Below are 57671 nucleotides of genomic sequence, written 5' to 3'. Positions count from 1 at the left end.
AGCCTTCTTGTTTTTATTCCTGGAGGATTCAATTTGGATTCAATGCCTTTCCATAGTTTTGCACTATCCACTTTATGTTCATCAAACTGTTGTTTGTTATCTTTTATATATTTTTCAAAACTATCCATACTATAGTGTGTTAATAATCTGAATTAACTTTTTCTTTGCTCTGTGATATTGTGATTTAGAAGTAGAGCCAGAGATGCTGAGTATTTCAGAAATTTCTACGTGATCATATCCTTCTATCAGATATAGGTTTATGATTTGCTTATATCCGTGAGGTAACATTTTAATAGCTGCCCTTATTTTATGAATATCCATATTCTCAATTGGTTCGTTTATATCTTCACAGATATAATACTCGTGATTTTCTAATGGCGCAAGCGCTATCTTTTTTAATTTCAAATGATTAATACTTTTATTAATTACGATCCTTTTTAACCAAGACCCAAAAGTGCATTCATATCTAAATGATTGCAAATTTTTAAAAGCTGTTATAAAACTATCCTGTACAATATCCTCGGCATCTTCTTTGATTCCTAACATTCTCATGCTTACATTATACATGGCATTCACATAAAGCTCATATAATTGATACTGAGAGTTTCTGTCTCCTGACTTGCTTTTTTCTACAAGTTCTTTATGCGTATGCAGGATGTTGGTTTCCAATGATTGGTGTAAGTTTCTTTAAAGTTACTTTTTCTTTCCTGTTTATTACTATTGACAATTCAAAAAGTAGAGGGTTGCATCCGGCGAATATATTTTCTTTATTTTTTGAGTTTAAAGCATAAAAAAAAGCCTGTAGATCGATGTTTACAGGCTTTTTTATTGTAAAAGTAATTTGTTTTATGATATAATCTTATTAAATGTGTCACTAGGGCGCATTGCATTCGCAACTTTAACTGTATCAGGCCAGTAATAGCCATCCATTTCTACAGGGCTACCTTGTGCATTATTTAATTCGTCAATTATTTTAGATTCATTATCACTTAATTGTTTAGCAATGGCACTAAACTCTTCTTTGAGCTCATTGTTTTTGGTTTGTTCTGCAAGTTCTTGGGCCCAATATAAAGCAAGATAAAAATGACTTCCTCTATTGTCTAACTCATTTACCTTTCTGGAAGGAGATTTTTTATTTTCTAAAAACTTTTCGGTTGCTTTATCTAGTGCTTCGGCAATTACTAAGGCCTTAGAATTATTATTAGTTTCTCCCAGATGCTCCAGTGATACGGCAAGTGCTAGAAACTCACCAAGAGAATCCCATCTTAGATGTCCTTCTTTATTAAATTGTTGCACGTGCTTGGGAGCAGATCCACCAGCTCCGGTTTCGAACAAACCACCACCATTCATTAATGGTACAATGGAGAGCATTTTTGCACTGGTTCCAAGTTCTAGAATAGGGAAGAGGTCTGTATTATAATCACGTAGTACATTTCCGGTTACAGAAATAGTATCCTTACCATCTTTTATTCTTTCTAATGAGAAACGTGTGGCATCTACAGGAGACATGATTTGAATATCTAAATCATCGGTATCGTGCTCAGGCAAGTATATTTCTACTTTTTTGATCAACTCAGCATCGTGTGCTCTGTTTTTGTCTAACCAAAATATAGTAGGTGTTTTTGTGGCTCTTGCTCTGTTTACGGCAAGTTTTACCCAATCTTTTACAGGAGCATCTTTTGTCTGGCACATGCGCCAGATATCTCCTTCTTCTACTCTATGTTCTATCAAGATTGTTCCAGATGTATTTACTACACGAACTACTCCATCTGTTTTGATTTCAAAGGTCTTATCGTGAGATCCATATTCTTCAGCCTTTTTTGCCATTAATCCAACATTAGGAACTGTTCCCATCGTTGTGGGGTCAAAAGCTCCGTGTTTTTTACAAAAATCAATGGTCTCCTGATATATTCCTGCATAACTGCTATCGGGTATGATCGCTTTGGTGTCTTGCGGGTTTCCGTCTACATCCCACATTTGACCGGCATTACGAATCATAGCTGGCATGGAGGCATCTATAATAACATCACTTGGTACGTGTAAATTGGTAATACCTTCACTAGAATTAACCATTGCCAGTTTAGGACCGTTTTTATAACAAGCTTGTATGTCGGCTTCTATTTCTGCTCTTTTGGAGGCGTCAGATATTCTATCCAATTTATTTGCAAGATCACCAAAACCATTATTGATTTCTACACCTATTTCTTCGAGAAGATCTCTATGCTTTTCAAACACATCTTTGAAGAATACTTCTACCGCATGGCCAAAAATAATGGGGTCAGATACCTTCATCATAGTTGCTTTCATGTGTAAAGAAAGGAGTACTTCTTTTTCTTTGGTATCTGCAATTTGTTCTTCGAGAAAAGCAATAAGTGCTTTCTTACTCATAACAGTAGCGTCGATTATTTCGCCTTCAAGAAGAGGAGTTTTTTCTTTTAAAACGGAAATATTACCTTGGTTATCTTCTAATTCTATTCTTACATCATCTGCATTGGTAACAGTAACTGATTTTTCGTTAGCTCTAAAATCACCACCATTCATAGTTGCTACGTGGGTTTTAGAATCATTATTCCATACACCCATAGAATGAGGGTTTTTTCTGGCATATTGTTTTACAGGTTTAGGAGCTCTACGATCAGAGTTGCCCTCTCTAAGTACTGGATTTACAGCACTACCTTTTATTTTATCAAATCGATTTTTTATTTCTTTTTCAGATTCATTTTCAGGTTCTTCCGGGTAATTAGGGATATCAAAGCCTTGTGATTGTAGTTCTGCAATAGCAGCTTTTAACTGAGGAACTGATGCACTAATATTAGGAAGTTTAATAATATTTGCTTCAGGTTTTTGAGCAAGTTCACCTAGTTCTTTTAGAGTATCTGCCTGTTTTTGTGTGTCCGTAAGGTTTTCTGGGAATACAGAAAGGATTCTTGCCGCCAGGGATATGTCTTTAGTTTCTATAATTATATCAGCAGTCTTGGTAAATCTTTCAACAATAGGTAAGAAAGAAAACGTTGCTAATGCAGGCGCTTCATCAGTTCTAGTGTAAACAATTTTTGAGGTTTTAATTCCCATATTTTTTAGTTTTTGATAAGGTGATCCGTACCCGAAAGTTTATAATACCTTATAATTATATTATTTCTTAAGGAAACATTAGTCGTTTAACTTTTCTTGGACAAACAATATTTATCCTCTTTTTTGTCTTGAGGAGCACTATGTGCTTTCTGCGATATTATTTGAAGTTAATTTTCCGAGCGCGAAGATACAAATATAGGCAAGTAAATGCAACCTGTGCATTGTTAGTTTTGTGATTAGTATCAATGAATTGAAAATCTTTAAAAAAGATAGGGTGTAAAAAGAGATAGTAGCAAAATTTTGATATCTTATTAAGAATATCTCTTAAAAAATTAAAAGCCATATCAGAATACGAATACTTTGATATGGCTTTTGTTCAGAAATAAAATTAAGTCAGCTGTTTTACCCGCCATAAAATAATAACTTTCGTTAGATTATACCATAAATAATTATTTCTGTTTCGGGTAGGTATGGATTTGTCAAATAATAATTTGTATAATCTAGTATTACCCAAAAAGACTATTGAGAGTTCTTTTCTAAAGTACTTGCGTAGATTTAGTTTTTATCTCTAGATAGCCTGATACCTCCTTAAAATTAACAAGGTGTCAAAACTTAATTTTTTCCCTTGAATTTCATTTTGAAATTATTTTAAAACTTTATCAGGTTTAAAGTGATTTCAATGATGTATTCAAAAAAATAACTTTCATTTTATATTTATCCTAATTTTAAGATGGTTTATGTATGTGTTCAAAGAACATATAAGAAAAATTATATAATCAGAATTCCTTGTGTCATTCATGAAATCTTATATATTTTTCTATTCTAAATATACTAAAAATTGCTTAGTTGATTTTAGTAACGAGTATGTTTAATTATCAACCGGTTATCAACCACAGATGTTAACTTTTGTTCATAAAAAAACGGCTATCAAAAGACGCCGTTTTCTTATATATTATAGTTAATGGAGAATTAGCTTCTTTTCTCCTTGATACGAGCTTTTTTACCTGTAAGTTCTCTGAAGTAGAATATACGTGCTCTACGAACTTTTCCTCTTTTGTTTACTTCAATTTTCTGAAGTGCAGGTAGGTTTACCGGGAAAATTCGTTCCACACCAACAGTTCCTGACATTTTTCTTATGGTAAATGTTTCACTAGATCCAGAACCTCTTCGTTGGATTACTACTCCTCTAAAGAACTGTGTACGTGTTTTAGCTCCTTCTTTAATTTCATAATAAACAGTGATCGTGTCACCGGCTGCGAATTCAGGGAATTCTTTTTTTGTAACAAATTCGTTTTGTACGAATTTTACTAAATCTTCCATTTTGAGATAGTTTACTTGTTTTTATTAAAATAACATTCACGATTCTCGCCAGAGGTTATTCTAATCAGGGTGCAAAAGTAAGTATTATTTAGTAATTTACAAGTGTTTTTTATATTTCTTTCGGTGTTGATTCTTAAGGGGTTAATCATCTAAGAGATCTGGCCTTCTTTCTTTGGTTCGTTCATATGCTTTTTCTTCTCTCCAAGCTTCGATTTTTGGAAAATTACCAGATGTTAATACCTCAGGAACTTTCCACCCTTTGTATTCTGCAGGTCTGGTGTAAATAGGAGGAGCTAAAAGATTGTCCTGGAAAGAATCGGTTAAGGCAGAAGTTTCATTGCCTAATACGCCTGGGATTAACCTAATGATCGCGTCGCATAAAATTAGAGCTCCTAATTCTCCGCCTGATAACACATAATCACCAATAGATATTTCTTTAGTAATAAAATGATCCCTGACACGCTGATCGACTCCTTTATAGTGACCACAAAGGATTATTAAATTCCCTTGTAAAGATAGTTGATTCGCAGTCCCTTGATTTAATGTCTCTCCATCTGGAGTCATATAGATAACTTCATCATATGTTCTTTCTGATTGCAACTTAGAGATACATTTATCAATAGGTGCTATCATCATTACCATGCCTGCTCCTCCGCCAAATTGATAGTCATCTACAGTTTTGTAATTATCAGTAGTGTAGTCTCTTAGGTTGTGGAAATGTACGTCGACTAATCCTTTTTCTATAGATCTTTTCATTATAGAGGCTTCAAAAGGACTTTTTAAGATATCAGGTACAACGGTAATTATGTCTATTCGCATCTTTTTGTATTGAGAGCTGCAAAGATGCAAAAGAAACTAATTATATACTATGTTTTAGTAGGATTGGTGATTTATTTTGCTCCGGCTTTACGTTGTTTGTTGATCTCATCCTGAAGTTTACGCATTACTTTTTGTTCTCTCTCTAGCGCTCTGCGTCTATGATCTTCGAATTCTGCTTCTGTCTCTGCTAAAACTTTTTTTGCTTCTATGGTAATAGAATTACTGTTTTTAAATTTGAAAACGAAAAAAGCTAAAAATGCCAAAAGACCTCCTACAATACTCCACATCATAGTTTTGTAACTACCTTTGGTCAACGATATCCCCAGAAAACTCATTGTATCCTTTTCTTCTGTAACAGCAGAGAGGCTTTCATTTGTCTTAGCGAGATTTCCTTCTAAATTAGAAATGGTAGTTTGTTGTTCTGTTATTTTTTGATTAGAAGTGTTTAGCTTTGATTCTAATGTTTTTATTGAATCAACGGTATTTTTTTTTAATTTATCTAACCAAGTTCTTTTTACGACCTTATATTCCTGGTATTTTCCAGATTTTTTGATAACAACATCAAATTGTGTTTCGATATTTTTTTGTAGCAGAACCTGTTCAGTTGTAAGAGTTTCTTCTTGTGCCTGTATTGTTTCAAAGATAGGGAAGAGTGCTATTAGTACTAATAGATACTTTGGTAATTTCATGTGCGAATTTTAAATGTTTCTAATGCTCAAAAGAAAACTTATACTATTTAATAATTTTTATTAATCAAAACCTTAAACGTATTTTAAATTTACGTTAGTCTTTAATTAACTCTAACGATAATAAATATACGATATTGTGAGTAATTTAAAAGTTTTAGGAAGTGCAGATTAAAGAAAATAACAAAAGTGTTAGGCCTAGCAAATACTTTTGTTATTTTTTTTATCATTGTAATGAATGAGCTTTTTTTGTAAATCGTATACATCAAAAGCTGTTAGCCTATTAGAACAACAGCTTTTGATAGTGAATTTGTAGCTACATTGGATGTTTGTGATTTCTAATAATATGTATAACGTCTTACTTTGGCTATATATTTAGATAAACGTATTACCTGATGACTATATCCATATTCATTGTCATACCATACATATAGTATAGCATTTTTGCCTTTGGTGTCTACAATTGTGGCATTACTATCATAAATTGATGGTGCTGAAGAACCAATAATGTCGCTGGAAACTAATTCATTATCAAGGGAGTATTTTATTTGCTCGACCAGGTTTCCTTCTAATGCATATTTTTTAATGACAGCATTTATACTGCCTTTGGATACTTTTTTATCTAGTTTGAGGTTCAAAATAGCTAAAGATCCATTGGGTACAGGTACTCTGATAGCGTTAGAAGTTAATTTGCCTTCAAAATTGGGTAAAGCTTTGGATACTGCTTTTCCTGCCCCCGTTTCTGTAATGACCATATTTAGTGCTGCAGCCCGACCCCTGCGATATTTACTGTGCATATTGTCGACCAAATTTTGATCATTAGTGTATGCGTGTATCGTTTCTAAGTGTCCGTGTATTACCCCAAAACTTTCGTCTACCGCTTGTAAAATAGGTGTAATTGCATTAGTCGTGCAAGAGGCGGTAGAAAAAATATTGATGCTGTCGGGAGAATGTTCTTTATGGTTTACTCCATGTACAATGTTAGGAATTCCTTTCCCGGGAGCAGTTAGTAAAACTTTGTCAATTCCTTTTGCGATTAAATGTCTGCTTAATGCTTCTTTGTCTCTATAAACGCCTGTGTTGTCAATTAGCAATGCATTGTTAATACCATAAGATGTGTAGTCAATATCTTCTGGATTGTTAGTGCTGATAATTTTTACAGTAGTACCATTTATAATTAGCGCACTATTTGCAATATCAACTTCGACCAGACCAGCAAAATCGCCGTGTACAGAATCATTTCTAAGTAAGGAAGCTCTTTTTTCTAAAACTTCCTCGGTAATAGAACCTCTGGTTACAATAGCTCGTAATCTTAATTGGCTTCCTTTGCCCGTAATAGTCATTAATTCTCGTGCAACCAAACGACCAATACGCCCAAAACCAAATAAAACGACATCTTTTGGTGATATGTTTTTAAATTCTTTGGCGTCCTTCAATTTTGTCATTACAAAACTGGTTGCAGAATCAAACTCATTACCTGCAATATGATACTCATAAGTAAGTTTGCCAATATCTAATTTGGCAGGAGGTAGATTCATTAATTTAATTGCCTGAGCAATTTCTACCGAGTCAAAAATAGAAATTGGTTTCTGAACGAACTCACCAGCATATTCGTGCAGATTAAGGATTTCGCTTACATTCTTGTCAATTAACTGATTGCGGAAAAGTACTAACTCAATGGAGTTGTCATACCATAAATCACTTACTATTTTAATAAAAGCCACGGTAGCGCGACGTCTGTCTGCCTGGAAGGCAAGTTCTTTTTCATAAACTTCGTTAGAACTCATAGTGTATTTTTTTTGCTCGATAATCGAGATTTAAATGCTGCGAGGCTTGCCTCGAGGTGTTTTATAATCTTGAAATTTCGCGCAAAAATATAAATTTCAAACGTTTTCGTAAAGTCTTTTTATATAAAAAAATCCCATTACCAAATTAAAGGTAATGGGATTATCTGTTTATAATGTGTTCTTTATCTAATTCTGAAAAACAAATTCACGTTTTTCACCATCGCTATTAATAAGACTGATGGTTATATCATCTTCCGGAAACTTACTTTCTATAATTTGTTTTACTTCTAGTACGTTTTTTACCTTTTTACCATCAATTTCACTAATAATTAAACCTTCCAGGTTATATCGTTGCATTTTAGGGCTTAGTGCTTTACTAATGATAACACCATGATCCAGATTGAATTTTTCTAGATATTCTTTATTTGGATTAGCTACTTCTACACCAACATCTTCAATTTTATATCGCTGAATTATATATTTAGATAATTTTACGGGTAGGTTTAGTTCATCATTTTTTCTTATAACCTTAACGTTGATTATATCATTAGGGCTTTTGCTATTAACATACCCGGTTAGATCAGAAAATTTACGTATTGGTAATCCATCTATTTCTCTGATAACATCTCCTTTTTTAAGGCCAGCTTTTTTTGCGCCACTATCTTCTTCTACATCTGCAATTAGAACTCCCTGAGAAACAGAAATACCAAATTCTTCCATAGCTTGCGGGTTTATAGTTCCACCTCGTATTCCTAAAATTCCTCTTTGTACATCTCCAAATTCCAGAATATCTTCTACAATTTTGCGAGCATTATTAGATGGAACAGCAAAGGCATATCCTACATAGCTTCCTGTTTGTGATGTAATTGCTGTGTTGATACCAATCAATTCTCCTTTTGTGTTTACCAAAGCACCACCACTATTTCCTGGATTGATTGCAGCATCTGTTTGTATAAAAGATTGAATATCTTCATCATATTCATTGAGGTCTCTTGATTTGGCACTAATAATACCGGCAGTTACTGTAGAAGTTAGATTAAAAGGGTTCCCAACAGCTAATACCCACTCTCCGATTTTAGCAGAATTAGAATCCCCAAAAGGTATATATGACAACTTTTTATCCGTGTTAATCTTAAGTAATGCTATGTCGTATTGCTTTGCAGTACCTACGATTTCAGCTTTGTATGATTTGTTGTCATTTAGAGTGACCTCCAGATCAGTAGCTCCATCAATTACGTGATTATTTGTTACAATATAACCATCCTCAGTAATAATTACTCCCGATCCAGCTCCCTGAATTCTTCTTTCGGTAGAACCGCCATTTCTAAAAAACTCCATAAGATTCCTTGGAGTTTTGGTAATTCCATACTGTTTTACGTGGACTACAGCATTTACGGTTTTTTCTGCGGCCACTGTAAAATCTACATTCGTGTTTGCAGTATTCAAATTTGTTGATGAGTATGTGGCTGGTATAAGACTTGCTTCTGGTTTTGTATTATTTTGAGTGATAACAACAGGATCAGGTTCCAAAAATAATTTGTACGCTCCTAATGTTAATCCTCCAGCTAGAATAGCAATAACCAATAAGTTCAAAAATCTTTTCATCTTCTTTTCTTTTTGTTTAATTATAATAGTTCTCTATAATAGACTCTCTATAACTTTTAAAATTACAATTATAGTATGTTTTTTTCACATATTTAACGTGCTGTTAACAGCAGTATTATTTTTACATTCTTTGTACCTTTGTTGCCTTAATAGATTAAATGTAATGAACCTTACTTTTTATAAATACCAAGGAACAGGTAATGATTTTGTTATTATTGATAACAGACAATCCATCGTATCCAAAAATAATACCAAACTATTTGCACGACTTTGTGACAGAAAATTTGGGATAGGGGCAGATGGTTTGATGCTGTTAGAACTTCCTCAGAATACAGAAGATGATTTTACAATGGTGTATTTTAATGCAGATGGTAATGAAAGTTCTATGTGTGGTAATGGCGGCAGGTGTTTGGTAGCTTTTGCTGCTTTTCTTGAGATAATAAAGGATAAAGCAACTTTTACTGCGATTGATGGAAAGCATAAAGCCGAAATTAAAGAGGGGCTTGTTCATTTGCAGATGCAAGATATCACTTCTATACAAAAATATGATTCTCATTTATTTTTAGATACAGGCTCTCCACATCATGTCACCATGGTTCAGGATATAGAAAAATATGATGTTGCTACTATAGGGCGTAAAATTAGAAATGGTGCTCCATATTTTGAAACCGGAAGTAATGTTAATTTTGTAGAACAGCAAGAGAATAATGTCTTTGCTGTGAGGACTTATGAGAGAGGTGTTGAGGATGAAACTTTATCTTGCGGAACCGGAGTAACGGCTGTTGCGTTGTCAATGCACGCCACAAAAAAAACAGCAGAAGAAGAAGTGGTTATAAAAACTCCAGGAGGGGAATTGAAAGTGACTTTTCGAGAAACCGTTGGGGGATATAAAGATGTTTTTCTTATTGGTCCGGCAGCTTTAGTTTTTAAAGGAAGTATTGAATGTTAACACTAAAAGGCGAGCATATTTATTTACGGGCACTCGAGCCAGAAGATCTAGATTTTATTTACCTAATAGAAAATGATGAACGAATCTGGGAAATGAGTACGACTCAAACTCCCTATTCCAGATTTTTGATCAAACAATATTTAGAAAATGCACATCAGGATATCTATGAGGCTAAACAATTGAGATTAATGATTTGTACTAATGATCATAGGTGTTTAGGTCTTATTGATTTATTTGATTTTAATCCCACTCATCACAGGGCAGGAGTAGGTATACTTATTGTCGAAGAGTCGCATCGAAGAAAAGGGTATGGTAGAGAAGCTCTGGGGCTTGTGCTAAAATATGGTAAGACTCACCTTCGTCTCCATCAATTATATGCCAATGTTGTAGACGATAATATAGCTAGTATAAAATTGTTTGAAGGTGCGGGTTTTCAGAAAATAGGAGTAAAAAAAGAATGGAATCTTGTGGGGAATGAGTATAAAGATGAATTTTTATATCAATTAATATATGTACATTAAAAGAATATTATTGTTAATTGCCTTATTAGGATTAGTAGGTGGAGGGTTGTTTGCATATTATGTGTATCAGACTGTTTTCTCTCCTAACACTAATTTTGATTCAGAAAGTACGGTTCTTATTATTCCTACAGGAACCACATATCCAAAATTAAAAACATTGATACATCCCCTGTTAAAAGATCCTTTTGGTTTTGATAAGATTGCGGATAAGAAAGGGTATATAAAAAATATCAAAGCAGGTCGTTATATATTAAAACAAGGATTAAATAATAATGAGATTATAGGAGTGCTGAGAAGTAAAAATACTCCAATTCAATTAAGTTTTAATAATCAGGATAGATTAGAGGATTTGGCCGGTAGAATTTCGAAACAAATAGAAGCTGATAGCATCTCATTAATCAAAGTTTTTAAAGATGAAACTTTTGTAAAGGAAAATGAATTTACAGAGGATACTGCATTGGCAATGTATATTCCGAATAAATATGAGTTTTTTTGGAATACATCAGCAGTACAATTTAGGGAGAGAATGCTTAAGGAGTATAATCGATTCTGGAACAAAGTAAGAAGAGCGAAAGCAAAAGAAATAGGGTTATCTCCTACTGAGGTAGTGGTTGTGGCTTCCATTGTACAGAAAGAGACGGCCAAGGTTGATGAACGCCCCAGAGTAGCTGGTGTATATCTGAATCGTTATAACAATGGCTGGAGATTAGATGCAGATCCTACTGTAATTTATGCTATAAAAAAGCATAGAGGTGATTGGGAGGCTGTTATTAAGCGGGTATTGTATAAAGATTTAGAGCTTGATAGTCCGTATAATACCTATAAATATGGAGGCTTACCTCCAGGACCAATTGCAATGCCTGATATTTCTTCAATTGATGCTGTTCTTAATTATGAAAAGCATGAGTATTACTTTTTTGTAGCCAATGTAGAGAATTTTGGTTATCACAAATTTGCAAAAACTATTGCGCAGCATAATCGAAATAAAAAACAATATGTAAATTGGATCAATAAACAAGGTGTGAAACGATAGTTTTTTGTAGGAAAAAAATGTTTTTTTTAACGTCTAATAGATCTTTTTTTTTAAAGTTATTAACAAAATAAAAAATGTTTTTGTGAGTTAGGAATGTTTTTAGGGGAGTAAAAAAAAATCAGAAAGTAAGCTGAACCCCTGATTTCAATCCTTTTCGTAGCGCCCTTTAATTATTTTTTTAATACATTTTTAATTTTAAATAGCTGTTTTCCAGAATTTTAATATTTTAACAATTGAGCTTTTATCGTTTTGAAAAAGGTTGTATCTTTGCACCGCTAAAATTTAAGTAGAGGGGAACGTCGTTTTTGATGTCTACTTAGAAATTTTTTATATGATAAAAAAGATAGTTGGATTGTCAGTAGTTCTTACAGTTGGGGGTGTGGCATTAGTAAGTTTTACGTCAGAAAATCATGTAGATTTAGGTTTATATAGTACTGAAGGTTTAGATCTTTACTATATAGCTCCTAATTTTAATGAGATAGAAGATAACGTGATAGAGAGCGATACTTCTGAAGAGATGTTTGTAGCTCCAAAATTAGGGAGATCCTATGTAGGTTTTAAAGAGGCTGTTGCTTTTAAAGAATCTCGTGGGAATTATGGAGTGGTTAATCAGTTTGGGTATTTAGGTAAATATCAGTTTGGTAAAGGGACTCTTGCGCTTATCGGAATTAAGGATAAGAATTCTTTTTTAAATAACCCAGAATTGCAGGAAAAAGCTTTTTATGCTAATCTCTCCAGAAATAAGTGGATCTTGCGTAGAGATATTAAGTGGTTTGTAGGTAGAAGAATGAATGGTGTAGAGGTAACAGAATCAGGTATACTGGCAGCAGCGCACCTTTCGGGGCCTGGAGCTGTAAAAAAATACCTCAGGAGTGGTGGCGTAGAAGGTTTTGCTGATGCTTTTGGAACCACAATTCGTTATTATATGAAACGATTCGCGGGATATGATACATCATATGTGTTTCCTGAAAGAAAAGCGAAAGCTTATCTTGATTAAGTAAAGATCTTTATCGTTTTAAAACAGGGTTTAGGATTTTTTTTAATAATCCCTTTGGATAATAAAAATTGTAGGTTTTTTATGTAATTCTATTTCTTCATTTTTCCAATCCTCGATAGTTTTGGTAACGATATATTCTGTGGTTAATGTGATGTCGCTGGCAATGCATAATCTGGTACTGGGATGCAGAATAGATTTTAGATCATCTAACATTTTATCATTTCTATAGGGAGTTTCTATAAAAATTTGTGACTGATTTTTTTCCAAAGAGTTTTTTTCTAGGTTTTTAATAGTGGCTTTTCTTTCGTTCTTGTCTATAGGTAAATAGCCGTTAAAAGAAAAACTTTGACCATTCATGCCGCTACTCATCATTGCTAATAAGATAGAGGAAGGTCCTACTAATGGTGTGACTTGTATTCCTTTTTCATGAGCAAGTCTTACTACCTCTGCACCAGGATCAGCAATACCTGGGCATCCTGCATCCGATAATAGTCCTATAGATTGTCCATTGAGGCAAGGATTGAGGTATGTGGGAATCTCTGTAGCATCTGTGTATTTGTTTACAGTATGTATTATAAGAGATCGTTGGGATTTGCTGGGACTTACTTTCTTGATAAACCTGCGAGCAGGTTTTTCGTTTTCTACAATATAATGATTTACTTGTTCTAATACCTTTTTGATTGATATCGGTAATACCTCGAGCGGTACATCATCACCTAATCTGGTGGGTATTAAATATAGTTTTCCTTTAGGATCTAGGGGTTTGGATTCCATAGTTTTTGATTTAATAACTAATTTTTGGTTAAGCTCATTTTTAATTTATACCAACAACTTTGATACAATATAGTTCTTTGGGTAGTGAACCTAATATTGTATTGGTCAAATTATTTTCCCTGTACTTGCGTTTTTATAGATGGTTATGTTGCAATACTACTAATTTTTTTTACTAAAGTCAATATTAATACATTTTACTCGATAATCGAGATTTAAATGCTCCGAGGCTTGCCTCGAAATCAAAATGTTTTTTTTTTTTTCAATAAATGCCTCGTGGGCTTGCCCCGAGGTAGTTTGTCAAAGAGATGAGATAAAAAATAGCACTCGCTTTTTTAAAACTCTCTGTATGTTTTTGAATGGTTGTTTATATAAATTCTTTATTCCTTCAAGTACTGTTAGCTTAGTGGCGAATTTTTCTAAATGTATATTTTGAACACTAGATTGTACTATTGATGGATTGTAGACTTAAAAAAAACAAATTCAATTTATAACTATATGATTTTAAGAGAGGTATAGTGTTAAATATACAAAAATTTTATTTTATGAGATAAGGATTTTGTCATAGTTTTATTGATATAGCACTGCAAGCTTTATCAAGCATTTGATATACATCTTCAAAACCTTGTTCTCCTCCGTAATATGGATCGGGAACGTCTAATTTTTGATTTGGATATGCTTCGTCTAAAATGAGTTTTACTTTTTCAGTATCTTTTTTGTTTCTGGCAAGTTTGAGGATCGTATTGTAATTAGAATCATCCATTGGGTAAATAAAATCATACGTGTCAAAATCGCTTATTTTGAATTGTGCTGCTTTTTGATTGGTGATATCAATACCATATTTTTTTGCAATTTCAATAGATCTTACATCTGGTTTCTTTCCGATATGATAATTGCTGGTGCCACAAGAATCGATTTGAAACTTATTGGGATCAAGTTTTGATTTCAGGATTCCTTCAGCTAATGGCGACCTGCAAATATTCCCAAGGCAAACCATCAGGATTTTGATTTTCATATCAATGATAAGTTATAAAGTAAGTTTTTTCCTTAGATCCTCAACGTATTTGCGAAACTGTTTATCTGTCGAAGATAAATTATCTACAGTTTTGCATGCATGTAATACGGTTGCGTGATCTCGTTTACCAATCTGTGTTCCTATACTTGCCAGAGAGGCTTTGGTTAGCTTTTTGGCAAAGAACATAGCTAATTGACGTGCTTGTACAATGTGGCGTTTACGGGTTTTTGATTGTAATGTTTCTACATCCATCTGAAAATAATCACTAACTACTTTCTGTATGTAATCAATAGATACTTCTCTTTTGGTATTTTTAACGTAATTGTCTACAATTGCTTTAGCGAGATCAATGGTAATGTCCTTCTTGTTAAAGGAAGAATGAGCGATCAATGATATGATAGCCCCTTCGAGCTCACGGATATTAGTTTTAATATTGTTTGCTAAAAATTCTACAATATCTTCTGGCATTTCTACGCCATCACGGTATAATTTATTTTTTATGATAGAAATTCTGGTTTCAAAATCCGGCTGGTGTAATTCTGCTGATAATCCCCATTTAAAACGAGAAAGTAATCGCTGTTCGATATCTTGCATATCAACAGGAGCTTTATCACTGGTCAGGATAACTTGCTTACCGTTTTGGTGCAAGTGATTAAAAATGTGAAAAAACACATCTTGTGTACCTGCTTTGCCAGATAATAACTGGATATCATCAACAATCAATACATCGATTATCTGGTAGAAATGTATAAAATCATTTCTATTATTCTTTTTTACGGATTCAATATATTGCTGTGTAAATTTTTCGGCAGAAATATAAAGAACCGTCTTTTCTGGGTAATTATCTTTTATGTTAACACCAATCGCGTGTGCCAAATGAGTCTTTCCTAATCCTACTCCTCCAAATATTAATAATGGATTAAATGAAGTTCCTCCGGGTTTATTAGCAACCGCCATGCCTGCAGATCTTGCGAGTCTATTAGAGTCTCCTTCTAAGAAGTTTTCAAAATTATAACTAGGATTTAGTTGTGATTCAATTTTTACATTTCTAATACCAGGAATTACGAATGGATTTTTTAATTCAGGATTTTTACTTTTTATAGGAACATCTACTTCTTGTGACCCTACTGATGTGCGATTAGCACTTGGTATTTTCTCAGTAAACGGTTTCTTATTGCCGTAAGTGTTTTCCATTTTTATTATGTAAACCAATTTGGCAGTTTCACCTAATTCACGAGTGAGAGATACTTTGAGAAGATTTACATAATGTTCTTCTAGCCATTCATAAAAAAATTTACTAGGTACCTGAATGCTTAGAGCGCTATCTGTAAGCTTAACAGCTTTGATTGGTTCAAACCAAGTTTTGAAAGCCTGTGGGGTGATATTGTCTTCTATAAAAGACAGACAATTATCCCAAACTGATTGCGCAGTTATATTCATTAGAATGGTTAGATTATTTTTGGGTTATTAACAGGAAATTGTTGAAAAACCTCCTTCTTTTTTTGCTTGACAAATATGTGAACAAAAAATGTAAAAAAAAAACGATTTGGGTCTTGAATTTTAATTATTTTTTTTGCATACTTTATTGGGTCTTGATTTATGAAATTCATTTTAATTTAATTAAAAATATGTCAATTATCACAAAAACTACATTAAAAGTTAGATATTCTGAAACAGATCAAATGGGTGTTGTCCATCATGGTAACTATGCTCAGTACTTAGAGTTAGCTAGAATTGATTGGTTGTCCAAATTAGATGTTTCTTATAAAACTATGGAAAAAAATGGGATTATGCTACCTGTTTTCAAATTAGATTTCAAATTTAAGAAATCAGCTTTCTTTGATGATGAACTTACCATTAAAACTATACTAAGGAAAATACCTACAGCAAGAATCTATTTTGAGCATGAAATTTATAATCAGAAGGAAGAATTATTAACAATTGCTTCCATTACTTTGGTCTTTGTTAATTCTAAGACCAAAAAACCAATTTCGTGCCCTTCTGACTTGATCAAAAAAATAGAAAAAAGGTTAATCACATAATCTTTTTATGTCTATTTCATACAACGAAGAGAAAAGAGTATTTATTTCATCTGATTTCTTTTTTCTTACAGAAATAAAAATTTTACAATCGAGTGTTAGTTTTTGATCCGTGATTGTGAGTTGATGTTCTTTAATAATTCGCATCACTTTATTCATGTTTTTATACTGAAAAGTAATGACAAATTTGATATCAATCGTTTTTTCGATTATTACCGAGGCTTCCAGTGCTAATTGAGCAGCAGTGCGATAGGCGTGTATTAATCCTCCTACTCCTAATTTTACACCTCCAAAATACCGCACAACAATGATTAGTATGTTGGTCACACCAAAAGATTGTATTTGCCCGTAAATAGGCTGTCCCGCAGAATTAGATGGTTCTCCGTCATCATTACTGCGATGCCTGATTTTCTCTGTTCCTATTTGCCAGGCGTAACACCAATGTCTGGCTGAATGATGTTCTTTTTTGAGTGTGCCAACTATCTGTTTTGCCTCTTCTTCTGTGCTTATGGGAAAGGTGTAACCAAAAAACTTGCTGTTCTTGTCTTTAAAAAGTGTTTCTTTACTAGGAAGGTCTATGGTTTTATAAGTGTCTTTTGCGTCCAATTTTTAGTGTTAATTATATAGAGAACGCAACTAGTAAAATACTTAGTATAGCAAGTACAATACCAATCCAATTCTTTAGAATTAATTTTTCTTTAAAAAGTAGGATACCGGCCATGGTAGAAACTAATAAGATAGCTACATTATTAATGGTAAAAACAGTAGAACTATCCATATGCTCGTGTCGTAATGCATGGATTAAGAAATAGATAGAAAAATAGTTTGGGATACCTAAAGCAATTCCTGCGATTATATTTTTTAGAGATATCTTTAAATTCCCTATAATCCCTTTGTAGATTAGGATTAGGATACCAATAATTGCGGCAAAACCAAAAATAGTCGCAGAAAATATAGAAACATCTGTCTGGGCAACATAATTAGTTTCTATGAATTTAAGGCTGGTGTCAATAATCCCGCTACCTACAAAAACTAAAATCGGATAGACAAGGTTTTCTTTTTTGATAGAAACTCCTTCTGTAGTTTTCATAGAGGTCATATATACAGCAATAAGAGCTATAAGAATGCCTGTGGTTTTTAGAAATCCCGTACGTTCGTGGTATACTATAATGCCAAATATAACAGGAATTGCTATACTCATTTTACTGGAAACAGCAGCAACAGAAAGCCCATTTTTCTGAGTTGTGATTGCCATAAAATTAAATACTAAAATGAAAATTAATCCCAAAACCATTGCTCCGTAAAACCAATCGTATTTGATAATAACCGAAGTGTTAAGAGAACCGTTGTATGCAATAATTCCAGAAGTACAGGCAACAATGTAATTTACGATTATTGCCTGTAATGTATCAACATTGTATTTAGAGAATAGTTTGAAAATTATAAAAATCAAGCTTGATGCCAGGACACTTAGTGTTAAGTAGATCAAAATAGAGATGCTTTTAAAGTGAATAAATCTATTACATCTTCAGTTTTTGGGTCATTGTTCCAAATTTGTATACCTAATGCAGAAGCAGCTTCAGTATTTTCGAATGTATCATCTATAAAAAGAACTTCGGATGGGATGAGTTGGTGTTTTTTTAGCACAAATTGAAAGATATTCGTAGTAGGTTTTCTCAGGTGAATTTTGTGAGACAAATAAAATGCATCAAATGAATTCTTAAATGCGGGATAGAAATCTATGTTCTCTATAATCCAGTTGATATGCAAATCATTGGTATTGCTTAATAGTATAAGCTGGTATTTATTTTCTGAAGCTAATTTCTCGATAAAATCAAATCGATATTTAGGAAAGTCCAGTAAAATAGAATTCCAGGCAGTGATAATTTGTTTTTGAGTACTGTTTTTTATTTTGTCCTGAAAATTGCCAATGAAATCAACAGTGCTGATGTGTCCGGTTTCATATTGATCAATAAGCGTCTTAGATTCATTAATCAGCGTGCTGTTTCCTAATCTGGAAAACGATTTTTCAATAGCTGTTTTATCTAAATTGATAAATACATCACCAAAGTCAAAAATAATTGTTTTAATCATTTCGGTAGGTTTTTAGAGTATCTGTTGCGATTTTTTTTTCAGAAATTAATGTAGCGTTAAGTGTTGGTGCTTTTACACCATTCCCAAAAGTATTATTTCCGATAAAAATCCGGGCTTCATCCCAGATGTTCTCATCAATAAAAGATTGAATAGTATAACGACCTCCTTCGATAATAATAGATTGAATTTGGTGTTTGTGCAGAATATTGCAGAGCTCCGTTATTACATTTTTTTTTGAAGATATGACTTCATATATAATGTTTTCTTTCTTCTTTTCTATAAGAGGCTGAGTACTTATAATAATAGTTTTTACTGTTTGATCCAAAACCTTAGAATTTTTTGGAGTTTTATGAGAGAGATCCAATACGACTCTTATCGGATTTGTTCCAGACCAGTCCCTGATAGTAAGTTTTGGGTCATCTTCTATAACAGTTTTATTACCAACTAGAATAGCCTGTTCTTCTGCGCGCCATTTATGCACTAGCTGCCTGGAGTATGAATTGGTAATCCAAACGGGTTTTCTTTGGTTTTTACTTTCCGGAGCAATAAAACCATCTGTAGTCTCTGCCCATTTCAGAACGATAAAGGGGCGTTTTTTGTTATGAAAAGTAAAAAAACGTTTGTTTAATTTCTGGCATTCTAATTCTAAGACTCCAATGGTTACATCACATCCGGCATTTATTAATTTTTTGATTCCGGAACCGGATACTTTGGCAAAAGTGTCAATCGTACCAATAATAACACGTTTTATACCTTTTTCTATGATAAGGTCACTGCATGGAGGTGTTTTGCCATAATGACTACAAGGCTCCAGACTTACATAAATAGTGGCGTCGCTTAATAGAGAAGTGTCATCCACAGAATTGATTGCATTTACTTCTGCGTGAGGGTGTCCTGATTGATAATGCCAGCCTTCTCCAATAATTTTATCATTATGAACAATTACGCTACCTACAAGAGGATTAGGATAGGTGGTTCCCATTCCATTTTGGGCAAGCTGGATGCATCTTTTTATATATTTTTCGTGTGTAGTCAAATCGTTATTTTATACTTACTTTTTGTTCTTTATCGATATTGTATTGGTGTGAAAATATTCCTAAGTGATATTTGATATTCCCTTTGTATTGTATTAACAAAGAATCTGTTTGTGCTACCTTTAGGATACTACCCAAAATATTTTTTTTATGATTATTATATATTTTAGAAAGAGAAAATGTGCCTTCCAGCTGTATGGTGAATTCTTCTTTTGACGGGACATCAAACTCATAAGAAGAAATTATACCAACATCAATGTTATCAACAAAAATATGTATACCATCGATAGAAAGTTTTCCTGTAAGATTATTTGGATTGTCAAAGATAGCATCTGCTGTTAAAGTTATATTACGCATACTTACATTCTTAACCTCAATATTTCTGATTTGCTTAAATTTGGGTTTTTTAGAAATCGAACAGCTAGTCAAACTGATTAATATTGTTGATAATAATAGAAGTCGTATCATTGATTACTGTGTAGATTTGATGTATATTTCATCTGATTATTTTTTAGTATAAATGATCAGTTTACGTAAAAACTTTAAGGAAACAAAAGTAGTATTTATAAATCACAATGAGTACAATAAAAATTCGTTCTGTTGCTCCAGAGGATAATAAGGAATTAGCAAGTATTTTACGAGATGTTTTGATAGAAATGGGGGTTCCTAAAGTAGGTACTGCTTATGAAGATGAGGCTTTGGATCTCATGTATCAAACATATAATCATCCTCGAAAAAAATACTATGTGGTAGAGGATCATGGCAGAATAATTGGAGGAGCAGGAATTGCTCAATTAGAAAATGAGTCGTATGATATTTGTGAGCTTCAGAAAATGTATTTTCTTCCAGAGGCAAGAGGTAGGGGAATTGGTACTCAGATGATGAATACTTGTCTTGATTATGCAAAATCTCAAGGTTTTGTGAAGTGCTATTTAGAAACAATGCCATATATGATGGCAGCCAGAAAACTATACAAAAAAACTGGTTTTGTTCCACTTGATGGTCCTATGGGAGATACAGGTCATTATAGTTGTCAGGCGTGGATGATAAAAGAATTGTAGATTGAAGATAAAAGAGCTTAGAAAAGATTTTTTAGAAACACTTTCAGGATTATATGATTCAGAAGAAATAGTTGCTTTCTTTTATATATTATCTGAAAATTTTTTAGGATTAAGAAGGGTAGATGTCGTTTTGGCATTAGATCAGATAGTGTCGGATCAGCAACTGTTGGATTTTATGAATGCCAAAAAATGCTTAGAAAACCAACATCCAATTCAATATATTACTGGAGATACTGAGTTTTATGGATTGTCTTTTGCTGTGAATCAAAGCGTACTAATACCAAGACCAGAAACAGAAGAATTGGTAGATTGGATTATTCAGGATTTTAAGGCTTTAGAAAAAGAAAAAACTCTTAAGATTTTGGATATTGGTACGGGCAGTGGTTGTATAGCTATTTCTTTAGCAAAGAATTTAAAGAACGCAAAGGTCTATGCTATGGATATTTCTGAAAAGGCTATTGATACTGCAAGAGGAAATGCTATTGCTAATAATGTAGAAGTACATTTTATAGTATCAAATGTACTGAGATTGGATAAATTACCGCATAGTTTTGATATTGTAGTTTCTAATCCTCCTTATGTTCGTGAGTTAGAAAAGAAAGACATAAAACCCAATGTCCTGAATAATGAACCTCATAATGCGCTTTTTGTTCCTGATGATGATGCTTTGATATTTTATAAAAAGATTACCGAATTAGCAAAACTAGACTTACAGGATGATGGTGCTTTATATTTTGAAATCAATCAGTATTTGGGATTTGAAACCAGGCAGATGATAGAAAATCAAGGGTTTCCATCTGTGACGTTACGAAAGGATTTGTGTGCTAATGATAGAATGATCAGAGCGAAGCTATCTTAAAAATAAAGAAGCAGATAGTGCAATTAATATAATATCAATACGATAAAAAAATAATAAAATAAATGAGTGATATAGTTTCGATCTGTGTCTTTTGCGGAAGTAGTGAAGGGAATGATGCTAAATTTGTTGATGAAGCATTAGTCTTGGGAGAAAAACTAGCACAGCAAAATATAACTTTAGTATATGGTGCTGCTAAGATTGGTGTTATGGGGAAAGTGGCAGAAGGAGCTCTTATGCATAAAGGAAAGGTAATTGGAGTGATACCAGAATTTCTTAAGGTAAAAGAGGTTGTTCATTTAGGATTAACAGAATTGATCACGACAACCAATATGCATGAACGTAAAATGAAAATGCAGAATATAAGTGATGGGTTTATTATACTCCCCGGAGGGTTTGGAACCTTGGAAGAGTTGTTTGAAATCATTACCTGGGCACAATTGGGTTTGCATCAAAAACCCATAGGATTATTAAATGTTAATGGGTTTTATAATCATTTACTACAACTGCTTGAGAATATGGTGAGAAATGGTTTTCTTAAAACAGAAAATTATGAGTTATTGCTTGTAGCTGATACTACTGATGATTTGTTGAAAAAAATGAGAAAATTTGAACCAATGTCAGTGCCAAAATGGTTAGAATCTGATAATGTATAAAAGCGAAGTAATGATAAGTGTCTGAGAAATAATGAACTCATCTTGAGTACTGCTTTTGGTTAGAAAACCACTACTTAAGATGAGTTCAATTGATAAAAAGTAATTTTTAAAGTAATTTGTAATAGTGAATAATGAAGTGGCTTTGATTTTTTTGATTCTTATAAAAAATAGTTTTGTTATGAGATTAAAAAAAAGGACTACGGTAATTTTGTTTTAAAAATACTCAGGTAAAATGAGAGAATTTAAATAAGTAATTTTAAAACGGAAAAATAATAGTGAACCACTTAGTAAACCTGATACCATAAAATGGATACCAGCGCAATGAATATAGAGGATAAAATTAGTCAATTAAGAGAAGAATTAAGACAGCATAATTATAATTATTATGTATTAGATGCTGCAACAATTAGTGATTATGAGTTTGATATGAAGTTAAAAGAGCTTCAATCTTTAGAGGAAAAACATCCTGAGTTTTATGATGCTAATTCACCTACATTAAGAGTTGGAGGAGAGATTACTAAGAACTTCGAAACAATAGTTCATGAGCAACGAATGTATTCACTAGATAATTCATACTCTAAAGAAGATTTATTGGACTGGGAGACTCGTATCAAAAAATTAGTAGATGGAGAGGTAAAATATACCTGCGAACTAAAATATGATGGAGCTTCTATTAGTTTAACATACGAAAATGGGGAATTGGTACGAGCGGTAACAAGAGGAGATGGTATTCAGGGAGACAATGTAACTACAAACGTCAAAACGATTAAATCTATTCCACTTAAATTACAAGGAGATTTTCCTCCAAAATTTGATATCAGAGGAGAAATTGTTTTACCATATGAAGGCTTTGCCAAAATGAATAGAGAGCGTCTTGCAGCAGGAGAAGAACCTTATGCAAACCCTAGAAATACAGCCTCTGGAAGTTTGAAGTTGCAGGATAGCGGTGAAACTGCAAAAAGACCCTTGGATTGTTTACTGTATAATTTAGTAGGAGATCGGTTAGGGATTTCCTCGCAGTTTGAGAGTTTAGAAAAAGCCAGAAAATGGGGCTTTAAAGTTCCTGAGGAATCAAGATTAGCAAATTCTATTGATGAAGTGTTAGATTTTATTAACCTTTGGAATGACAAGAGAAGAGACTTGCCTTATGAAACAGATGGAGTGGTTATCAAGGTTAATGATTTGCAGCAACAAGAAGAATTAGGTTTTACAGCCAAAGCCCCCAGATGGGCAATGGCATATAAATTTAAAGCAGAACAGGTAGTTACTACGTTAAATGAAATTACATATCAGGTTGGACGTACAGGTGCAATTACTCCAGTGGCAAATTTAGAACCGGTACAATTGGCTGGAACTACTGTGAAAAGAGCTTCATTACATAATGCTGATCAGATCCAAAAATTAGATATTCGTGTGAATGATACTGTTTTTGTAGAAAAAGGAGGAGAGATTATTCCTAAGATTGTTGGAGTTGATTTTCAGAAAAGAGACAAGAATTCTACAGTAACACAATATATAACAACCTGTCCGGAATGTGATACTGATTTGGTGAGAAAAGAAGGGGAAGCACAGCACTATTGCCTTAATACGCAAGGATGCCCTCCGCAGATTGTGGGTAGGATACAGCATTATATTTCTCGTAAAGCATTAGATATAGAAGGTCTGGGAGGAGAAACTGTTGCCCTTTTGGTCAAAGAAGGACTGATAACAAATTATGCAGATTTATACGATTTAAAAAAAGAACAGTTAATTCCTCTAGAACGGATGGCAGAAAAAAGTGCGGATAATCTGATAGAAGGAGTTGCTAAGTCTAAAGAGATTCCTTTTGAGCGAGTATTATTTGGGCTTGGTATTCGGTATGTGGGTGAAACAGTGGCAAAAAAATTGGCTAAGCATTATAAAACCATGGATGCTATTGTCAAAGCAACCGAAGAAGAATTGGTAAATGTAGATGAAATCGGGATTAAAATAGCCCAGAGTGTACGTGAGTTTTTTGATGTAGAAGATCATAAAATTTTAGTAGAAAGACTTAAAGCATACGGAGTTCAATTACAAATTTCTGCAGAGAAACTGGCAAATCAGACAGATACATTGTTAGGAAAGACATTTGTGGTTTCTGGAGTATTTGAAAAAGTATCCCGTAATGAGCTTAAAAAACTTATTGAAGATAATGGAGGGAAGGTGTCTAGTTCTATTTCTTCAAAAACATCCTATGTGGTGGCTGGAGCTAATATGGGACCAAGTAAACTGGACAAAGCAAATAAACTGGCAGTAACTATTATAAGTGAGGATGATTTTCTTAACTTGCTTACTTAATGAAAATCAGGGTGTTAATTAAGGTGTTGTTATTGATTACGGGCGGCGTATGTGTTCTTAGTACAATTTTGCAAAACCAGACTATGGAGTTGTATGTAAAACCAATGACAGTTCCATTGTTTTTCTTGTTATACTGGTTTAATGCTAAGAAAGCTGATGTTCTTTTTTTAACTGTATTAGCACTCTGTTTTTTGGGCGATATATTCCTCCTAACCAGGATTAATAATAGCTTCATATTTGTTTTACTTAGTTATGCACTTTGTTATTTTATACTTTTTTACTTTTTGTATAAAAATCATAAGCCAATTGATTACACTAATGCAGATATTGCCTACTTGGCAATCTTTTTTGTAATATGGACAGTTATAGTTTATGAGATTTATGCAGCTATACAAGAAGGAATGGGGGAGATATGGTCGTTTGGGGTTATTTATATACTACTTCTTTATTTTTTATTGATAGGAGCAGTTTTTCAATACATAAATATAAGATCTCCCAAATCTCTCTGGTTTCTGATTGCGATATTAAATTTTGTAATTAGTGATACTTGCTTTGCGTTGGATAAATTCTATGTTTCTTCACTGGAACTCAAAATTATTAATGCAATTTATCAATTGTTGGCCGTTTATTTTTTAGTAAAATTTAAGATCTCCAGTGCTCATCCGTTAAAACTTAAGAATATCTAGTTCAATTTTAGTGTTTTAATGGTTTAATTAAAAAATTAGTATATTGTGAGTAGGGAAACATAAGTTTAATAGAGCTTGCAAATCAAAGATGCGTGATCTGTCAGCGATCTAAATCTAATGAATGAAGGGAAACTACTAAAAATTTTAATTTCTTTTTTGATTGTACTACAGGTATTAGGGTTCATTTTTATGTTCTCTTGTATTTATATATATTGTATGCCAGCCCTTTTGGGTATGATACTTTTGTGCTATATGTATGAGAGTAAAAAAATCAAATCATATCATATCTTTATACTTTTGGTGTTTTTTGCAGGGGAGTTATTAAATCTTATAAATAATTCTGAAATAATAAAATATCAAATGATTATATGTGTTATTGGATATGCTATGATGTTTTACTTTTTGTATTACAATCATAAATCATTTGAGTATAATAGCCGGGATGTTTTTACATTGGTATTAGGTAGTGTGCTATACACAATTATTTTTTTTCTTACCTATAATATTGTTCGTGAACCGATGAAAGAATTAAGTTTTATAGGTTTTCTTCATTTATTGCTGTTATATGTGTTATTGATAATAGGTGGTATGCATTATATAAATATCAGATCAGAAAAGTCACTATGGTTTTTTTTAGCAATGTTAGATTTTGCGTTTAGTGATTTTATGCTTCTAATTGATGTGTTTTACTTGCAGTCTAATGAATTAAAGGTGCTTAGATTAATTTGTAAGCCCCTTGCTCTTATTTTTTTAGTCAATTATATGATTACCAAATATGATCTAAAACTTAAGTCTGAAGAGTTTGAAGGGTTTTAATGCTTAATAGATACTACTATTGGAGAAAGAAAAACTAGCATATCGTTTATTATACATAACGGGAGGGATGGTTGTACTTACTTCTATATTTATGCAGCAATGGGTGTTGTATACGAAGCCGTTAGTCATTGTTTCATTATCTATTTTGTATCTTGTTAAAACGAAAAAAGTACAGTATCTGGTGTTGTTTACGATGTTGTTGATTATGATAGCAGAGATACTCACTATGAAAGATTTTATAGGGTATTTTAGGGAGATAAATAGTATACTTATAGTGTATTATTGTTTGAATATGATTTTGTTATGGAAAAGTCTTCAGACTATTAAAATACAATTAGAGAAGGTTTTTACTGTTCAAATGATAATAGCAATGGGGCTTATTATATATATAATTTATGAGGTCGCTGATATAATTTTGCCAAGTATTAATGAAAATCAATTATATCTCAATCTGCTTATTGTATGCTTTATATCGTTTATAGGATGCTGTTATTATATTTATCTTAACAGTAAAACTATTATAAGTTCATCATTGGTGGTGGCGGCTTCCTGCTTTTTTATTGTTAATATAATTATAGCACTTAATAAACTATATATTTATTTAGAGATATTTGTTTTGATTTCTAATGTTTTGCAAATATTTGGCCAGTTTTTTTTGATTAAATTTTTTATAGAACAAGACGATTTGATTCTTGAGAATGATGAGTATTTTTAGTTGTTAGCCAAAAATTAATATTTTACGTAATATCCTTTACTATATTGAAAAGTAATAAAAGTACATATTTGATATTTTGTTTTTCTTTTCTAATAGTTGTTTTGACTGCTTTGTTTTTTGAAAAGCGGTATTTAATCTATGCAAAACCGTTGATCCCAATATCATTAATGCTTATTTACTTAGTTTCTAATACTAAATCATTAAGACTATATTTTGTATTGAGTATGATAACCATTATGATTAATGATAGTTTTGTGTATTATGATTTTGTCAGATATTTTGATTTGGTGGCGGTTATAATTATACTATTTTATAGTATTTGTATTATAATGCTTAGTCATTATGTTAATTTTCAAGATGTTAAATCCAGGAATTTTTTTTCAATTCCGATTGTTGTGAGTATTATTTTGATTAGTTATTTAATTTTTTCAATATCTAATTTAGTGTTACCTAATTTAATAGATTCGGTGATTTCGTTTTTTTTAGTTCTTATTGCGATTATTTGTTTTGTGGGAACCTGCTTTTTTATTTATATAATTGATAAGTTTTATGGTAATTTTAGGTTGTTTATCACAGCCAGTTGTTGTCTTTTTGTGAATGGTTTATTGTTAATTAATGATTTTTATTATTACTCAAGAGTTTTTACCGTACTTATTAATATTGCAGAAACTCTAGGGCTTTATTTTTTCATGAAGTTTTTTATAGAAGCAAAACCAATCGAAGCAATGTCAGAAAAGAATGGTTACTTATAAATGTTTTTGCTTTGCAGCTAATGGTATTAAACAGATATTATAGATATTGTTATTTAATTAACTAAAAATAGAATGGCTTTTCTATTTTTCTATTTTCTTAGGATGTACGCTATGTTTTTAAATTGTAAAATAACTACATTTGTCTCTTAATCTTTTTTATTAATGATTTTTAAGGGTCTTAAACGGAATGCATATAAAAAGAGCATTGAATCTTACATAAAAAAAAGAACCCCTCAGGCTAGACAGGTACGGAGTATTAAAAGTTTAGCAGTTCTCATTGATGCTTCTCAATCTGTGAATATTTTGTCAGTAGTTAAGCTTGCAAATGAATTGGGGGTAAAGTCTGATAGCCTTAAGGTAATGGGGTATAAAGAAGATCAGAAGGAAATTTCAGACGATAAAGATGCTGCATATTACAACAATAAAAGTTTTGGAGTGAATGCTGCTATCAGGAGTAATTCTTTACAAGAATTTATAAATAAAGAATATGATGTTTTGATTAATTTTTATTCAGAAAGCAAGTTAGAACTCGATATTGTGGCAGCAGCATCAAAGGCGAAGTTTAAAGTTGGTTTTTCAGAAATAGATAATCGTATTAATGATTTGGTAATTGGTTCTGCGAATGATAATACCAATCTTTTTATTTCCGAATTAAAAAAGTATTTTAAAATTTTACAGATAATATAAGTATGAGTGGTTTTCTTAGAGGAACAGGGGTTGCCTTGGCAACACCCTTTAATAAAGATGGTGCTATTGATTTTGAAGGAGTAACATCATTGATGGAGTTTTGTGTCAATGGGAAAGTAGAATATTTAGTGGTTTTAGGTACTACTGCAGAATCCGTAACGCTTACCAGGGAAGAAAAAAAACAATTAATAGCTCATATAGTAAAAACAAATAACAAAAGATTACCACTTGTAATTGGTGTAGGAGGTAATAATACAGCAGCCGTAATAGAAGAGATTAAGGAGGTAGATGTATCAGAGTTTGATGCGATTCTTTCAGTGACACCTATGTATAACAGGCCAAGTCAAGAAGGTGTTTATCAGCATTATAAAGCGATCAATAATGAAGCGCCATTACCTGTACTTTTGTATAATGTCCCCTCAAGAACTGCGACCAATATGACAGCAGAAACAACACTCAGACTCGCTCAGCTAGATAATATTATAGGAATTAAAGAAGCTACGGGAGATTTTACTCAGGTTCTCAAAATTCTTAAAGACCGACCCAAAGATTTTCTAGTCATATCTGGAGATGATGCTCTGGCACTTCCTGCCGTTGTAGCTGGCGGTGATGGGGTGATTAGTGTTGTAGGTCAGGGTTTTCCAACAGAATTTTCAGAAATGATACGTTTAGGACTTGCAGGAGAGCAAAAGAAAGCATACGAGATATTATTTAAGTTATTACCAATTTTAGAATATGCTTTTGAAGAAGGAAATCCCGCTGGAATCAAAAGTGTTTTAAAAGCAAAAGGCATTTGTAATGATATGCTGAGGTTACCTTTGATACGTGTTTCCTCGGGACTTGAAGAAAAAATAAAAAGATTTATACAGAACAACGAATAATTCTTGCATGGCAAAAAAAATAAAAGATCCAGGGATAGGGCTGTCATCTGATAAACAGGCTAAACGTTTTATTAATTCTAATGGATCTTTTAATGTAAAACATATTAATAGACGTACTTCTATTTCGAGAAGCTATAACTACCTTATTAATATTACCTGGATTCAGTTTTTTGGTTGGGTGCTTTTGGGATATGTAGTTATAAATTCATTTTTTGCAAGTATTTATACCGTTTTAGGGATATCCGCAATCGCAGAATCAACCGGAAATATATTTAGAGATTTTCTAAAAGCATTCTTTTTTTCTGCACAAACCGTAACTACTGTTGGATATGGTGCTATGGCTCCAAAAGGAGTGGTTTTTGGGATGATTTCTTCATTTGAAGCGTTAATAGGTTTGTTAAGTTTCTCTTTTATTACAGGGCTGTTGTATGGTCGATTTTCTAAACCAAAATCCAGTATCAGATTTAGTGATGTTATGATTCTCAAAAAACATAAAGGAATAGATTCTATAATGTTTAGGTTGATGAGTAGCAGTACCAACGTCATGATTAAACCCAAAATTGAGGTGACTTTATCATTGTCACAAAAATCAAAGGATAAAGGATACGTTAATAATTTTTTTAGCCTAAAATTAGAAAGAAATGAGATTACCTACTTGCCTACGACCTGGACTGTAGTGCATCCTATCACAGAATCTAGTCCATTGGCAGAATTCGATAGAAAAGAATTGCCAAAATTGCATGGAGAAATCCTTATATTAGTAACATATTATGATGAATCATTTGCTCAAGAAGTACATCAGGTACATTCATATGTTCTTAAAAATTTAAAAGTTGATGAGACATTTATTAAGGCATTTCATTATGATGATCACGGTTATACAATATTAGATCACGATAAATTGGGGGAAACACAAGTTTCAGAATCTGGTAAGTAACAGTTTTTATTGTTTCTTTTTTATTTTGCAACGCGCATTTGTTTTTGAAGTTATTTAATAGATGAATTAAAGTTTTTGTAATACAGCAGAAATATCTATTTTTGCAAGATGTTTTTTTTAACTATGAAGAGATTGTTTTTTTTACTGATTTGCGTGTTGATCTTAGGTTCTTGTAGTGAGTACCAAAAGGTTCTTAAAAACGAAGAAGTGAATCCTAAATATAAGATGGCAGAAACGCTGTATAAAGAAGGGAAATATAAAAAAGCACTACGTCTCTTTGAACAAATTGTGCCTCAATACAGAGGTAAACCTCAGGCAGAAAGAGTAATGTTTTTTTATGCTGATACCTATTATCAGTTAGAAGATTATTATCTGGCAGGGTATCAGTTTGATAGATTTACCAAGTCATATCCCAAAAGTGATAAAAAAGAAGAAGCCGCTTATAAAAGTGCAACAAGTTATTATCACTTATCTCCCAGATATAGTCTGGATCAAAAAGAAACGGATGAAGCTCTAGAGAAGCTTCAGGTATATATTAATGAATATCCTGATAGCGAAAAACTGGTGGAGGCTAATAAGTTGGTTTCAGAATTAAGGAATAAAAAAGAAAAGAAAGCATTCGAAATCGCTAAACAGTACCATCATACAGAAAATTATAAAGTAGCCATCTCGGCATTTGATAATTATTTAATTGATTACCCGGGATCTGTGTATAGAGAAAATGTATTGTATTATAAATTAGAGTCACAGTATTTATTAGCTGTAGGGAGTTATGAAAGTTTGGTAAAAGAACGCTTACAAGAAGCTGATCTGTATTACAATAATTATAAGAAATATTATACAGAGGGGGATTTTACTGACGATGCAGAAGAAATAGCAGAAGATATAAAGGCACGATTAGAAAAACAAGATTAGAAAAACATAATTAGAAAATAGGAGAAGATGGATTTGAAAAAAAGTACTGCACCCGTAAATACGACAACTATTGATAAAAATTTAGTTGATCAGCCTACAGGTAATATTTATGAAGCGATTTCGGTAATATCAAAAAGAGCAAATCAGATCAATATTGATATTAAGAAAGAACTATTAGAGAAATTAGACGAATTTGCAACCTATAATGACAGTCTTGAAGAGATTTTTGAAAATAAAGAGCAGATAGAAGTATCTAAGTTCTATGAAAGATTGCCAAAGCCACATTCTCTAGCCGCTCAAGAATGGTTGGACGGTAAAATATACTACAGAAATACAAAGACAGACTCAGAATCTCTATAAATAACGTATGTCATCTATTTTAAGCGGTAAAAAAGTTTTACTTGGTGTTACCGCTGGCATTGCAGCCTATAAGGCAGCATCGTTGGTACGCATGTTTATCAAGTCTGGTGCTGAGGTGAAAGTTGTTATGACACCCACAGCAAAAGATTTTGTAACACCACTCACCTTGTCTACATTATCCAAAAATCCAGTGCATTCATCTTTTTATAATGAAGAAGATGACAACGCAGAATGGAATAATCACGTAGAGCTTGGTTTATGGGCAGACATAATGATAATTGCACCCGCCACGGCTAATACGTTGTCAAAGATGTCGACAGGTAATAGTGATAATTTATTATTGGCGACCTATTTGTCTGCTAAGTGTCCTGTCTATTTTGCTCCAGCTATGGATCTGGATATGTATAATCATCCATCAACTCACGAGACGTTTAGAAAGCTTCAGGATTTTGGTAATATAATGATCCCGGCAGAATCCGGGGAGTTGGCAAGTGGATTGGTAGGGCAAGGAAGAATGGCAGAGCCCTCGACTATTGTAAGTTTTATTGAGAAAGATATTTTAGGAAAACTTCCATTAAGAGGACAAAAGGTTTTAATAACTGCAGGTCCTACTTATGAGGCAATAGATCCGGTTAGATTTATAGGAAATCATTCTAGCGGAAGGATGGGGATAGCGCTTGCCAGCACTGCGGCAAACTTAGGAGCTCAGGTAACTCTGATATTAGGACCTTCTTCATTAAAGGTATCACATACTTTAATAAAAGTGGTGCCAGTAGTAAATGCAGCGTCTATGTATAAGGCCGTAGTGGAGGCATTCGATACTTGTGATGTAGCAATTGCCTCAGCGGCAGTAGCAGATTACCGACCTAAAAATATAGCAGATCAGAAAATTAAAAAAGCGAGTAGTACCTTTGCCATTGAACTGGAACGCACTACCGATATTCTAAAATGGATGGGGAGTCAGAAGAGTACTCAGTTTTTGGTTGGGTTTGCGCTGGAAACAGAAAATGAAGAAAAAAATGCCAAAGAGAAGCTGAAAAAGAAAAATTTGGACTTGATTGTATTAAACTCTCTTAATGATAAAGGAGCAGGGTTTAAAAGTCAAACGAATAAAGTAACACTAATTAATCATAAATTAGAAATTAAAGCGTTTGAATTAAAGACCAAAACAGAAGTTGCAAAAGATATATTTAATGAAATTAATAGGTTGCGTAATGTATAGATACTTTCTTTTTGTACTATTGATCTGTAGTATTGGTGGTAATGCTCAGGAATTTAATGCAGTAGTGTCTGTAAATGCGGAACAAACGGGTAACCCTAATCTACAAGTTTTTAAAACCCTGGAGCGTTCTGTTACAGAGTTTATTAATAATACAAAATGGACTGAGGTAGATTATAGAACAGAAGAACGAATTGATTGTAGTTTTTTTATAACAATTAATAGTAATGCTAATGATAATTTTTCTGCTACGCTTCAGGTACAAGCATCAAGACCTATTTACGGATCTAATTATAAGACTTCGATTTTAAATATTAATGACAGGCAATTCAATTTTAATTATTTAGAGTTTCAACCTTTAAATTATAATCCTAATAATTTTGAATCTAATCTTATTTCTGTAGTTGCTTTTTATCTATATACAATTCTTGGAGTTGATGCAGATACTTTTGAGCTTAATTCGGGAACCGACTACTTTGAGGAAGCAAAAAATATCGTAGGGACTGCGCAGGGCAGTAACTCTTTGGGGTGGAGCGCACAGGATGGAACCCAAACACGATTTAGATTGAATGATGATTTGCTTTCTGGAACTTATGACGGATATAGATCAGCTATGTATTCATATCATAGAGAAGGGCTTGATATTATGAATACGGATCTTAAAAAAGGAAAAGAAGCGATCCTTGAATCTATGAAGCTATTAGAAGATGTTCATAAAACAAGACCTAATTCATATATCATGAGAGTGTTCTTTGATGCAAAAGCAGATGAGATATCTAGCATACTTTCTGGAGGTCCTCCAGTTAATATCGAAAATGTTATGGCGATATTGGGTAAAATCGCTCCTACATATTCTAAAAAATGGTCAGAAATAAAGTTTTAAGCCTTTATTTTTTTGAAATCTTTTTTAAAACTATAGTATCTTTACTTCCTAAAATAATAACCAAAATATTTCTATCCTTTGTTAAGAAGTCTTTCTATAAAAAACTTCGCTTTAATAGAACAGCTACAGGTTTCTTTTGATACCGGTTTGATTACTATTACAGGAGAAACAGGAGCTGGTAAATCATTACTTCTGGGAGCACTGGGGCTTTTATTAGGAAAAAGAGCAGATCTTAGTAGTATTAAAAATAATTCGGAAAAGTGCGCAATAGAAGGAGTTTTTGATATAGAAAAGTATCATTTGCAGTCTTTATTTGAAGATGAAGGTTTGGATTATGAAAATGAGACGATCATTCGACGTGAAATATTGCCTTCTGGTAAATCCAGAGCTTTTATCAATGATACGCCGGTTACATTACAATCGCTTAATGCACTTGGGGTACAATTAATAGATATTCATAGTCAACATCAAACTCTTGAGGTAACTACAAATAACTTTCAGTTCGAAGTTTTGGATGCATTATCGGAGGTAAACAGAGAAATAGAATCTTATCAACGAGGATTGCTTATTCTGAAAGAAAAGCAAAAAGAAGTAAAATCTCTGATAGAAAACCAGCAAGATTTTAATAAAGAATATGATTATAATTCTTTTCTTTTAAAAGAATTAGAAGAAGCAAAACTCAAACCAGGAGAATTACCTGAGTTAGAAGAGCAGTATGAGACCCTTATAAACATAGAAGAGATTCAGGAACGATTGTCTGCTGCTGTATCCTCAATTGCTTCAGAAGAAATAGGTGTTTCGGATCTGTTGAATGCGATAAAAGTAAATGTGTCCAAAGTGGCTCCTTACTCTGGTGGCTTAAAAGAACTATCTGATCGTATCCAAAGTGTGTATATAGAACTAGAAGATATCAATGCATCTTTACAGGAAGAGTTAGAAAGACTAGAGGCAGATCCGGAACAATTAGAAACGGTAAGTCAGAGGCTTCAGATGATACACAATCTTCAATCAAAACATACTGTTTCTACTATTGAAGATTTAATAGTGATTGAAAAAAATCTAAAAGAAAAAGTATCTAAAACAGCATCGCTTTCTGAGGATATAAAAAAGCTTGAGGAAGAAATCGAAACGATAAAAAGCCAGTTGGATAAAGTGGCTTTTAAAATACATAAGAAAAGAAGTAAGGCGCTTCCTGGTTTAATATCAGAATTAGAAGAGATTCTTAAGTCATTAGGGATGCCCAATGCTACATTTAAAACATCTTTGGAATTACAAGAAGAACATTTATCTAATGGGAAAGATGTATTGACATTTTTGTTTTCGGCAAATAAAGGCGGCACCTTTGGTGAATTAAAAAAAGTAGCATCCGGAGGAGAGCTGTCAAGAATAATGATTGCGATAAAAGCTATTTTATCCAGATACACACAATTACCCACAATTATTTTTGATGAGATTGATACCGGAGTCTCTGGAGAAGTAGCGCATAAAATGGCAGATTTAATGATGGATATGAGTAAAAATCTACAAGTACTTAGTATTACTCATTTACCTCAAATTGCAGCCAATGGACAAAGCCAATACAAAGTTTTTAAAGAAGATGTAAATAATACAACTATAACACGACTCAAATTGCTGAATGAAGATGATAGAGTTAGAGAAATAGCAGAAATGATTGGAGGAAAAGACATTTCTGATTCTGCTTTAACACATGCAAAATCATTATTGAACTCCCCCTGAGTTGTAATTACAAACAGGATGAAGTAGTTTTTGTGATGTGACGAAGTTTTTTTTAGTTTAGGTATATTTTATTTTGAAAAAAAGTTAAAATTCAGGTTGTGAATCTGAATTTAGAAAACAAAAAGATTACTTAAAATGAGTTCAGTATGTAAATCCAACTAAAGTTGGTTTTCTGTAATTAGGGTTAGAGTCGTTTTACTATCTTTGCCACTCATAAATCATCTTATAATTTACTAGTAAATGTCATACAATTTATTAAAAGGCAAAAGAGGAATTATTTTTGGAGCGCTCGATGAAAATTCAATAGCGTGGAAAACAGCAGAACGTGTTTTTGAAGAAGGCGGAAACTTTGTGCTAACAAATGCTCCCGTTGCTATGCGCATGGGGCAGATAAAAACATTGGCAGAAAAAACAAATTCTCAGATTATACCCGCAGATGCTACCTCATTAGAAGATTTAGAAAACCTCGTCGAAAAGTCTATCGAGATATTAGGAGGTAAACTTGATTTTGTTTTACACTCCATAGGAATGTCGGTAAATGTTCGTAAAGGACGCCATTATACAGATCTTAATTATGCCTGGAGCGAAAAAGGATGGGATGTTTCGGCACTTTCTTTTCATAAAACGATGCAGACCTTGTATAAAAAAGAAGCCATGAATGCCTGGGGAAGTATTGTTGCATTGACATATATGGCTGCTCAGAGAGTTTTTCCTGATTATAATGATATGGCAGATAACAAAGCATATTTAGAATCTATAGCGCGCAGTTTTGGATATTTTTTTGGTCGTGATCACAATGTGAGAGTGAATACAATATCACAATCTCCCACACCGACTACGGCAGGGAAAGGAGTAAAGGGGTTTGATGGATTTATAGAATATGCAGATAAAATGTCACCACTAGGGAATGCATCTGCGGCAGATTGTGCAAATTATACAGTATCATTATTCTCGGATTTAACAAAAAAAGTGACGTTGCAAAATCTATATCACGATGGAGGCTTCTCTAATATGGGAGTGAGTCAATTAGTGATGGAAAAGTTTATTGAAGAATAATAAATAATTTCTACATAAATAAAAAAAATGTAGCAAAAAAAGCTCATCCATCCAAGATGAGCTTTTTTTACTCGATACTCGAGATGTAACAACTCCGAGGTTTAGCTCGAAATCAAAATGTTTTATCTAACAAATGCCGCGTTTGCATGCCCAGAAGTAGTTTGCTAACTTAGTAAAGAATTTATTCTCATAAAGAGGTAATTGTAATTAGGGAATGGTACAAATCACTTTATTAAAATAGTATGAATCTGGAGTAAGTTTTTTTGTTTACTTACCTTTGTCCAATGGAGCTTTACTTTTCTTTTATTATCCCTGTTTACAATAGACCGAATGAGATTGAAGAGCTATTGTCTAGTATGAGGGATCTGGAATATGCTGCAGGTTATGAGATTGTGATTGTAGAAGATGGCTCCTCTGTTACATCAGAAGAGATTGTTCGTAAATATAGTACTCAATTAACGATTAGTTATTATCAAAAGTCAAATACAGGTCCCGGAGATTCTCGTAATTATGGTATGCGTAAGGCAAAAGGGAATTATTTTTTAATTCTTGATAGTGATGTAATTCTTCCTAAAGATTATTTATCAACAGTAGCTACTTTCCTGTCTCATAGATATGTTCATTGTTTTGGAGGGCCGGATGATGCACATAAAGATTTTTCTGATCTTCAGAAAGCAATAAGCTTTAGTATGACTTCATACCTTACTACAGGAGGGATTAGAGGTAGAAAAAACACATTGGGTAAATTTCAGCCACGTAGTTTTAATATGGGGATTTCAAAAAAAGCTTTTGAAGACTCAAAAGGTTTTGGGAACATACATCCGGGAGAAGATCCGGATCTTACAATAAGACTCTGGGGATTAGGGTATGATACAACCTTGATACCAGATGCAAAAGTATTTCACAAGAGAAGAATTTCCTGGAATAAGTTTTATATACAAGTACATAAATTTGGGATGGTTAGGCCAATTCTTAATCTATGGCACCCGCAGACTGCAAAAATAACATATTGGTTTCCTACCTTATTTATTGGGTACACCATATTTTCTGTAATTACAGCACTTTTTGGGTATTGGTATTTTCTGAGTCTTTGGGTGTTATATTTAGCAGCTATTTTTATGAGTTCAGCTATGAGTTATAAAAGTTTTTATATTGGTATTCAGTCTGTTATTGCTGTGTTAGTGCAATTTTACGGTTACGGAAAAGGATTCCTTAAATCTTATTATTATATTCATCTTTTAAAAAAAGTACCAGAACAGAAATTTAAAAAACTATTTTTTAAGTAAAAAGTATGTCTAAGGTTAGGTTGAGTAGATTTTCTTTTAGGAGAAATAATGTCAAAATGTTTTTGTTTTTTTTGATATTCACTTCCTTATTATGGTTGTTTATTCAATTTTCAAAGAATTATACGCAGGAAGTAGAGATTGAAATTCGTTATATTAACCTCCCGGAAAATAGAATACTGAATGATTCCAGTGATCAAACGCTAAAACTGATTCTTAATGGAAATGGTTTTAGGATGATGACTCATAGTTGGAGTAAACCCCGATTACAGTTTGATATTGCCAATGCAGATTCTTTTGAAGATAATAATTATTATTTTTCGATTGATATAAAAGATCAGTCTTTAAGAGATAAGCTGGATTTTGAAGGAAGAGTACTTTCTGCCCAAAAAAATACCTTGAGAGCAAAATTAGATGTTACTCTAAAAAAGAAAATACCAGTACGATTGATAAAAGAGATTGGTTATGTCCCTGGATACGGGAGTGATAGAGGAGTGCTACTTCTACCGGATTCGATTACGATACATGGACCAGAAAAGATTGTAGATACAATACACTATATTTATACCGAAAATTTAAAATTAGAAGATCTAAACACAGATTATTCGACTAGTTTGTCTATAAAAACGAATGGATTGCCTGAAGACGTTTATATAACACCAAAAGAGATAGAAGCTAGTATTGTGGTGAGTAAATTTACAGAAGGTAGTCAGGAGGTTCCAATAAGCTTAATAAACGTTCCGGAGGGTAAAGAAATTAAGATTTTTCCTAAAGATGTTATCGTTGTATATAGAGTAGGGTTGGATAAGTATAATGAAATCAATGTGAGAGATTTTAAAGTAGTAGCTGATTATGATAATATTGCAGAAGATAGCTCTTTTTTAATACTGAAATTGGTAGATATACCAGCATCTATTCATGATGTACGTTTGCAGGATAAGCAAGTTCAATTTGTAATTTTAAAATAAACTTAGATTCGTGAAAGTAGTTGGTCTTACAGGCGGTATAGGGAGCGGGAAGTCTACCGTAGCCAAAATGTTTGCAAAAAAGGGTGTTCCCGTATATATTGCAGATGATGAAGCTAAAAAGTTAATGACTAGCGATAAAAACCTTAAAGAGCAAATTGTACATTTATTAGGGGATCAATCTTATATAGAAAATACCTTGCATCGTTCTTTTATTGCAGAAAAGGTGTTTAATGATACTTCATTATTAAAAAAATTGAATGGAATTGTACATCCAGCAGTGGCAAATCATTTTAATCATTGGAAAGATAAGCAAACTGGAAAATATGTTATAAAAGAAGCTGCCATACTTTTTGAGAATGGTAGCTATAAGCAATGTGATTGTACGATTTTGGTAACTGCTCCAGAAGAAATAAGGGTTCAGCGGGTAATCAAACGTGATAAAACTACGAGAGAACAGGTTTTTGCCAGATTAAAGAACCAATGGGAAGATTCTAAGAAGATTCCATTAGCAGATTTTGTTATTATTAATATTAAATTGGAAGAAACTCTGGCTCAAGTAAATAAAATCCATAATAAAATTACTTTATAATTACATTATTTTCAGAATCTTTCATTTTGTTAACATTTGGTTAAACCCTAAAGTAGCTAAATGTTAAAGTCTTACTTTTGACCTATGAATAAAAGGTTATTCGTATTGTTGATAATCCTAATGAGTTTATCGTTAATCGGGATTATTTTTGTTCAGGGATATTGGATTCAAAACACGGTAGAGAATAACAAGGAGCAGTTTTCAGTGAATGCTAAGCAGATTTTAATTTCTGTTTCTAGTAAGATTGAATATAGGGAATTTGAAGAAATGTATTTTCCTTTGATAGAAATATTGGACAGTATAAAAGAACCTGATAACAAGACAATACAACAGTTACTAAATTTAAGTATCGATCGCGGATCATATGCATTTGCAGATGGAGTATTAGAAGAAGATAATAAGCTATTTTCTTCTTTTGTTAACTTTAATATCGATACAGTAAAATTAAAAGAAATATTAAATAGAAATGTTGAAATTATAAATGAAGAAAAAGAAAATAATTTAATTAGGCAAAGATCAAAAACAAAATCTAAACTGGATAGATTAAGCTCTTTAACTGATTTACAAAGAAGAGATTATGAAATAGTGATTGAAGAATTAGCAAATTTTACACCGATTCATAAAAGAGTAAAGAAAGAAGAAGTAGAGAAGCTAATTAAGAAGGAGCTTAAAGAACGTGCCATGAATATAGATTTTGAGTATGCAATATATAGTAATGCATTGGCAACTCGAATTCGTTCAGAAGATTTTAGTCTGGATTCTCCTGCTGCTACTTTTGCAGTACCTCTTTTTCTTAATGAAGAAGGATTTAGCAGATATCAGTTGTATATCAATTTTACAGGTAAGCATAGATATATTGTATCGACAATTAAAGGGATGGCTATTCTATCAATAATATTTACATTGGTTATTGTAGTAGCATATTCCAGTGCTTTGTCTCAATTGTTACAGCAAAGGCAAATATCTCAGATAAAGACAGATTTTATTAATAATATGACTCATGAACTCAAAACACCTATAGCAACTATTAACCTAGCATTGGATGCCATTAAAAACCCTAAAATAAGTGGTAATCAAGAAAAAGTTAATCGATATATGGTTATGATTCGTGAAGAAAATAAAAGAATGCTCGCTCAAGTAGAAAATGTACTGAGAATATCTCAACTAGAAAAAAATGAGTTGAATATTAAGAAAGAAAGATTAGAGATGCATGATATAATTGAAGATGCCGTTACTCATGTTTCATTGATTGTAGAAAATAGAGATGGATACATAAAAATGCATTTGGGAGCTCTTAAATCTACTATTTTAGCAAATGATAATCATATGACTAATGTAGTGGTGAATATTTTAGATAATGCAATTAAATACTCAGAAGGAGCTCCAAAGATTGATATTTATACCGAAAATGTAAAAAATAGTATTGTATTAAAGATTCGTGATCAGGGTGTAGGGATGAGTAAAGTCGCTCAGAAAAAAATATTTGAAAAATTTTTCAGAGAGCATACAGGGGACCTGCATAATGTAAAAGGTCACGGATTAGGCCTTACGTATGTAAAAAGAATAATAGACGACCATCATGGTCAGATTTGGGTGGAGAGCGAACGGGGGAAAGGCTCCACATTTATAACTAAATTACCGTTAATATCTTAAAATATGGAAACAGAAAACAAAAAAATACTGTTGGTAGAAGATGATCCGAATTTCGGAACAGTATTAAAGGATTATCTAATAATGAATGACTATGATGTTGTGCATGCTAAGAATGGTATGGAAGGCTTCGAGAAGTTTAAAAAAGATGATTATGATATGTGTATTCTTGATGTAATGATGCCTTATAAGGATGGGTTTACATTGGCAAAAGAAATCAGGGATAAAAATGAAGAAGTTCCTATTATCTTCCTGACTGCAAAAGCAATGAAAGAAGATGTCCTGAAAGGATATAAAGTAGGAGCAGATGATTACCTTAATAAGCCATTTGATAGTGAAGTATTATTAATGAAAATACAGGCTATCATGCAACGTAAGAGTACAGAGTCTGTAGCAGATAGCAAACAATTTGAGTTTAAAATAGGAGGATTTCATCTTAATTCTAAACTTAGGTTTTTGACTTTTAAAGAGGATGACCCTATAAAACTTTCTCCCAAAGAAAATGAATTACTTCGATTATTAGCATTGCACCTCAATGATTTAATGCCTCGAGAATTAGCGCTTACAAAAATCTGGAGAGATGATAATTACTTTACATCAAGAAGTATGGATGTATATATCGCTAAACTAAGAAAGTATTTAAAGAAAGATGAAAATGTGGAGATTCTAAATATCCACGGAGAAGGATTCAGACTTGTTGTGAGAAGTGATGAATCCTAGATAATAAAAACAACGGTAAATAAAATAAAAAGAGGTTGATATAGATAAATTATCTATATCGATCTTTTTTTGATATGCGATAGTATCAATTCAGTTGGATCTTGATAATCAAACCAACTAATTTCAGGATCTTTTCTAAACCAGGTAAGTTGTCTTTTAGAGAAACGCCGGGTATTTTTTTTAATTTCCGAAATGGCAAAGTCAATATCATAGTTATTGTCAAGGTGACCAAAAATCTCTTTATACCCAACCGTGTTCAAGGCATTAAGATGCTTGTATGGATACAACCCGGTTACTTCATCTATCAACCCGTTATTGATCATAATATCGACTCTTTTATTTATTCTGTCATAGATAATATTTCTATCTGCAGTAATACCGATTTTGATGATATTAAATGGGCGCTTTTTTTGGGTTCTGGTAAGGAAAGAAGAATACGGCTTACTACTACTAATGCAGATCTCTAAGGCTCTCATTACACGGTGTGTGTTATATAGATCTACTTGTTTATAGTATATAGGATCCAGTTCTTCTAGCTGTTGTTGTAAGCTTTCTATCCCTTTTGTATCACATGTTTCTTGTAATTGTGCACGAATTTCTTTATTTACCTTTGGAAAAGTATCCAGTCCCTGAGTAATGGCATTGATATATAATCCAGAACCTCCAACAAGAATAGCATGCGTATGATTCTCAAAAAGGGTAGTCAATGTTTTGAGCGCATCTTTTTCAAAATCTCCAACAGAATACTCTTCTGTAATACTTTTATGCTGTATAAAATGATGATTGACTTGTTCTAATTCTTCAGGATCAGGTACCGCAGTTCCTATATTCATCTCTTTATAGAATTGTCTGCTATCTGCAGAAACAATTTCACAATTAAAACTATTAGCCAACTGAATACTCAAGCTGGTCTTACCAATGGCTGTCGGCCCTGTTATGACAATAAGATTATGTTTCATTGTATAGATTCTCTCCACATTTATGACAGAATTTTGCATGATCGGCATGCATAGTCTCGTTACAATTTCTACAAGATTGTGTATTTGTATAGATTTTCTTTATTTGTTGTGCATATTCAGCACTAACAATTCCTGTAGGAACTGCAATAATGCCATACCCCATAATCATGATAATGGCAGCTAATAATTGTCCTACGGGAGTTATAGGGGCGATATCTCCATACCCAACAGTGGTGAGTGTTACAATGCACCAATATACGCTTATAGGAATATTTTTGAAACCACTTTCTTCTCCTTCTATAATATACATTAACGTTCCTGTTATAATGCAAAGTACTACAACAGCGAATAAAAATACAAGAATCTTAGCTCTACTGTCTTTTATGGCTTTGGCTAATTTATTGGACTCTCCTATATATCTTGAAATTTTAAGAATTCTAAAAACTCTTAATAATCTAAGTGCTCTTACGGTAAGCAATGCGCTAGATCCAACAATAAAAAATGATAAATAAAGCGGTATTGTGGATAGAAAATCTATAATTCCATAAAAACTAAAAATATATTTAGAAGGTTTTTTTATAGAAATAACTCTGGCAATGTATTCAAAAGTAAAAAAAATGGTAATTACCCATTCAGAATAGTATAAAAACGTATACGTTTTTTCAGAAAGCCCTTTAACGCTCTCCAGCATTACAAATACAATACTTAGTAAAATTAGTATGAGTAAGATTACATCAAAAATTTTACCTAATGGAGTGTCTGCTTCATATATAATTTCGTGTAAATTGTCTTTCCAGGTTTTATGTCGTGTTTTCTTTTCCAAGATGTTTGATTTTGACTAAAATACTAAAAAATCAATTAGTTTTTTTTATGGTAATCACAGTATTATTTTCCATATCTACGATAAGATTAAAAAACTCTTTTAAAGCATCATAAAATTCCGGAGGATAGTAGGAAGATGTAAATATAATTCTATGATTAATTAATAGTTTATTGCCCTGTTTTTGAAAGCCTAAGCTCAATTTCCCTGTGCTTTCAGGAAGTTGATAATTTAAGTTTTCAGGAATATCCAGAAATTCAAAGTTTTCAGGAATTTCTATAGAAACTATATATGTATAGGAATCTTTATAGCCAAAATCTACAGGATATGTCCTTTTACTCAGTTTAAAAGGATTTTCTTTAAAGAATGGATTGAGGAATGGATTAATAAATAATAAATTATCTGTTTCTTCATATTCTTTTTTGATCAAGAAATTTTCTATAAAGGGTTTTTCAATTTTAGTAATGTTTTTTAATGTAGCGTCTACAACTTCAATTTCATCGTTAAGGTTTTTGATCTTTTTTAGATATGCATTTTGAGATGTTCTCTGGATGCGTTTTCTCTTTGTATAGCCATGATGTCCAGAATATACATATTCTAATTTTCCGGTAACACTATTATTTTCTTTAGAAAGTTTTAAATCTTCATTATAATAATGAAAAGATTTCATGCTAGATTTAATATCTACCCAGTAACTTCCTTTTTTAAAATCCATCAGTCTCCCATACTGATTTAAACATCTATAAGGAACCTCACCAAAAGGCAATAGTTTTTCGGTAGCATCTAATAGGTACTTTTTTCCGTCTAGAGATAGTTGTATGATGATATAGTTAAAATCAGAAATTATAGGGTAAATTTTTGTAGCGTATCCATTCTCTCTTGTGGATACCAAAATCGGACTTACATCAAATCCCTGTTGTTTTAACGTGTTATGTAACAGGATATTGATACCAGAAACATTACCTACTTTGTTATCTATGACTTCTTTTATTGTAACATCGCTGAATATTTTATATTTTCCATTCCAGGTATAAGTATTGCTAATGAAACTATGGATGTTTTTAGCTTTTTCCAGCGTATTAGGAGTGGTAAGTATCGAATCAGGAAGGATATTTTTAGTGCTATTTATTTTTTTAAGCTGTAATCCTATTCCTTTTTCTGATTTAAATTTTTTATCTACATCTTTCCAGGTTTCTGTATATTTTTTGTTTTTTCCGTCAAACCCGTTATATTCTTTTAATTCATAATTTATTCGTGAAAAATAATTCTTTTTTGCAGTCATGTATTTTTCTTCTTCAAAAGCAGGAATATCTTTCATAATATATACATTATGGGAACAATCGGCAGAAGCTCCGTTTGCTATTTCCAGGCATCTTTTGATTAATGTCGATTCATTGGTATCCAGTGTAAGGAAACCAACGAGTTTTATGTTGTAGATATAATTTCCAGGAAGATCAGAAATATATTCACTATACAGCTTAGGGATATCATCCTGAAAATCCCAGCCATTAAATTTGAATATATATGGCGATTCTTTTTGATATGAATAGGTAATTACAGAGCCTGGTTTGATATCGGGAAATGTAAACTTTACCAAGGTATAGTGTTCATCATATTGTTCTCTATAGATATCACTTTCTTTTACCTTTGTTCTTATAATCTTGTTGTTTTTTAGATTATACGTATATGCCAATATTTTTCGAATTTTCTCTTTCCTGTTTTTATCTTTGTATAAAAGGATTTCTATAGTAGCTTCGTTGTATCCATTTGGGTTCAGTATTTTGATTTTTCGCTCATAATCTGTGAGTAAATTGTATTTATTACCATTTTCTACTCTGCTAAATCCTTTTTCATAAATATAAAAAGCATTAGCCGTTGTATCTTTTTGGTATTTGGAATTTTTAAGATCGTCTCTGCTTACAACCATACTTTTATCATTGTAGATTTCCTGAGCCTGGGTTGTCATAAAAAAAAGAGCAGAAAAAATGATAAGTAACTTTTTATTCATTAGTAGTTATATAATGTTGTTCTATATAAGTAAGTGTGTTATCTTATCAAAAAGTTACCCTGATTAGTTAATTTTATTCTCACTGCTGGATAATACGATGGTTTTTAATTTTTTATTCTGCCTTAGATAACTTTGTATAATATGTTGAGCATCCCGATTATGATGCATAGGAGTAATAATAGATCTCAGTATATCCAGATTATTGATTTGATGATTTAATGTGAAATATCCAATACCCATAAATTTTCCGTTTTCTATAAGAATAACGGCTTGCTCATCAATATCTCTACCACGGTCAATAATAATCATATCTTGTTTGCCTAAAGAATAATTATGAATCAATTGCTGTACTCTAGCATTGTATTCTTCTGGGGATTCTTCTAGAATGCAAGCCCCCAGACACTTTTTGATCGTATAATTAAAGCAGTTATTTTTTCCTTTGTCCAGATTCATTAATTTTTGGCATAAACTATATTCGTCTACCCAACGATGCATGAAAGATTTAGCTTGTTGTCTATTGGTAAAAGTTGTGACACTGGATTTACGACCATCTACCTTAGCTACCTTTAGGTTTATATATCCTTGATCATCTGTAAATTGATATAAGGCCTGGTCAAATTTCACTCTTTTTAACGCCCGGTTGTATTTTGGTTTAATACGTTTGATTTCCTCATTTTCTTTTAATAGTGCAAGAAGTTCACTTCCTGTAATCTCATAGTTTACATCTGTAACCTCTTCCTGGATTTTTTTTGATTTTTTATTTTCATTGGTAAAATGCTGCCGGATGCGTTTTTTGATATTTTTACTTTTTCCGATATAGATAATAACACCATTTTCATTGTGTATGTAGTATACGCCAGTTACAGACGGAACCTTTTCTAATAGTTTTAATAATTTATTATCAATCTGTTTTTTAGTATCAGATCGTACAGTTTCTGTAATGATCTTTTTTTCTATATCTTTTGATAGCAATAACTTAAAAAGTTTTACGGTAGCCTGAGCATCACCATTAGCTCTATGCCTGTCAGAAAGAGGAATTCCTAATCCCCTTACTAGTTTTCCCAGGCTGTAGGATTGCTGATCGGGGATGAGGATTTTTGATAATTCTACGGTACATAGTGATTTCCTTTCGTATTGAAAACCAAGTCTTTCGAATTCTGTTCTTAAGATTCTGTAGTCAAAACTTGCATTATGGGCTACAATAATACAATCTGTGGTTATCTCTACAATTCTCTTAGCTACCTCATAAAACTTAGGCGCATTATGTAACATTTTATTATTAATCCCCGTTAAATTAACTACAAAAGGTTGTATTGGACGCTCAGGATTAATCAAACTAATATATTGATCTACTATTTTATGACCATCAAATTTATATATTGCAATTTCTGTTATTCCTTCTTCATTATATTTACCTCCTGTTGTTTCTATATCTAAAATTGCATACATCATACGTTTTTGGCAGGATATTTTTTTATAAGTTAATTTATATTAAAGTTACATTTTTTACTCGTTAATCGAGATTTAAATGCTCCGAGGCTAGCCTCGAAATCGAAATGTTTTGTCCAGTAAATGTCTCGTGAGTTTGCTCTCCGAGATAGTTTATTATGGATAATTTCTTGTTCCAAAAATGGAACTCCCTATTCTTACCATGGTACTTCCACAATCAATAGCAAGTCTATAATCACCACTCATACCAATGGATAGTGTGTTTATTTCAGGAAAATCAGTTTTTGTTTCTTTAAAAAGACTGTGTATACTTTTGAATTCATTTTTAATCTGCTCCTGATCTTCTGTAAAAGTAGCCATACCCATAAATCCTTTGATCCTAATATTAGTAAACATTTTTACTTCCTGAGTGTTTAGTAGCTTAACAATATCATTTTTATTAAGTCCAAATTTACTGTCTTCTTCAGCAATTTTCATTTGTAAGAGGCAGTTGATAATTCTTTTATTTTTAGAAGCTTGTTTATTGATTTCTCTCAAGAGCTTTAAGCTGTCTACTGCATGAATTGTGTCTACATAGGGTGCCATATATTTTACTTTGTTTGTCTGCACGTGACCAATCATATGCCATAAGACATCTTTTGGCATTTCTTCCCATTTCTGGGTCATTTCCTGAATTTTATTTTCTCCAAAAATACGTTGCCCTGCATCATACGCTTTTGCGAGATCAGCAATAGGTTTGGTTTTAGAGACAGCTACAAGCATAACTTCTCCAGGAATTGTTTTACGGATGTAATGTAGGTTTTTCTCAATAGAATTCATAAAGCGTAAATATACCTAAATTTATATATATCAGACAGGTACGTTTTTTTTTAGAGATGTTTTGTTTGTACATTGTTTTCAAATTCATAGATGGTAATGCCACTTCTTAGTTTAGGTTCGATATAGGTGCTTTTAGGAGGCATTTTTAAACCTTGATCAGCAATTCTCATCATTTGATCTACTGTGGCGGGATATAAACCAAAACCAACTTCAAACTCGCCCTGATCTATCATATTCTTAACATAAACAATATCATTTTTTCCATGAGAATATTCAATCCGGGTATCAGATCTGAGATCTCTAATGCCAAGAATAGGCGCTAGAACAGTTTGATACAAAATTTGAGCATCTAATTCTTCTAATGCATTTGTAAAACTATAATTTGTTTTTCTCAAATATAATGAATAAAACTCTCCGCCCAGATACATACTAAAATGATGAGGTTTGGAGGGTTTGTAGACTTCGATTCCTCTATTTTCAATACGAAACCATTCATCGAGGTGAATCAGGAATTCTTCTTTAGACAATCCATTAAGATCTTTGATCAATCGATTAAATTCATATATTCTCAGATCTGATTCAGGAATCAGGTAGCCCATAAAGTAATTGTATGCCTCTGTTCCCTGATGATTAGGGTTTTTGGATGCCAGATCTTCTGTTAGTAAATAAGAAGAAGCAGATCTATGATGACCATCCGCAATATAGATAGTATCCAGCGTATCAAATGTATTTTGTATTTTCTCTATATACTCTTTTCCTGATACTCTCCATAAGTAATGGGTATCCCTGTAAGTAGAAGTAAATTCATATTCAGCTCTTTCCTGAATGACTTCCTTGATTATCTGGGAGATAATTGTATTATCCGGATAGGTGAGGAGTACAGGTTCTGCATTAAAACCTACGGTTTTTAGGTATTCCTTAAAAGTATTTTCTCTGTCTTTTAATGTGTTTTCATGTTTTTTAATAATATTATTTTTATAATCTTCTGTGCTTGCCGCCGCTATAATACCGCAAAAAATTTCTGATTCTCTATTAACGATTTTGTAAACATAATAGCAGGGGGTTTCATCTTGTATAAAAATTTCTTCCTCTTTAAACTCCAGATATCGATTACGTACCAGTTTATAGCGCTCTTCTCCAGAAATTTCTTTATGATATTTATAACCCGGGTTTACGATATGCAAAAAGGAGTAAGGATTATAATCCATTCTGGCATCACGCTCCTCTGGAGTATAACTCTGATATGATCGCGAGGCAATCAGGCTAACTTTGTCTCTAGTAGGTCTGACTGCCTTAAAAGGAAGGATTTTTGCCATATAGTTATTTGTGAATCTTATTTAAATAATTCCTTAAGTTTGTTCTCTAATTGAGGACCTCTAAGGTTTTCTGCTATGATAGTACCTTTATTATCTATAAGAAAATTATAAGGTATCGATTGTATTTTATAAATGAGTGCCGTTCGCGATTTTTCACCTTCCGGATCTCTAAGATTTACCCAAGGCAGCTGATCTTTATCGATAGCCTGTATCCAGTTGGATTTCTTTTTGTCTAGCGATACGCCTACAATCTCGAAGCCTTTATTTTTATATGCCATATATGTTTTGACTAAAAAAGGATTTTCTTTCCTGCAGGGAGCACACCAGGAAGCCCAGAAATCAACTAATGTGTAGTTTGCTTTTGTATCAGATATGCTAACTTGATTACCATCAGTATTCGGTAACTCAAAATCAACATAAGTATCTCCTATTTCAGGTTTTTGCGGAAGTGTCAGATAATCATTAATTAGTTTACCTTTTGTAGAAGCCTTAATAGGATCAGAAAAATTAGCGTATAATTCTGCAATGTCTTTTTTATCCCAAGACGCTTTATAAACATCCAGCAGACTTATGCTAACATATGAATCCGAAAAGTCTTTTATAAATGTTTTCATTATTTTTTCTGAAGTTTCCTTAATTAACTCTTGCTGTTGCCTGATAGAATCCTGGTTTTTTTCATTGACCTTTTGCATTTTATACATGAGTTGGATACCACGATATACCTTATCCAGGCTATCCGTTCTTTTTGTCAATTCCTGCTGTTCTCCTTGCGCCTTTCCTGCAGAAACTTTTGCTGTTTGCAACTTTCCTTTTTCTGCATAAATAGTGATGTCCTGATTTTCTACCCAGCTAAAAATATAACCATCTTGAAAATTACGGGTATGAAAAACCATATTTGTTGGTTCCTCTACTGACCCACGGAATTCAAATTTTTCTTTGATAAGAAAGGTGGAATCTACAGGTTGGTTATTTACATTACGGTATATCCTGGTGCTGTCTGGCATATTTTTAATAGTACCATATATGATATATTCATCAACTCCTCGTTTAGAAACGGCTTTCTCTACAGAAGAAGCCTTTTGATCATTTTTGCAAGATGCCAATAGAATGCAAAATATAAGGATTATATATAGTGGAGTACTAAGTTTTAAATTCATAATAAGTAGTTTTTACTAGTAAGTTTTTATTTTTTTGTTTTCGTTACAAGAAACTAAAAAATTGATTGTTATTAAAATAACGATGACAACGTTGGTTTTCATATTGTTTTGTTAGTTTCTTTGTATGAATTTAGTTGGGTCAATATATCCTTTTGTATCCTCAGCATAGCCACCGCCAATATCCATAAAGATATTATCTCTGATTTCCAGGTGAAGATGTGCCAAATATATTCCATTAGCAGTACCGATAGTTCCGATCAGAGTTCCTTTTTTAATCAAGTCTCCTTCTTTTACTTTTATGGTTTGGCAATGTGCATATACAGATTCATAATAGTTGCCTTCATATCGATGAACAATGCGAATTACGTTACCCCAACCGCCTTTGATATGCTGAGCAAAAGAAACATAACCATTTGCTATAGAATAAACAGCATCCCCAAGATCCGAATTACCACCACCAATTCCGTTCCAGTCGTCGCCCAGATGATTGTTTTCTGTAAACTTCTGAGCATTATAGTATCCTGTTGCATTGGGTTTACCTACAGGGAAATCAAAATTTGGGGCTATAAAATCAGGATGCTTGGCAAATAAGGAATCATACACAGCATATCTGTTCTGGATAAGGAGTGTTGCGTCTGGTATAGACATCTGTATTTTATCTATTGTCGTGATACTTTTTTCTTTATATGAAAAAAGTATTACGAGAAGTATAAGAATGGATATAGAACGCTTCATCAATTTATAAAACTGCTATTGTATATCTCATCAGAGATTTATTTTGTTTGTTATTTAAATTGTTTAGCTAGCTTTTCTGCTTTTTTGTTCTCAGAATAATCATAAAAACCTTCACCGCTTTTTACACCTAATTTTCCGGCCATTACCATATTGACAAGAAGTGGGCAGGGAGCATACTTGGGGTTTTTAAAGCCATCATACATTACATTAAGGATCGAAAGACATACATCTAATCCTATAAAATCAGCTAATTGTAGTGGTCCCATAGGATGTGCCATGCCTAATTTCATAACCGTATCAATTTCTGATACTCCAGCAACGCCATTATATAAGGTTTCGATAGATTCATTAATCATAGGCATCAGGATTCGATTGGCTACAAAACCAGGGTAGTCATTTACTTCTACGGGGACTTTGCCTAGCGTTTTAGAGACTTCCATGATCGTGTTCGTGACTTTATCAGAAGTGTTATATCCTCTGATAATTTCTACTAATTTCATCATAGGAACAGGGTTCATAAAATGCATCCCGATAACCATTTCTGGTCTATTAGTGACAGCTGCAATCTGTGTGATAGAGATCGAAGAAGTATTTGTTGCCAAAATGGTATCTTCAGGACAGGCGTCACTAAGTTCTTTAAAAATGTTTAATTTGAGATCTACATTTTCTGTGGCAGCTTCAATAACCAATTCTGCATATTCTACACCTTCTTTGATATGGGTATGAGTAGAAATATTACCAAGGGTAGCTTCTTTGTCTGCCTCGGTGATTTTTTCTTTGGCAATCATCCTGTCCAGATTTTTAGTAATAGTCGCGATACCTTTATCTATGGATTTCTGAGAAATATCGATAAGCTGAACTTTAAAACCTTTTTGGGCAAATGTATGCGCAATACCATTTCCCATGGTTCCTGCACCAATTACTGCAATGTTTTTCATTATTTTATGTGTATTGTGATTGTGTATGCTTTTTAGTTATAGGAGATTTGGCGTTTGTTGTTTAGTTTATTTTTTACATATTTTAGCCACTTATCGTGTTTAGAAATAATAATCTCTGCCGAAGCCATGGCTCCAATGGCATCAGGAAATAGCAGATATGTCTTTCCTTCTTCAAATGTGTGTAACGGTTGACAAACACAACAAGGATACGGTGATCTACCTGTGTTTTCTGCCCAAAATGAACTACTGGTATGAGACGAAAAATGATTTTTAATAGGTGTATCCAGATACGATGGTATGATGATCGCCGAATCTTCTTTTCCTTTAAGAACTTCCAAAATTTCGAAAGTATAATAATCTCTATTCTCTTTTCTCTCGTAGAATATGGCTTTTGCCAGAATTATATTTTTGGATTGCCAGACTAATTCTTCTTTATTCCAATATGATCCTGTCTCAGGGGTTGCACAAAAATCAATTTTGTGCTTATGGTAGGTCGTTGCTAAGATTAACGGGATTGAAAATAAGAGAAATAATTTCATTATTTATGTTTATTTAATTACTAAAAACATTCAATCACTTTTAGGGCAACTTCCAGGGCTTTTTTTCCGTGTTCTAATGACACGATAGGGGTTGTGTTATTTTGTATCGCTTTTGCAAATGTATCTAATTCATCTAAGATAGCATTATTAGAAGGGACATTTGGATTATCAAAATAGATTTGTTTCTTTATACCTTCTGCATTTTGTAAAATCATATCAAAATCACCAGGTTTTTCTGGAGCGTCTTTCATTTTTACGACTTCACATTTTTTTTCAAAGAAATTTATAGAGATATAAGCATCCCGTTGAAAGAATCTTAATTTTCTCATGTTTTTGAGGGAGATACGACTTGCTGTAAGATTGGCAACACATCCATTTTTAAATTCGATTCTGGCATTTGCTATATCAGGTGTTTCGCTAATTACAGAAACTCCACTGGCACTAATATTTTTCACTTCTGAGTTTACCACACTAAGAATGGCATCAATGTCATGAATCATCAAGTCTAATACCACTGGGACATCAGTACCTCTGGGATTAAATTCTGCGAGTCGATGCGCTTCGATAAACATAGGATTATCAATTTTTGATGCGACAGCTGTATAAGCAGGGTTAAATCGTTCTACGTGTCCAACCTGTCCTTTTACGTTTTGAGCTTTAGCAAGGGCTATTAATGTTTCTGCTTCCTCAACAGTATTGGTGATCGGTTTTTCTATAAATACATGTTTACCAGCCAGTATAGCTTGCTTTGCTACTTCAAAATGAGCAAAAGTTGGAGTCACAATATCAACCATATCTACAGCATTAATTAAGTCTTCTACAGAATTGAACAGTTGATATCCAAACTCTTGTGATATAGCTTTTGCTTGTTGCTCATTAGAATCATAGAAACCAATAAGATTATAATTTTCGGATTGTTCCAGAAGGCGTAAGTGAATTTTTCCAAGGTGTCCTGCACCAAGTACTCCGGCTTTAAGCATAGTTGAAGATTTTACACAAAAATAGTATTATTTATAAATTCTAAATCTTAATTCCTGCTAAAATGTAAAATAATCAGGCTAAAGCAAAAATTGTTTGTCAATCTTTAAAATCTTTATGTAATTTTAGCCTGTTAATATACCTTAATGAAATCTAAAGATACGCTAAAGCACGCAGGAAAAAGGAAGCAATTGGTTGATGTGCTTGTCAAAAAAGGAATCAAAAATAAGGAAGTGCTTTCTGCAATCAGCAAGATACCCAGACATTTGTTTATGGATTCTGGCTTTGATGATCATGCATATCAGGATAAGGCATTTCCTATTGGTGCAGATCAAACTATTTCTCAACCATATACAGTTGCTTTTCAGACAGAGTTATTAGAAGTAAAGCGTGGAGATCAAGTGCTGGAAATAGGCACAGGATCTGGATATCAAACTGCCGTTTTGTGTGAGTTGGGAATAAAAGTGTATAGTATTGAGCGACAACGAGAATTGTTTAAGAAAACTAAACTGTTTTTACCTAAATTAGGGTATAGCCCTAAGCATTTATCTTTTGGTGACGGTTATAAAGGATTGGAGCAGTATGCTCCTTATAAGGGCATTATTGTAACTGCAGGAGCTCCATATGTTCCTAAGCCTCTGATGGCACAATTAGCGATTGGAGGACGATTAGTCATTCCGGTAGGAGATGATCCACAGATAATGACATTGTTTATTCGTAAAAATGACACACAATTCGAGAAACACGAGTTTGGAGAATTTCGTTTTGTCCCTTTATTAGAGAATAAGAATTGATTGGTACAGCAATAGTAGGGTTTAGAATTGAAGACTTTTTTGGGATATTTGTTTGTTCACTAATCCATAAAACTATTTGTAATTCTTTTTGATCCTATCCAGAGTTCTTTTATTGTCTCGATCTTTTATTGTTTCACGCTTATCATATAACTTTTTACCCCGTGCCAAAACGATATCTAGTTTTGCCAAACCTCTATCATTAACAAAAAGACGGGTTGGTACTATGGTAAGCCCCGAGTTTCTGACTTCTTTTTCCAGTTTTTTGAGTTCTTTTTTATTTAATAGTAACTTTCTTTCACTTTTTGGAGTATGGTTAAAATATGTGGCGTGAGAGTATTCTTCTATATTCATATTGATGACAAAAAGTTCTCTTCCGTTATGAAACTCACAAAAACTCTCGGCAATTCCAGCTTTTCCTTCTCTTATTGCTTTAATTTCTGTTCCTACAAGTTTAATCCCTGCGGTATATTTATCCAAAAACTCGTATTCGAATTTTGCTTTTCTATTAAGTATGTTGATCCTGTTTTGACTCATAAAATATGTTACAAAAATGATTTGTAAAGATTACAAAAATACAAAAGCTTTGCTTAAAGAAAGCGTATACTAGCCGTTGTTTGAATTTACTATAATAAAAAATATATTTAATTTTATTTTTATTCTGAAATTAGGATAAAAAAAGACAGGCTATTCTATTAAATTCATAGAATAAATGGTGTTCGTACCTTATTTTGTATTGAAGCTGTTTACAGCTATAATAATGATATCAGTTCTTAGGTGAGATCACCGCAAACTGAATCAAATTATTTTTTAATTCAGACTAGAAATAAAAGAAATGATTTTAGCAGGTAATTATTTTAGAAAGGGTATTATGGCTCCTGAAACTGAATCGTATCAATTTTTCCATCAGTCGATAGCTTTAGCTCCATAACAAGGCTGATATTATCAAATTCTGCGGTATAACTATTAATTCCTTCTGCAGATTCTATGAAAGTTAGTTTTTTTAAGTTTCCGAATTGAGAGTGACACCCTTTTATAAATCGAGTCACTCCTTCTTTTGTCATTTCTTCTTGTAAATCAGAAGTGTACAAGTCAAATACAGCATCAATATTCTGACTGTTAAAATGCTCCTGAAAAGTCTTGGTAGTATTTTCATATACAGTAGCATCTTGAGCCATAAGATATTGTATACTAATGCTAAGTAAAAGTAGTAGGTATTTCATCTGTTTATATGTATTATTTTAGAGGTCAGATCAAAACTTAGATGATTAAAATAACCGTTCCCTTTTGTGTTTAAAGATTTTTTAAATCATCTTTAGTTTTATTGAACTCATAAAATTCAGAATATGCAAAATAATTATCTTTTTTGTAATTAAAAAGTAATCCTCTTAAAATTAGATAGTTTGATGTGGATTCTGTGAAGCAAAATGGCTAGTTGATCGTGAGAACTGTATCTGTAATAGTGTCTCCTACAATTTTTATAATAAAGAGCTTACCGTGCTCTTTTTCATCAATGCTGGTATATTTTTTTTGCTCTAAGATCTTATTTACAAATGCGGGGGTCGAATTACTATGACCTACGATAATCGAGGTTTTTCCTTTTGTTTTGGATCGAAATTCTTGATCATATAGATTTCTTGGATCATAAGAAGTAATCACAAGCTTCTTGCTTTTTGCAATAGGTGCAGCAGTCTGTTGTGTTCTTAGATAATCGGTGCTATAAACAAAATCAATCGTGGTGTCTGCAAATACCTTAGACCAGTTTTCTGCGCGATTTCTACCTGTTTCAGTAAGATTGGGGTTTCTGTTTGTGGGATCACCCAGTTCTTTTTCTGCATGCCGAATAAAAAAGTAAGTTGTCTCCTGATTGTCTGAAGTTTCTTGTGCAAATCCGGAAAAGGATAATGCACATATTACAAAAATAGCTCTAATGTATTTTATCATCACTGTTTTGTTTTAATTAATTCCAGTAATATAAGTTGATTTATCTGAACTGTGGCAGGATTAAAGTTATTATCTGCGACTAAGATCAGTGATTGATTTCCGTTAGCTAATATAGGGCCAAAAGTAATTCCTTCAATATTGTCAACAATCTGATCGGTTAATTGATTTCTAATAGATTCAAAATCAAAAAGTAATTGTTTGGTCGCTGATTGATACTTTTTGTCTTTTATAGATTCAAAATCTAGCGTATTTGTTACATCTTGCGCATTGGTTAGATAAATTCTCACGGTATTTCCTTGCGTTCCATAGCCTGCAGCATATCCGCGTTCCACAATTAGGAATTGATTTTTAGTAAGTTGAAGCATTGCCGTTACACCATTTACTCCGAATTTTTCTTTTGGATCTTTAGCAAGTTTATCAAGAGGATATGTAAATTGAAAATCTGCTTGATTCGTATTTATATCAAAATGAGTAATCCTTACCGGGGCTCCCGAATTATAAACCGTTGGCTCTTCTCCATCCAGTTCTAAAGGAAGTTCCATAGCCGCCCAATACCCTTTGTTACTTATATCATTTACTAATCCTTCGAATATTCCATTGTGTCTTGGTTTGTTGTTTGAATCAGAATTTATTAGGAAATAGGGGGGGAGTTTAAAATTATTAATAAAATTACCTCTTTTATCTGTAGTGAAGATAGCGGGCTCATAATTATGTTTGATAGAACCTTCACTAGCAAAAATTAACTGGTCGGTATTTAAGATTCGTATAGCTTCGAGATCTGCGATATTAGTATCAAAGAATTTATTTTTTTTATCTTTAATGCTGGTCAACTGGTCTATGGTTACCGATGTGAATTTATGTTTTTCTATGCTTATAGAGGCAGTATAAAATCTAGGCATTTTTGCATCATCAGAGATAATGTAATAAGTATCATTTTGCGTATTATATTCTATGCCAGATAATCCTCCGATCTTAGTGTCTTTAAAAATAGAATCATTGTATATTACGAATTCATCTAAGTATTGGATCTTAAAAGAGTCTTTGTGTATATTCTGAGAACTACTTTTACACGATATGCATAAAAATATAATGGATATGAGGATATTATTTTTCAAAAGTTTTTGTTTACTCGATGATCAATATGTAATACGATTTGTGATTAAAAAATTCGTATAAATTCATTGAATTATTTTTTCTTTATGCAAGGCAAAAAAATCAAGCATAGCTATAGCTACGGTTTATTTTTTAAACGAAGTAGAAAGGAAAAAGAAACGATGAATATGCGAAATTTTTAGTTATAAATCGTATAACTGGAGGCTTGCCTCGAAATCGAACTATTTTTTCTCCAATAAATGCCTCGCGAGCTTGCTCTGAGGTAGTTTACTAAAAGAGCACCTAAAATACTACTTTTTTAGGTGCTGTTGTATAAGTAAGATATTATTTCTTTATAATCTTAATAGCAGCTTTTGATTTATTGATATCTTGTACTTGTAAGATGTAGTTGCCTGTGCTTAAAGATGATAAGTTGATTTGTGGATTGTTTCTATCTATTTTTTTTGTGATAACAGAGCTTCCATTCATATTGTAGATTGTAATTTCTTCCAGATTTTTTGCTCCGCCAATGGTTACAATATCGACTACTGGATTTTGACTAATTGATAATTTATTTCCATCGATAGTAAAATCATCTACAGACAATGTTTCTGCTTGTGTAAGAATAATATCTCTTATAA

The 57671-nt window shown here is 32.6% G+C and carries 59 protein-coding genes (2 of these 59 cut by a window edge); 27 read left to right on the top strand and 32 right to left on the bottom strand.

Translation table 11 applies throughout. The features are described from left to right. The 8 genes from F0000_RS05265 to F0000_RS05230 all read right to left on the bottom strand — a co-directional run. A protein-coding gene (locus F0000_RS05265; RefSeq protein ID WP_149623660.1) for a hypothetical protein crosses the window boundary here: on the bottom strand, nucleotides 1–128 show its start. The gene continues 418 nt to the left of window position 1, outside the view; 128 of the gene's 546 nt are visible here — the first part of the coding sequence; the start codon lies at nucleotides 126–128; its stop codon lies off the left edge, out of view. Between the two features lies 1 nt (nucleotide 129). Beyond that, the gene (locus tag F0000_RS05260; protein WP_255452625.1) at nucleotides 130–669 is read right to left on the bottom strand and encodes an RNA polymerase sigma factor; all 540 of its coding nucleotides are present in this window, start codon (nucleotides 667–669) and stop codon (nucleotides 130–132) included. Between the two features lie 177 nt (nucleotides 670–846). Further along, nucleotides 847–3072, bottom strand: a complete 2226-nt coding sequence (locus F0000_RS05255) for an NADP-dependent isocitrate dehydrogenase (RefSeq protein ID WP_149623659.1) — start codon at nucleotides 3070–3072, stop codon at nucleotides 847–849. 969 nt (nucleotides 3073–4041) lie between these two features. Next, nucleotides 4042–4392 carry a 50S ribosomal protein L19 gene (gene rplS / locus F0000_RS05250; RefSeq protein ID WP_149623658.1) on the bottom strand — a complete coding sequence of 117 codons (351 nt, stop codon included), beginning with the start codon at nucleotides 4390–4392 and terminating at the stop codon, nucleotides 4042–4044. A gap of 141 nt (nucleotides 4393–4533) precedes the next feature. Continuing rightward, the gene (gene trmD, locus F0000_RS05245; protein WP_149623657.1) at nucleotides 4534–5211 is read right to left on the bottom strand and encodes a tRNA (guanosine(37)-N1)-methyltransferase TrmD; all 678 of its coding nucleotides are present in this window, start codon (nucleotides 5209–5211) and stop codon (nucleotides 4534–4536) included. A 71-nt stretch (nucleotides 5212–5282) separates the two neighbouring features. Continuing rightward, a complete protein-coding gene (locus F0000_RS05240; protein ID WP_149623656.1) occupies nucleotides 5283–5900 on the bottom strand; it encodes a tRNA (guanine-N1)-methyltransferase in 618 nt (205 codons plus the stop codon). Between the two features lie 335 nt (nucleotides 5901–6235). Then, on the bottom strand, nucleotides 6236–7684 hold the full coding sequence (locus tag F0000_RS05235) for a glyceraldehyde-3-phosphate dehydrogenase (protein ID WP_149623655.1): 1449 nt from the start codon (nucleotides 7682–7684) through the stop codon (nucleotides 6236–6238). Nucleotides 7685–7870: 186 nt separating this feature from the next. After that, nucleotides 7871–9289 carry a trypsin-like peptidase domain-containing protein gene (locus F0000_RS05230; protein ID WP_149623654.1) on the bottom strand — a complete coding sequence of 473 codons (1419 nt, stop codon included), beginning with the start codon at nucleotides 9287–9289 and terminating at the stop codon, nucleotides 7871–7873. A gap of 163 nt (nucleotides 9290–9452) precedes the next feature. Here F0000_RS05230 and dapF point away from each other — a divergent pair, with 163 nt between their 5' ends. The 4 genes from dapF to F0000_RS05210 all read left to right on the top strand — a co-directional run bounded on the left by dapF (nucleotide 9453) and on the right by F0000_RS05210 (nucleotide 12789). Continuing rightward, nucleotides 9453–10238 carry a diaminopimelate epimerase gene (gene dapF / locus F0000_RS05225; protein ID WP_149623653.1) on the top strand — a complete coding sequence of 262 codons (786 nt, stop codon included), beginning with the start codon at nucleotides 9453–9455 and terminating at the stop codon, nucleotides 10236–10238. After that, on the top strand, nucleotides 10232–10759 hold the full coding sequence (locus F0000_RS05220) for a GNAT family N-acetyltransferase (RefSeq protein ID WP_149623652.1): 528 nt from the start codon (nucleotides 10232–10234) through the stop codon (nucleotides 10757–10759). Before dapF ends, F0000_RS05220 begins: the two co-directional genes overlap by 7 nt. Further along, on the top strand, nucleotides 10749–11792 hold the full coding sequence (gene mltG, locus F0000_RS05215; protein WP_149623651.1) for an endolytic transglycosylase MltG: 1044 nt from the start codon (nucleotides 10749–10751) through the stop codon (nucleotides 11790–11792). Before F0000_RS05220 ends, mltG begins: the two co-directional genes overlap by 11 nt. Before the next feature lie 331 nt (nucleotides 11793–12123). Continuing rightward, nucleotides 12124–12789, top strand: a complete 666-nt coding sequence (locus F0000_RS05210) for a peptidoglycan-binding protein LysM (protein ID WP_149623650.1) — start codon at nucleotides 12124–12126, stop codon at nucleotides 12787–12789. 42 nt (nucleotides 12790–12831) lie between these two features. On the opposite strand, the gene F0000_RS05205 is transcribed toward F0000_RS05210, so the two are convergent. From F0000_RS05205 to dnaA, 3 genes are all read right to left on the bottom strand, one after another. Further along, the gene (locus tag F0000_RS05205) at nucleotides 12832–13563 is read right to left on the bottom strand and encodes an SAM-dependent methyltransferase (RefSeq protein ID WP_149623649.1); all 732 of its coding nucleotides are present in this window, start codon (nucleotides 13561–13563) and stop codon (nucleotides 12832–12834) included. A 559-nt stretch (nucleotides 13564–14122) separates the two neighbouring features. Further along, complete coding sequence (locus tag F0000_RS05200) at nucleotides 14123–14575, bottom strand: low molecular weight protein-tyrosine-phosphatase (RefSeq protein ID WP_149623648.1); 453 nt, start codon at nucleotides 14573–14575, stop codon at nucleotides 14123–14125. A gap of 12 nt (nucleotides 14576–14587) precedes the next feature. Continuing rightward, nucleotides 14588–16015: a chromosomal replication initiator protein DnaA gene (gene dnaA, locus F0000_RS05195; protein WP_149623647.1), complete on the bottom strand. Its 1428-nt coding sequence runs from the start codon at nucleotides 16013–16015 to the stop codon at nucleotides 14588–14590. 188 nt (nucleotides 16016–16203) lie between these two features. Here dnaA and F0000_RS05190 point away from each other — a divergent pair, with 188 nt between their 5' ends. Further along, a complete protein-coding gene (locus F0000_RS05190; protein WP_149623646.1) occupies nucleotides 16204–16617 on the top strand; it encodes a thioesterase family protein in 414 nt (137 codons plus the stop codon). Here F0000_RS05190 and F0000_RS05185 read toward each other — a convergent pair. Genes F0000_RS05185 through F0000_RS05165 form a run of 5 tightly spaced genes read right to left on the bottom strand, consistent with a single transcriptional unit; the run spans nucleotide 16606 to nucleotide 20099 of the window. Continuing rightward, a complete protein-coding gene (locus F0000_RS05185; RefSeq protein WP_149623645.1) occupies nucleotides 16606–17220 on the bottom strand; it encodes a YigZ family protein in 615 nt (204 codons plus the stop codon). The genes F0000_RS05190 and F0000_RS05185 overlap by 12 nt on opposite strands. 13 nt (nucleotides 17221–17233) lie before the next feature. Next, nucleotides 17234–18103, bottom strand: a complete 870-nt coding sequence (locus F0000_RS05180; RefSeq protein ID WP_149623644.1) for an EamA family transporter — start codon at nucleotides 18101–18103, stop codon at nucleotides 17234–17236. Then, nucleotides 18100–18708: an HAD family phosphatase gene (locus tag F0000_RS05175; protein WP_149623643.1), complete on the bottom strand. Its 609-nt coding sequence runs from the start codon at nucleotides 18706–18708 to the stop codon at nucleotides 18100–18102. The genes F0000_RS05180 and F0000_RS05175 overlap by 4 nt, the downstream gene beginning before the upstream one ends. After that, nucleotides 18701–19744 carry a bifunctional diaminohydroxyphosphoribosylaminopyrimidine deaminase/5-amino-6-(5-phosphoribosylamino)uracil reductase RibD gene (ribD, locus tag F0000_RS05170; RefSeq protein WP_149623642.1) on the bottom strand — a complete coding sequence of 348 codons (1044 nt, stop codon included), beginning with the start codon at nucleotides 19742–19744 and terminating at the stop codon, nucleotides 18701–18703. The genes F0000_RS05175 and ribD overlap by 8 nt, the downstream gene beginning before the upstream one ends. A 4-nt stretch (nucleotides 19745–19748) precedes the next feature. Beyond that, complete coding sequence (locus tag F0000_RS05165) at nucleotides 19749–20099, bottom strand: hypothetical protein (protein ID WP_149623641.1); 351 nt, start codon at nucleotides 20097–20099, stop codon at nucleotides 19749–19751. 218 nt (nucleotides 20100–20317) lie between these two features. On the opposite strand from F0000_RS05165, the gene F0000_RS05160 reads away from it, so the two are divergent. The 21 genes from F0000_RS05160 to F0000_RS05060 all read left to right on the top strand — a co-directional run bounded on the left by F0000_RS05160 (nucleotide 20318) and on the right by F0000_RS05060 (nucleotide 41485). Then, nucleotides 20318–20803, top strand: a complete 486-nt coding sequence (locus F0000_RS05160; protein ID WP_149623640.1) for a GNAT family N-acetyltransferase — start codon at nucleotides 20318–20320, stop codon at nucleotides 20801–20803. A gap of 1 nt (nucleotide 20804) precedes the next feature. Beyond that, nucleotides 20805–21662 (top strand): peptide chain release factor N(5)-glutamine methyltransferase, encoded by an 858-nt coding sequence (prmC, locus tag F0000_RS05155; RefSeq protein WP_149623639.1) that lies wholly within the window; start codon nucleotides 20805–20807, stop codon nucleotides 21660–21662. Between the two features lie 62 nt (nucleotides 21663–21724). Continuing rightward, nucleotides 21725–22315 carry a TIGR00730 family Rossman fold protein gene (locus tag F0000_RS05150; RefSeq protein ID WP_149623638.1) on the top strand — a complete coding sequence of 197 codons (591 nt, stop codon included), beginning with the start codon at nucleotides 21725–21727 and terminating at the stop codon, nucleotides 22313–22315. Between the two features lie 321 nt (nucleotides 22316–22636). Further along, on the top strand, nucleotides 22637–24631 hold the full coding sequence (gene ligA / locus F0000_RS05145) for an NAD-dependent DNA ligase LigA (protein ID WP_149623673.1): 1995 nt from the start codon (nucleotides 22637–22639) through the stop codon (nucleotides 24629–24631). Continuing rightward, complete coding sequence (locus F0000_RS05140; protein WP_149623637.1) at nucleotides 24631–25317, top strand: lysoplasmalogenase family protein; 687 nt, start codon at nucleotides 24631–24633, stop codon at nucleotides 25315–25317. The genes ligA and F0000_RS05140 overlap by 1 nt, the downstream gene beginning before the upstream one ends. A gap of 360 nt (nucleotides 25318–25677) precedes the next feature. Then, nucleotides 25678–26133 (top strand): hypothetical protein, encoded by a 456-nt coding sequence (locus F0000_RS05135; protein WP_149623636.1) that lies wholly within the window; start codon nucleotides 25678–25680, stop codon nucleotides 26131–26133. Nucleotides 26134–26152: 19 nt separating this feature from the next. Beyond that, nucleotides 26153–26848, top strand: a complete 696-nt coding sequence (locus F0000_RS05130) for a hypothetical protein (RefSeq protein WP_149623635.1) — start codon at nucleotides 26153–26155, stop codon at nucleotides 26846–26848. A gap of 914 nt (nucleotides 26849–27762) precedes the next feature. After that, nucleotides 27763–28287, top strand: coding sequence for a hypothetical protein (locus F0000_RS05125; RefSeq protein ID WP_255452624.1), 525 nt, complete (start codon nucleotides 27763–27765; stop codon nucleotides 28285–28287). Between the two features lie 2 nt (nucleotides 28288–28289). Further along, the gene (gene dapA / locus F0000_RS05120; protein ID WP_149623634.1) at nucleotides 28290–29168 is read left to right on the top strand and encodes a 4-hydroxy-tetrahydrodipicolinate synthase; all 879 of its coding nucleotides are present in this window, start codon (nucleotides 28290–28292) and stop codon (nucleotides 29166–29168) included. Between the two features lie 7 nt (nucleotides 29169–29175). After that, the gene (locus tag F0000_RS05115; protein ID WP_149623633.1) at nucleotides 29176–30105 is read left to right on the top strand and encodes an ion channel; all 930 of its coding nucleotides are present in this window, start codon (nucleotides 29176–29178) and stop codon (nucleotides 30103–30105) included. Between the two features lie 123 nt (nucleotides 30106–30228). Next, on the top strand, nucleotides 30229–31020 hold the full coding sequence (locus tag F0000_RS05110; RefSeq protein ID WP_255452623.1) for an outer membrane protein assembly factor BamD: 792 nt from the start codon (nucleotides 30229–30231) through the stop codon (nucleotides 31018–31020). 27 nt (nucleotides 31021–31047) lie between these two features. Next, nucleotides 31048–31380, top strand: a complete 333-nt coding sequence (locus F0000_RS05105) for a DNA-directed RNA polymerase subunit omega (RefSeq protein ID WP_149623631.1) — start codon at nucleotides 31048–31050, stop codon at nucleotides 31378–31380. A 7-nt stretch (nucleotides 31381–31387) separates the two neighbouring features. After that, nucleotides 31388–32602 carry a bifunctional phosphopantothenoylcysteine decarboxylase/phosphopantothenate--cysteine ligase CoaBC gene (gene coaBC / locus F0000_RS05100; RefSeq protein WP_149623630.1) on the top strand — a complete coding sequence of 405 codons (1215 nt, stop codon included), beginning with the start codon at nucleotides 31388–31390 and terminating at the stop codon, nucleotides 32600–32602. Further along, the gene (locus F0000_RS05095) at nucleotides 32574–33482 is read left to right on the top strand and encodes a DUF4835 family protein (RefSeq protein WP_255452622.1); all 909 of its coding nucleotides are present in this window, start codon (nucleotides 32574–32576) and stop codon (nucleotides 33480–33482) included. Before coaBC ends, F0000_RS05095 begins: the two co-directional genes overlap by 29 nt. A 78-nt stretch (nucleotides 33483–33560) precedes the next feature. Beyond that, nucleotides 33561–35219: a DNA repair protein RecN gene (gene recN, locus F0000_RS05090; protein ID WP_149623629.1), complete on the top strand. Its 1659-nt coding sequence runs from the start codon at nucleotides 33561–33563 to the stop codon at nucleotides 35217–35219. A 240-nt stretch (nucleotides 35220–35459) separates the two neighbouring features. Beyond that, a complete protein-coding gene (locus F0000_RS05085) occupies nucleotides 35460–36275 on the top strand; it encodes an enoyl-ACP reductase (RefSeq protein WP_149623628.1) in 816 nt (271 codons plus the stop codon). Between the two features lie 284 nt (nucleotides 36276–36559). Beyond that, complete coding sequence (locus tag F0000_RS05080) at nucleotides 36560–37561, top strand: glycosyltransferase family 2 protein (RefSeq protein WP_149623627.1); 1002 nt, start codon at nucleotides 36560–36562, stop codon at nucleotides 37559–37561. 56 nt (nucleotides 37562–37617) lie between these two features. Then, nucleotides 37618–38526, top strand: a complete 909-nt coding sequence (locus F0000_RS05075) for a hypothetical protein (RefSeq protein WP_149623626.1) — start codon at nucleotides 37618–37620, stop codon at nucleotides 38524–38526. Nucleotides 38527–38536: 10 nt separating this feature from the next. Continuing rightward, nucleotides 38537–39115, top strand: a complete 579-nt coding sequence (gene coaE, locus F0000_RS05070) for a dephospho-CoA kinase (protein WP_149623625.1) — start codon at nucleotides 38537–38539, stop codon at nucleotides 39113–39115. Between the two features lie 120 nt (nucleotides 39116–39235). Further along, nucleotides 39236–40768 (top strand): sensor histidine kinase, encoded by a 1533-nt coding sequence (locus F0000_RS05065; RefSeq protein WP_368668070.1) that lies wholly within the window; start codon nucleotides 39236–39238, stop codon nucleotides 40766–40768. Between the two features lie 3 nt (nucleotides 40769–40771). Next, nucleotides 40772–41485, top strand: coding sequence for a response regulator transcription factor (locus tag F0000_RS05060; RefSeq protein WP_149623623.1), 714 nt, complete (start codon nucleotides 40772–40774; stop codon nucleotides 41483–41485). Nucleotides 41486–41538: 53 nt separating this feature from the next. On the opposite strand, the gene miaA is transcribed toward F0000_RS05060, so the two are convergent. The 11 genes from miaA to F0000_RS05005 form a co-directional block, all read right to left on the bottom strand. Further along, nucleotides 41539–42444, bottom strand: a complete 906-nt coding sequence (gene miaA / locus F0000_RS05055) for a tRNA (adenosine(37)-N6)-dimethylallyltransferase MiaA (RefSeq protein WP_149623622.1) — start codon at nucleotides 42442–42444, stop codon at nucleotides 41539–41541. Next, entirely contained in the window at nucleotides 42434–43267 is an 834-nt protein-coding gene (locus F0000_RS05050; RefSeq protein ID WP_149623621.1) for an ion transporter, read from the bottom strand. Before F0000_RS05050 ends, miaA begins: the two co-directional genes overlap by 11 nt. Nucleotides 43268–43298: 31 nt before the next feature. Then, the gene (locus tag F0000_RS05045; RefSeq protein ID WP_149623620.1) at nucleotides 43299–45272 is read right to left on the bottom strand and encodes a DUF3857 domain-containing protein; all 1974 of its coding nucleotides are present in this window, start codon (nucleotides 45270–45272) and stop codon (nucleotides 43299–43301) included. 63 nt (nucleotides 45273–45335) lie between these two features. Beyond that, on the bottom strand, nucleotides 45336–46721 hold the full coding sequence (locus tag F0000_RS05040) for an exonuclease domain-containing protein (RefSeq protein WP_149623619.1): 1386 nt from the start codon (nucleotides 46719–46721) through the stop codon (nucleotides 45336–45338). 156 nt (nucleotides 46722–46877) lie between these two features. Beyond that, the gene (locus F0000_RS05035) at nucleotides 46878–47540 is read right to left on the bottom strand and encodes a YggS family pyridoxal phosphate-dependent enzyme (RefSeq protein WP_149623618.1); all 663 of its coding nucleotides are present in this window, start codon (nucleotides 47538–47540) and stop codon (nucleotides 46878–46880) included. Between the two features lie 50 nt (nucleotides 47541–47590). Further along, nucleotides 47591–48856: a DUF1015 domain-containing protein gene (locus F0000_RS05030; protein WP_149623617.1), complete on the bottom strand. Its 1266-nt coding sequence runs from the start codon at nucleotides 48854–48856 to the stop codon at nucleotides 47591–47593. A gap of 17 nt (nucleotides 48857–48873) precedes the next feature. After that, complete coding sequence (locus F0000_RS05025; protein ID WP_149623616.1) at nucleotides 48874–50013, bottom strand: TlpA disulfide reductase family protein; 1140 nt, start codon at nucleotides 50011–50013, stop codon at nucleotides 48874–48876. Between the two features lie 111 nt (nucleotides 50014–50124). Beyond that, complete coding sequence (locus F0000_RS05020; RefSeq protein ID WP_149623615.1) at nucleotides 50125–50661, bottom strand: murein hydrolase activator EnvC; 537 nt, start codon at nucleotides 50659–50661, stop codon at nucleotides 50125–50127. 137 nt (nucleotides 50662–50798) lie between these two features. After that, the gene (locus F0000_RS05015; RefSeq protein WP_149623614.1) at nucleotides 50799–51686 is read right to left on the bottom strand and encodes a 3-hydroxybutyryl-CoA dehydrogenase; all 888 of its coding nucleotides are present in this window, start codon (nucleotides 51684–51686) and stop codon (nucleotides 50799–50801) included. A 32-nt stretch (nucleotides 51687–51718) separates the two neighbouring features. Then, nucleotides 51719–52225, bottom strand: coding sequence for a hypothetical protein (locus F0000_RS05010; protein ID WP_149623613.1), 507 nt, complete (start codon nucleotides 52223–52225; stop codon nucleotides 51719–51721). 20 nt (nucleotides 52226–52245) lie between these two features. After that, nucleotides 52246–53205: a Gfo/Idh/MocA family protein gene (locus tag F0000_RS05005; protein WP_149623612.1), complete on the bottom strand. Its 960-nt coding sequence runs from the start codon at nucleotides 53203–53205 to the stop codon at nucleotides 52246–52248. A gap of 144 nt (nucleotides 53206–53349) precedes the next feature. Between F0000_RS05005 and F0000_RS05000 the strand changes: the two genes are divergently transcribed. Beyond that, complete coding sequence (locus F0000_RS05000; protein WP_149623611.1) at nucleotides 53350–53997, top strand: protein-L-isoaspartate(D-aspartate) O-methyltransferase; 648 nt, start codon at nucleotides 53350–53352, stop codon at nucleotides 53995–53997. Between the two features lie 72 nt (nucleotides 53998–54069). Here the strand turns inward: F0000_RS05000 and smpB are convergent, their stop codons facing one another. From smpB to F0000_RS04975, 5 genes are all read right to left on the bottom strand, one after another. Further along, on the bottom strand, nucleotides 54070–54531 hold the full coding sequence (gene smpB / locus F0000_RS04995) for an SsrA-binding protein SmpB (RefSeq protein WP_149623610.1): 462 nt from the start codon (nucleotides 54529–54531) through the stop codon (nucleotides 54070–54072). A 332-nt stretch (nucleotides 54532–54863) separates the two neighbouring features. Continuing rightward, nucleotides 54864–55217 (bottom strand): DUF3887 domain-containing protein, encoded by a 354-nt coding sequence (locus tag F0000_RS04990; RefSeq protein WP_149623609.1) that lies wholly within the window; start codon nucleotides 55215–55217, stop codon nucleotides 54864–54866. Between the two features lie 208 nt (nucleotides 55218–55425). Then, the gene (locus tag F0000_RS04985; protein WP_255452621.1) at nucleotides 55426–55938 is read right to left on the bottom strand and encodes a histidine phosphatase family protein; all 513 of its coding nucleotides are present in this window, start codon (nucleotides 55936–55938) and stop codon (nucleotides 55426–55428) included. Beyond that, nucleotides 55938–57053, bottom strand: coding sequence for an esterase-like activity of phytase family protein (locus F0000_RS04980; RefSeq protein WP_149623608.1), 1116 nt, complete (start codon nucleotides 57051–57053; stop codon nucleotides 55938–55940). Before F0000_RS04980 ends, F0000_RS04985 begins: the two co-directional genes overlap by 1 nt. Before the next feature lie 322 nt (nucleotides 57054–57375). Then, nucleotides 57376–57671, bottom strand: partial view of a cellulase family glycosylhydrolase gene (locus F0000_RS04975; protein ID WP_149623607.1) — the end only. The gene runs 976 nt beyond the window's last position; only the last 296 of its 1272 coding nucleotides appear in the window; its start codon lies off the right edge, out of view; the stop codon is at nucleotides 57376–57378.

Origin of the sequence: Aquimarina sp. RZ0 (assembly GCF_008370685.1) — a bacterium.
GTDB lineage: Bacteria > Bacteroidota > Bacteroidia > Flavobacteriales > Flavobacteriaceae > Aquimarina.
The sequence above is the reverse complement of the archived record's forward strand: the minus strand, read 5'-3'. Positions and strand labels throughout refer to the sequence as shown.

Bases quoted from the DNA above. Each gene is read 5' to 3' on its own strand.
- F0000_RS05255 (WP_149623659.1), bottom strand. From the start codon at position 3,072: ATGGGAATTAAAACCTCAAAAATTGTTTACACTAGAACTGATGAAGCG.
- rplS (WP_149623658.1), bottom strand. From the start codon at position 4,392: ATGGAAGATTTAGTAAAATTCGTACAAAACGAATTTGTTACAAAAAAA.
- trmD (WP_149623657.1), bottom strand. From the start codon at position 5,211: ATGCGAATAGACATAATTACCGTTGTACCTGATATCTTAAAAAGTCCT.
- F0000_RS05240 (WP_149623656.1), bottom strand. From the start codon at position 5,900: ATGAAATTACCAAAGTATCTATTAGTACTAATAGCACTCTTCCCTATC.
- F0000_RS05235 (WP_149623655.1), bottom strand. From the start codon at position 7,684: ATGAGTTCTAACGAAGTTTATGAAAAAGAACTTGCCTTCCAGGCAGAC.
- F0000_RS05230 (WP_149623654.1), bottom strand. From the start codon at position 9,289: ATGAAAAGATTTTTGAACTTATTGGTTATTGCTATTCTAGCTGGAGGA.
- dapF (WP_149623653.1), top strand. From the start codon at position 9,453: ATGAACCTTACTTTTTATAAATACCAAGGAACAGGTAATGATTTTGTT.
- F0000_RS05220 (WP_149623652.1), top strand. From the start codon at position 10,232: ATGTTAACACTAAAAGGCGAGCATATTTATTTACGGGCACTCGAGCCA.
- mltG (WP_149623651.1), top strand. From the start codon at position 10,749: ATGTACATTAAAAGAATATTATTGTTAATTGCCTTATTAGGATTAGTA.
- F0000_RS05210 (WP_149623650.1), top strand. From the start codon at position 12,124: ATGATAAAAAAGATAGTTGGATTGTCAGTAGTTCTTACAGTTGGGGGT.
- F0000_RS05205 (WP_149623649.1), bottom strand. From the start codon at position 13,563: ATGGAATCCAAACCCCTAGATCCTAAAGGAAAACTATATTTAATACCC.
- F0000_RS05200 (WP_149623648.1), bottom strand. From the start codon at position 14,575: ATGAAAATCAAAATCCTGATGGTTTGCCTTGGGAATATTTGCAGGTCG.
- dnaA (WP_149623647.1), bottom strand. From the start codon at position 16,015: ATGAATATAACTGCGCAATCAGTTTGGGATAATTGTCTGTCTTTTATA.
- F0000_RS05190 (WP_149623646.1), top strand. From the start codon at position 16,204: ATGTCAATTATCACAAAAACTACATTAAAAGTTAGATATTCTGAAACA.
- F0000_RS05175 (WP_149623643.1), bottom strand. From the start codon at position 18,708: ATGATTAAAACAATTATTTTTGACTTTGGTGATGTATTTATCAATTTA.
- F0000_RS05165 (WP_149623641.1), bottom strand. From the start codon at position 20,099: ATGCGTAATATAACTTTAACAGCAGATGCTATCTTTGACAATCCAAAT.
- F0000_RS05160 (WP_149623640.1), top strand. From the start codon at position 20,318: ATGAGTACAATAAAAATTCGTTCTGTTGCTCCAGAGGATAATAAGGAA.
- F0000_RS05150 (WP_149623638.1), top strand. From the start codon at position 21,725: ATGAGTGATATAGTTTCGATCTGTGTCTTTTGCGGAAGTAGTGAAGGG.
- ligA (WP_149623673.1), top strand. From the start codon at position 22,637: ATGAATATAGAGGATAAAATTAGTCAATTAAGAGAAGAATTAAGACAG.
- F0000_RS05140 (WP_149623637.1), top strand. From the start codon at position 24,631: ATGAAAATCAGGGTGTTAATTAAGGTGTTGTTATTGATTACGGGCGGC.
- F0000_RS05135 (WP_149623636.1), top strand. From the start codon at position 25,678: ATGATTATATGTGTTATTGGATATGCTATGATGTTTTACTTTTTGTAT.
- F0000_RS05125 (WP_255452624.1), top strand. From the start codon at position 27,763: ATGATTTTTAAGGGTCTTAAACGGAATGCATATAAAAAGAGCATTGAA.
- dapA (WP_149623634.1), top strand. From the start codon at position 28,290: ATGAGTGGTTTTCTTAGAGGAACAGGGGTTGCCTTGGCAACACCCTTT.
- F0000_RS05115 (WP_149623633.1), top strand. From the start codon at position 29,176: ATGGCAAAAAAAATAAAAGATCCAGGGATAGGGCTGTCATCTGATAAA.
- F0000_RS05110 (WP_255452623.1), top strand. From the start codon at position 30,229: ATGAAGAGATTGTTTTTTTTACTGATTTGCGTGTTGATCTTAGGTTCT.
- F0000_RS05105 (WP_149623631.1), top strand. From the start codon at position 31,048: ATGGATTTGAAAAAAAGTACTGCACCCGTAAATACGACAACTATTGAT.
- coaBC (WP_149623630.1), top strand. From the start codon at position 31,388: ATGTCATCTATTTTAAGCGGTAAAAAAGTTTTACTTGGTGTTACCGCT.
- F0000_RS05095 (WP_255452622.1), top strand. From the start codon at position 32,574: ATGAAATTAATAGGTTGCGTAATGTATAGATACTTTCTTTTTGTACTA.
- F0000_RS05085 (WP_149623628.1), top strand. From the start codon at position 35,460: ATGTCATACAATTTATTAAAAGGCAAAAGAGGAATTATTTTTGGAGCG.
- F0000_RS05080 (WP_149623627.1), top strand. From the start codon at position 36,560: ATGGAGCTTTACTTTTCTTTTATTATCCCTGTTTACAATAGACCGAAT.
- F0000_RS05075 (WP_149623626.1), top strand. From the start codon at position 37,618: ATGTTTTTGTTTTTTTTGATATTCACTTCCTTATTATGGTTGTTTATT.
- F0000_RS05065 (WP_368668070.1), top strand. From the start codon at position 39,236: ATGAGTTTATCGTTAATCGGGATTATTTTTGTTCAGGGATATTGGATT.
- F0000_RS05060 (WP_149623623.1), top strand. From the start codon at position 40,772: ATGGAAACAGAAAACAAAAAAATACTGTTGGTAGAAGATGATCCGAAT.
- miaA (WP_149623622.1), bottom strand. From the start codon at position 42,444: ATGAAACATAATCTTATTGTCATAACAGGGCCGACAGCCATTGGTAAG.
- F0000_RS05045 (WP_149623620.1), bottom strand. From the start codon at position 45,272: ATGAATAAAAAGTTACTTATCATTTTTTCTGCTCTTTTTTTTATGACA.
- F0000_RS05040 (WP_149623619.1), bottom strand. From the start codon at position 46,721: ATGTATGCAATTTTAGATATAGAAACAACAGGAGGTAAATATAATGAA.
- F0000_RS05035 (WP_149623618.1), bottom strand. From the start codon at position 47,540: ATGAATTCTATTGAGAAAAACCTACATTACATCCGTAAAACAATTCCT.
- F0000_RS05030 (WP_149623617.1), bottom strand. From the start codon at position 48,856: ATGGCAAAAATCCTTCCTTTTAAGGCAGTCAGACCTACTAGAGACAAA.
- F0000_RS05025 (WP_149623616.1), bottom strand. From the start codon at position 50,013: ATGAATTTAAAACTTAGTACTCCACTATATATAATCCTTATATTTTGC.
- F0000_RS05020 (WP_149623615.1), bottom strand. From the start codon at position 50,661: ATGTCTATACCAGACGCAACACTCCTTATCCAGAACAGATATGCTGTG.
- F0000_RS05015 (WP_149623614.1), bottom strand. From the start codon at position 51,686: ATGAAAAACATTGCAGTAATTGGTGCAGGAACCATGGGAAATGGTATT.
- F0000_RS05010 (WP_149623613.1), bottom strand. From the start codon at position 52,225: ATGAAATTATTTCTCTTATTTTCAATCCCGTTAATCTTAGCAACGACC.
- F0000_RS05005 (WP_149623612.1), bottom strand. From the start codon at position 53,205: ATGCTTAAAGCCGGAGTACTTGGTGCAGGACACCTTGGAAAAATTCAC.
- F0000_RS05000 (WP_149623611.1), top strand. From the start codon at position 53,350: ATGAAATCTAAAGATACGCTAAAGCACGCAGGAAAAAGGAAGCAATTG.
- smpB (WP_149623610.1), bottom strand. From the start codon at position 54,531: ATGAGTCAAAACAGGATCAACATACTTAATAGAAAAGCAAAATTCGAA.
- F0000_RS04990 (WP_149623609.1), bottom strand. From the start codon at position 55,217: ATGAAATACCTACTACTTTTACTTAGCATTAGTATACAATATCTTATG.
- F0000_RS04985 (WP_255452621.1), bottom strand. From the start codon at position 55,938: ATGATAAAATACATTAGAGCTATTTTTGTAATATGTGCATTATCCTTT.